Below are 57,052 nucleotides of genomic sequence, written 5' to 3' on the forward strand. Positions count from 1 at the left end.
GGGCCTTTCTTTCTCGCTACAGGAGAAGCATAAAGGCAAATCGCCTATTTGGGCTTGAAGAAGGAATTGTTTGAGTGAGTTAGCCAGAGCCCAGATACGTTTAAGGCCCCGCTTTCACGAGGCCCTAAGAACGTAGTCCCATCGGTCGCCAAACCGATTGAACTGGATTGAAATTCATCTGCTGAATTTTCAATCCTACATTTCAGCTTCGAATGCAAGAGTTTTTGCAAACGGGAGGGGCTTGTTTGAAGGGTTGGAGAGCAGGGCTTCGGAAATCCCGAAATCCTGAGAAGTTTTCCATGACCTATTCTCTTTCGCATGACCCCCATCAGGCCGGGTTGAGGCGCATCACCCCGGCCATGATCCTGGCCGAAATGCAGTGTGAGGCCCTGCCCCGCAGCGGCGCCACCAAAGCCCAGATCCTCAGCGCCTTGCATACGGAGCCCCGAGCGCTTGGTCTTCAGCCGCGCCAGTCCGATCTGCTTGGCTTTCTGATCAGCCGCACGAAGCCGGTGGACTGGGAAGACGACAATCTTACCATCTGCTCTGTGCGCAATCGCGACATCTGCGAGCGGTTCGGGATCGAGAGATCCACGGTCAAACGGTGGCTTCGTGGCCTCAGCGAATTGGGCTGGATCATCATGCGCGATAGCCCGAATCAGCAGCGCTGGCTAAGGCGCGAGGGCCGCAATGGTGCGATCCTAGAGGGATACGGGTTCGATCTGTCGCCGCTGTCTCGGCGCTACGACGAAATGCTCCAACGCGTCGAGGCCTTCAGAGAGCGGGAACGCGAAGGAAAGCGTCTGCACAAGAGAGCCATGGTCTTAGGTCGCCGCATTACGGCCCTTTGTGCCACGGCCCTGGAGACGACGGCTGACAGGCCGACGGTGATGAGCATCCAGCAGAACGGGCATCAGCTCCTGGCGCTGCGTGGCAATGACCACGACCTGGACATCCTGTCGCCGCTGGTTGAGCAGATGGAGGGTTTGGTCGAGCGTCTGGAAGCCATGATTGCAGGGTCTGACCCTGTGGAAATGGACCCCATGGGGCGCACTGATGGACCCCATAATACTGATACAAACCCAAATACTATAACTAAAGTTACTGTAAGCGGAGCCGGCTGCGCCGGCGTTGGCATAGACGAAGTGGTAGTTGGGTCTGACAGTGCCTCCCGTTCCAAGGCTTCACCGCTTCGGGGCTTTAAGGCCGGACCGAATTTCCTTCTCCAGCTTGTTCCTGATTTGCGAGATCTCTGCACAAGCAGTCGCCCACATGAGGCCGAGCTGATCGAGGCCGTCGAGATGCTGACAGGTTCTCTGGGAATTTCGTCTCATGCCTGGCGTCAGGCGTGCAGCGTCATGGGCCGATACGAGGCGGCCGTCGCCGTCTGCGTGATTTCCGCGAAGTCCCGAAAAGGGAAAGTGCGGTCGGCTGGTGGCCTGCTTCGGGCCATGATCGAACGTCACCTTGACGGAACGCTTGCTCTGGACCGGACCCTCTATGGGCTGGCCTCGGATCTTTCGACCGACCGAACCTACCATTGACGCATCAGTCGCAGATTGAGCTTGCAGAATGGGCGAGTGAAAGGAGAACTCTATGTTGGCACATGAAGAACAGGACACAGCATCTGCTGAGACCACCGTTCAGACCGGAGGAATTGCAGCGGATCGCCTGAGATCCATCATTGAACGGGTTGAACGCCTGGAAGAAGAACGAAAGGCGCTGGCCGGAGACATCAAGGACATCTTCAGCGAAGCCAAGTCGGCCGGGTTCGACGTCAAGATCATCAAACAGATCCTGAAGCTGCGAAAAATGGAGCCCGCCCAGGTCGAGGAACAGGAAACCCTTCTGGACATCTATCGCCGTGCTCTGGGAATGTGACTTACCGGTGTGTCCATTGCGGACACACCGAGAAGGAGAGACCAAATTTCTACGCCAGCAATAGCGGCATTGTCCTACCGTGTGGCCATGGTATCCGGGATTGTTGGGATCAATTTGATCTTGGCCGGCTATGCGCGGGTGAAGTATCTGCGGTCTAACCCATCCCCGTCAGGCCTGTCGTCTGCGGCGGTTGAGCGACTTCTTCTGATTGTTTTCTGCGGTACGCTCGTCAACATCACCGTCGCTTTCCTCACCCTCTGAGCGTGGTTGCCAGCCAATCCGCTCAAGAGTGTTCAACAGGGTCGTGCGTGGGATTGTGAGGCGTCGCGCAACGGAGAGCTTACTCTCACCCTTGTTGAGGTGTCGAGCGCCATGTCCAAACGCTCCTGACTGATCGACGGGGGCCGTCCGCCTATTCGGCCTCGACGTTTTGCGGCCGCAAGCCCTGCCATGACACGCTCATGAATCAGAGCGCGTTCGTATTGAGCCAAAGCGCCAAACAAAGAGAACATCAGCTCGCCATGAGACGTTGTTGTGTCCATCTGTTCGGTTAAGGAACGGAAGGATACAGATTTGGCCTTCAGATCTTCTATGATTGTCAGGAGATGCGGAAGAGATCGACCCAGCCGATCCAGCTTCCAGACAACGAGTGTGTCACCACTCTTTATATAAGAGAGACATTTTTTAAGACCGGGTCTGTCATCGCGTGCTCCAGAAGCCTTGTCCTGGAAGATGTGTCGCTCATCGACGCCCGCCTGCACCAGAGCATCGCGCTGCAAGTCCACTGACTGGCGATCATCGACAGAAGAAACGCGCATATAGGGGTCGTTTGCGGGAGGGGGCGAAATCCTACGCTAAGGATTTAGGCCAGCGATATTCGCCGGTGAGGTTGGCGTCACCTCAAGCTTTGTACGCTGAACAACGATTTTCCGGACATAATGTGAACATTGGTGTCAGGCAGCGGCGCGAAGGTACTGGTAGAGGGTTTCGCGGCTGATGCCCATGTCGCGCGCGATGGTCGCCTTGCGTTCACCGGCGGTAACGCGGCGGTGCAGATCGGCAATCATCTCATCCGAGAGCGACCGTTTCCGCCCCCGATAGGCGCCGCGCTGCCGAGCGATCGCAATGCCTTCGCGTTGCCGTTCGCGGATCAGGGCGCGCTCGAACTCAGCAAACGCACCCATGACCGAGAGCATCAGATTGGCCATCGGGGAGTCCTCCCCCGAGAAGGACAGGCTTTCCTTCTCAAACTCGATCCGGATACCTCGCTTGGTGAGGCCCTGGACCAGCTTGCGCAGGTCATCCAGATTGCGGGCCAACCGATCCATGCTGTGGACGACGACGGTATCGCCTTCGCGGGCGAAAGTGAGCAGAGCCTCAAGCTGGGGGCGGTTGACGTCCTTGCCCGATGCCTTGTCGGTGAAGGTCCGATCGAGCGACTGACCTTCCAATTGGCGATCCACATTCTGATCGAACGTGCTGACCCGGACATAGCCGATCCGTTGCCCCTTCACTGCGCACTCTCTCCATCAAAATGTCAGGTTGAAATCTATGATACGCAACGACATTCGTCAACAAATTCCGTTTAGTACCCTAATCTGACAGAAACCGCGGTAGCGCCCTGACGTCCGGTTAGGCTATACTCCAAGCTGACATCACAAAATCAAATCCCTCAAAGATGGCGTCAATTGCCTTGATGGGGTAAAAACTGGAGTGCTTCCAGGATGGGACATTCGGCAACGTCATCTCCAGTGCATCTGGCTAACGTGGTCGCCAGCGTCACCTCTATCTTCTGCAAATCTGCAATGCGGCGGCGGACATCTTCAAGGTGGAGTTCGGTTCTCGCCATAACCTCCGCGCAGGTTTGTGCACCGGTATCGGTGAGCGACAACAATGACCGTATCTCATCCATTGCATAGCCAAGGTCGCGCGCGCGCAGGATGAACTGCAACCTTTGCACCAGTTCCGGCGAATAGACGCGGTAGCCGTTGGAACTGCGAGGCGGCCCCGGCAGCAATCCCACCTTCTCGTAATAGCGGATGGTTTCGAGATTGCAGCCTGTTTTCCGGGCAAGCTGGGCACGCAAGATGCCGACCTGTTGCTCCATGAAAATACCTCTTGAGTCTGTAGTGGCTACAGAGCCTACACTGCGAATCACTCAGTTGGAACAAGGGATTCAAGCCATGGTCTCAACGCCGGAAGCGGGACAGCCAGCCCTCACCGAAAACCACGAGCCGAAGCAGGCAAACTGGGTTGCGGCGGGCGCATTGATCGGCGCGGGGCTCGCCTCGGCTTGCTGCGTCGTCCCGCTACTGTTGGTTATGCTCGGAATTTCCGGCGCGTGGATCGCCAACCTGACGGCGCTCGAACCTTACAAGCCCTATGTCGCAGGCGTAACGCTCGCGCTGCTCGGCTACGGCTTCTGGCATGTCTATTTCAAGCCGAAACCGCCCTGTGAAGACGGTTCCTACTGCGCTCGTCCACAATCGGCTTGGACCACCAAGGCGGTGCTGTGGCTGGGCCTTGCCGTCGCCATCCTGGCGCTCACCATCGACTGGTGGGCACCCTGGTTCTATTGAAAGGAAATACCCATGAAAAAGACAGTATGTATCGCTATGGCCGTGCTGGCTATGGCTGGCGGCGGGGTCGCCTATGCAGTTAGTGGCACGGCGCAAGATCGCCCCGCGGCTACCGCAACCGCTCAGAAGCAAACCACCTTTGCCATAGAGAACATGACCTGCGCCACCTGCCCGATCACCGTGAAGAAGGCGATGGAAGGCGTCGCCGGGGTAACGGCGGTCACGGTCGATTTCGCAGCCAAGACCGCGCGCGCAACCTATAACCCGCGCCGCACCAATGCTGCTGCGATTGCCGCTGCATCAACCAACGCGGGTTATCCGGCGCGCGCTATTCAAAACTGAGCGGGGCGCCGCCAGCGCCTCAAGAAAGCGATAAGCAATGAACGACTGTTGCAACCGCCCCGGGCAGGAAGGATTTGACGTGGCCGTCATCGGCGCGGGTTCTGCCGGGTTCTCCGCCGCGATCGCCGCTGCCGATCTGGGCGCGAAAGTGGCGCTCGTCGGTCACGGCACGATTGGCGGCACCTGTGTCAATGTTGGCTGCGTTCCTTCCAAGACGCTGATCCGCGCCGCCGAAGCGGTGCATGGTGGGCTTGCCGCCGCGCGCTTTCCCGGCCTTGGGGGCGCTGTCCAGATGGATGACTGGTCCGTATTGGCGGCGTCGAAGGACGATCTTGTCACGACGCTGCGCCAAAAAAAATATGTCGATCTGCTGCCCGCCTATGACGGTGTGAGCTATATCGAGGGCAAGGCACGCTTTGCCGATGGTGCGCTGATTGTCGGCGATGCGCCCATGAAGGTCGGCAAGGTCATATTGGCGATGGGTGCGCACGCCGCCGTGCCGCCGATTCCGGGGATGGACAGCGTGCCCTACCTAACCAGCACATCGGCGCTGGCGCTGGATCGCTTGCCCAAATCGCTGCTGGTGATCGGTGGCGGGGTGATCGGGGTAGAACTGGGACAGATGTTTTCGCGTCTGGGCGTTGATGTCACCATCTGCTGCCGAAGCCGCCTGCTCCCCGAAATGGACCCGGAAGTGAGTGCCGCGCTGAAAAACTATTTGGAAGCCGAGGGCGTGCGGGTTTGCGCAGGTGTCGGCTATCAGCGTATCGCCCAAACACAGAGCGGGGTCGAATTGACCTGCGAGGGGCATTGTGACACCGTCGCGGCGGAACAGGTGCTCATCGCCACCGGACGCCGACCCAATAGCGACGGGCTTGGGCTGGAGGAGCGCGGCATAGTGCTTGCCCGTAATGGTGGAATCGTCGTCGATGACCACCTCGAAACGTCGGTTCCAGGCATTTACGCGGCGGGCGATGTAACGGGACGGGACCAGTTCGTCTACATGGCCGCCTATGGCGCAAAACTGGCCGCGCGCAACGCGGTGACGGGCAACCAATACCGCTACGACAATTCCTCCATGCCATCCGTCGTCTTCACCGACCCGCAAGTCGCCAGCGCCGGCCTCACTGAAACGACAGCACGGGCGCAAGGCCTGGACATCAAGGTTTCGCTGCTCCCGCTCGATGCTGTGCCAAGGGCACTGGCAGCACGCGATACGCGGGGTCTCATCAAACTGATTGCCGACAAGGCGAACGACCGTTTGCTGGGCGGCCAGATCATGGCACCCGAAGGCGCGGATTCGATCCAGACACTGGTGCTGGCGATCAAACACGGCATGACCACCCTGGAATTGGGTGCAACGATATTTCCTTACCTGACCACTGTGGAAGGCCTCAAACTGGCGGCCCAAACGTTTGATAAGGATGTCGCCAAACTGTCTTGCTGCGCCGGGTGATTGCTCGGGGATCAACCGGCAACGAATGGCCTCCCTCCAGTGCAAGCCGCTTTGGTGTCAATTTTGTTATTCGCCTCAGCGGGAGAGCAAAATGGCACGACGCCGACTTCTGACCGGAGACGAGCGCCGGCGCCTGTTCGATCCTCCTGTCCAAGAAACCGCGATCATTGGGCATTATACCCTTTCTGCGGAAGATGTTGAATTGGTTGGGCGCCGCTATGGTCCAGCAAATCGCCTCGGTCTGGCTGCACAAATCGCTTTGATGCGACATCCCGGCTTTGGTCTGCAACCCGAGATCGGGCTTCCCGACGTCATTCTTCAGTACCTCGCGGCACAGTTATTCGTCGATCCTTCCTCCTTCTCTGCATATGGTCAGCGCGCGCAAACCCGTACCGATCATGCCGATCTCGTGGCGCGTTATCTTGGCATACGCCCGTTTCGACGCGGCGACCTGGCACTTGCCCTGAATCTTGCCGCGCAAGCCGCCGAGTATACAGACAGAGGTGAACCGATTGTTCGCGCCCTCATGGTTGGCCTGAAGGGTGAGCGGTTCATTCTTCCGTCAGGCGACACACTGGAACGCGCCGGTCTTGCTGGCCGGGCACGCGCACGCAAAGCTGCCGCAGCCGCAATCGTCGAAGGCCTCAGCTCTGCTGAACTGACACGGCTAGACGAACTCGTAATCAACAACCCGGATTTCGGCATGACACCGCTGGCGTGGTTGCGTAATTTCGAAGAAGCCCCGACTGCGGCCAATATCAATGGCTTGCTTGAGCGCCTGCGCTATGTTCGCGGCATAGGTATCCACCCGGTAGTTGGGGGCGCCATTCCGGAATTCCGCTTTGCCCAATTTGTCCGCGAGGGCGGCGTGGCACCGGCATTCCTGCTTTCGGATTACAGCGTCAATCGCAGGCGGGCGACGTTGACGGCCGCAGTGATCGACCTTGAGGCCAGACTTGCCGATGCCGCGATCCAAATGTTTGACCGACTTATCGGCGGCATGTTCACGCGCGCGCGGCGTGGGCGCGAGCGTCGCTACCAAGATAGTATTCAGTCGGTGGGGCAACTCATGCGGCTGTTTGGCGCCACGATTACAGCACTTGATGAGGCTGTCCAGAATGGCGGCGATCCGCTCGAATTGATTGACGAAGCGGTGGGCTGGCACCGGCTTGTTGCGGCAAAGGCCCAAGTAGATGCCCTTGCTGATCTTGCCGGCGAGGACGCACTGGTAACGGCAACCGAGCGTTACGCCACGCTACGGCGTTTCAGCCCGGCATTTCTGGACGCCTTCACCTTCAAGGCGTCTGGAACGGGGACGGCACTGATCAAAGCCATCGATGTCATTCGCGATGCGAACACACGAAAGTCGCGCGACCTTCCCGATGGCGTTCCACTGCCATTCCCCAATCGGCAGTGGAAGCGTCTCATCACCGAAAGCGGCCGTATCGACCGCCGACGTTATGAAATTGCGATCATGGCAACCTTGCGTGATCGTTTGCGCGCCGGTGATGTATGGATCGAGGGAACCCGCAACTATCAGCGCTTCGATGCCTCTTTGCTGGGTCGGCGCGACGCCGCCAAAGTGGCGGATGTGCTTCCGTTCGATTCAAATGCTGCATCCTACCTCGCTGACCGGGCACGAAATCTTGACTGGCGGCTGCGCCGATTTGCCAAGCAGTTGAAAACAAACAAGCTTGAGGGAGTGTCGCTCGAACGAGACCGGCTCAAGCTTCAGCAAATGCCGCCTGTCACCCCACCGGAAGCTGAAGCCCTCGATCGCAAGCTCGATACCCTGCTTCCCCGCGTGCGCATCACCGAGCTGCTGCTTGAAGTCGCCGAACGCACTGGTTTTTTGAACGCATTCCGTGACCTGCGCTCAGGCAAGGAGCACGACAACCCCAGCACGGTACTCGCCGCAATTCTGGCTGATGGCACCAACCTCGGGCTGGAGCGGATGGCCAATGCCAGCGAAGGCGTCAGCTATGCCCAACTCGCATGGACCCACAACTGGTATCTTTCACCCGAGAACTATCAGGCCGCGCTGGCCATGATCATCTCAGCCCATCACGAATTACCCTTCGCGCGGCATTGGGGCGCTGGCACCAGTTCGTCGTCCGATGGCCAGTTCTTCCGGTCGGGGCGGAGCCGTTCAGGGGCGGCGGACGTCAATGCCAAATATGGCGCCGAACCTGGCGTGAAAATCTATTCTCACCTTTCCGATCACTTCGCATCATTCGGATCACGGATCATGTCCGCGACGGCAGGTGAAGCGCCTTACGTGCTCGACGGGCTTGTCCTGGGCGCCGGCAACCTTCCGTTGCATGAGCACTATACCGATACCGGCGGCGCCACCGATCATGTTTTCGCACTCTGCCACCTACTCGGGTTCCGCTTCGCGCCACGGCTGCGCGATATTGGCGACCGCAAGCTGGGTTCGATCGCTGCGCCATCGACATAGTAACAAGGGCATCGAAAATCTGATGGGCCGCACCATCAAAACGGCAGCGATCGAGGCCGATTGGGATGACATCGTCAGGATTGTCGCCTCAATCAAGGATGGCACGGTGGCGCCGTCAGTAATCTTGCGAAAACTTGCCGCCTACAAACGCCAGAACAGGCTGGATTTTGCATTGGCTGAACTGGGCCGTATCGAGCGCACTTTGTTCACGCTCGATTGGCTTGAACAACCGGAACTGCGACGTGCCTGTCAGGCCGGTCTCAACAAAGGCGAGGCGAGGCACACGCTTGCCGCCGCCATCTATACCAACCGGCAGGGTCGGTTCACCGATCGCTCGCTGGAAAATCAGGAATTTCGCGCATCTGGGCTGAACCTGCTGATTGCGGCGATTTCCTACTGGAACACGGTCTATCTCGACCGGGCCGCCCAGCACCTCAACGCTGTCGGCACGACGTTCGATGCGGCACTGCTTGCGCACCTTTCTCCGATGGGCTGGGCGCACATCAGTCTGACCGGCGATTACCTCTGGGAGCAGGCCAGGCGACTTCCAGCAGGTGAATTCCACCCACTCAACGAGCCAATGGCGCGGTTGAAGCGTGTAGCGTAGCCCATGTTCCGCTTATGTCCGAGAAATCGTTGTCTGGCGAACAAACCTTGAGGTGACGCCTACACGAAAGTGCGTGTTGCGTACGCTTGGGGTGAACACCTATGGAACGCTCTCGCAGAGTCCCTACTGTGAAAGACGTGTTTATGCCGAAATCGGTAGCGTTCGACATCCTGTGGCGGGGCGAGCGCCGGATGCGTCACTGGGGTGTAGATATTGGCACTGTTTCGTAAGAGATACATGCCACAAATTATAATGCGTTGTGCCTCGTCTATATGGGGGATGTCAGCATGTGAAATAGTCATGGGTGTCACGTTGAACCCCAGATGCGAACAGGGGATCGGCGTTTTGAAAATCAGGCCTATCGGGCGTCAGGTTTAAACCTGCTGGTGGCAGCGGTTATCCTATGGAATACGCGCTATCTTCAGTCTTCCATCGTAACGCTCGGCATTTCCGATGACCTGGCGCGGCATATTGCACCCCTCGGTTGGGAGCATATCTCTCTGACAGGGGACTATCGCTGGAATGTCGATGAATAACCCGACGTCGACGCGTTACGACCGCTTCGGGTGCTTGCATCCCTGCTTGTCGCTTGAACCCCAATGCTGGCGGTTCTGTAGGTGTTCACCCTAAGCGTACGTAAAATACACTTTCGTGTCGTGACCCCTATGTGCGGTGACCTCACGGTTTGCCTCGGGCACTTATGATGCACACACCGATTGCCACGGCAGTTGCCTTACGCCGTGGATGCGCGTGTTCGGGCACGCCGATCACATCTTTCTCTCACGAGGCTGACGCCGCGCCCTCAGAGGGCGTTTTCAGGACGACTGTCTGGTCCCGGCGTCAATGCAGCGCCGTGGACCAGGCCTCGCTGCATCTGATCTGAATACCGAACAGGAAATGAATCATGTCCGAGATCACCATGGACACAGAGAGCCATTACGGCGCGGGACACCGTCTTGAAACGGCTCGCACCGAGGAGGGCGTCATGCCGTTTTTTGACGTTACCCTTATCGAACGTGTCGTGACCTCAGACGAAGTGACCTTCAGGGTCGCGGCTGCATCGGCGGAAGCGGCTGCGCGTCTCGTCCTTGCGGCGGTTCCCGATGACACGGAACCGAATGGCGTGCGCCGGGTGAGGTTGCCCGATGGTCAGGAAGGCGGTCTGGAACCGGAGGAGGTCACGCATGGCGAGATCACGGCCCGCGTGAGTTTTGCCGGCGTTGATGAATGCTGCGGTGAATTCGGTCCTTCGAGCTTTTATGATCCTGGCATCGTGGACAGGATTGCCTCTCAAATTGCAGCAATCGCAATTTGAGAACAATGCAGGATTAACAGGACGTTTTGACAGACTTTTTTCCGTCTCGGCCTGATCTCATTTTTTATCTCATCGCCCAGCCCTACCAACGCTACAGTAAATCTACCGCACTGGGACACCTCCAGTTACCCCGGGTCGATGCTCTACACCTCAGGGAAAACCAGTACGTAGCTCGTGCTTCTGCCTCCTGCTGCCTCCCTGGCCAGAATATCGCGCGATACGAGATCATTGATATCACGCAGGGCTGTATCCGGTGACGTCTTTGCAAGCTTCGCCCATTTGGAAGAGGTCAGCTTGCCCTCGAACCCGTCCAGCAGACGGTTCAGCATGAGGCGTTGCCGGTCATTGATCGATTGCCCGGCCAGATTGTCCCAGAAACGGGCTTTCTGGATGACTTTTCCCAAGACCAGATCAGCACGATCAAAGGCCCGATCCAGAGCCCCCAGAAACCAGAGCAGCCAGGCCGTGATGTCCATATCCCCTTTTTGAGTGGCCTCAAGGATCCCATAGTAATCCTTCCGCTCCTGACGGATCTGGGCTGACAGGCTGTAGAAACGCTGGTCCGTCTGCTCCGAGCGCGCCAGCATGAGGTCGCCGATAGCCCGCGCCATGCGCCCGTTTCCGTCTTCAAACGGGTGAATGGTAACAAACCACAGATGTGCGATGGCTGCCTTCAGCACAGGATCCAGCGCTTGTCCGGCATTGCACCAGTTGAGGAAGACCTGCATCTCCGCGGGCACCCTGCTGGCTGCTGGCGCCTCATAATGAACCTTCTCTCGTCCGACAGGGCCTGACACGACCTGCATCGGGCCGGTTCTGTCATCACGCCATCCTCCGACCAGAATACGTGACATGCCGTTTCGGCCGGTTGGAAACAAAGCCGCATGCCAGGCGAACAGTCTTTCTTCGGTCAGCGGATCGGCATAATGTCGGGTCGCATCCAGCATCATCTCCACGACGCCTTCGACATCCCGATCCACCGGTGCCAGTGCGCCAATATCCATGCCCAGTCGCTGGGCGATGGAAGAGCGCACCTGCTCACGATCGAGGTTTTCGCCCTCAATCTCGCTCGACTTGATGACATCTTCCGTCAGGGTCTGGAGCACGGCTTCCGACCTGAAATCGAAGCCGAGACTTTCCATACGGCCTAGGAGGCGTCCCTGCCGATGACGCACCGCGGCTAGTTCATGGGCAATGGTATCCTTGTCCCACTGAAAGCCGGGCCAGTCTTCATGCTGATGAATGTATCGCGCCATATTCCCTGCACTCCTTGCGGAGAATATGGCGCTTAATCACCGCAAACCGCAAGGCTATATCCGCATGATATGCGGAAAATAAGTGAGTTCTTCCACCCATCTGTTCGAAACTCGGAAGAGAAGTCATCAATGAGTCAAGCCCCCATGTCACTACAACTGGTCTTCCGTGAATCACCGATCGCATCCGTTGGGAATCCATATTCCGAATTTTCTGCCAAAGTAGTGCTAAACACGTAGGGTAAGTTTTCGTGACTCAGTCAAGATTAATGGTGCTTATACCACCCGTATCCTCGAATATTGTTCCACGCATCGGTGGTATGACACGCATAGCAATGCTCCACTGGCGCATCCTGATGTGCCACGTGCTGCGAAATCATTTTAAAATGCATCATGTAATGGCTGGGCGGCGCCTTGTGACATTCGTTGCAATCCGTCGATGTCTGATCGGCGGGATGCTCAAATGATGAGATCAACCACGTATTTGTAGCGTGGCAGGTCGCGCAGTCAGGGCCAAAGCGTGCGCGATGAGGATCGACGTTGGAGTGACAGCTTGCGCAATTCAGACGCTGGGCGGAGTTACCAACCGGAAGATGCCCGACCGGCATAGATGATGCCCCGACGATCCCCACTGCCTGCAGTTTTGCGACAGTGTCTGACCAAAACTCCGTCCTTGTCAGCGCCCCGTGATCCATCATGGTCATGTGTGGCCTTTCGCCGTGCTCCACATGACAGGAGGTGCATTGCGTCGCCGCAACATGAAACCGGGTAGATTGCTTATCGGCGAACGACGCCAGAGAATGACATGTCACGCAGTTATTACTCACAACACCTGAAAAGGGCTTGTGACAGGTCTCGCACTGGCTCGCTATAAACTGATGCGCCTTCGAGACCGGTCCCGGACTCACCAGTCCTTCCCAGCCTGGAATGGCGTTACTGCCGGAATGATGCATGGTAAGCGGCACCGCCACACCAACGATTAAGGCCGCGGCCGCAAAAATCGTATAGAGCAGGACGACGGGCTTCATATCCACCTCAACCCGTAATACACGCCCGACCAGATATGAAGAACCAGCAGAAAATAGAGGATCGTCGCAAGAACAATGTGGACCTTACGCCATCGCCCGAACAATGAATTCACGACGTTCTCCGATCTGACAGCGTACTCGACATCTGCCAGCGCGGAGGCGATGGTGGCTTCGCTATCCAATGCACCCCGCGTACCCGGATAGGCCGATGTCAAAAGAAGACGCTGAACGATGTTGCGGGGCGCATCCGACGTCTCGGACATCAGATGCGCCATCCCGGCACCGGCAAGTGCGGCGCGAAGTTGTGCCAACTCCTGGGCGCGGCCACGCAGTCCACGGCCGATCTGAATCAACATGTAACGTCCGACATAGCCGCTGATGACGAGGACGAGCATGATGCCGGTGAGGGAAATCCCCATCGGGCTGTCGAATTTGTGGGCCGCGTGGATCAGGCCGAGAATAGGAGCCAGAACGCCGGCATAGATATGCACCGACAGCAGAGTGCGGCTCTCAATCCGAGGTGCAAAATAACGATGCACGACAGGAATCCGCTTTCCCGCCACATAGATCAGCGGCACCAGCATCAGGATGGCGGCGGAAATGCCAATCAGACTGCCGGCCAAGCTTCCGGGAAAGCGCGGTGCGACATGCACCAGAAATCCCAGCGGAAACAAGACCAGCAGGACAACCAGAGCACCAACGACAATTGCGCTGCGTTCCTGCATTTATGCCTCCACCACAAGCGGGCCACCGGTCGTCTTCGCCTGGCAGGCCAGGATGAAGCCCTTGGCCTTGTCGGCCGGATCGAGCCCATCCTCAACCGCCATTGTCACCTGGCCTTGCAGCAGGTGTGTCATGCACATGCCGCAGATCCCGGACCGACAGGAGGATGGAATAGTGACGCCGGCCGCGTCCGCCGCGTCGAGAACCGATTCATCCAGTTGCAACGGGGCCGATTTCCCCGATGTGGAGAAAGTAATGGTCGTCGCCGCAGGGGTGGTTGCTGGCGACGAGGATCCCCGTGTCGGCGTTGCAGCAACGGCCGCTGGTGCCGGCTTCATCGCAGCCGGTCCGAATGCCTCGCTGTGAACATTGGCAGCCGGTACGCCAAGATCCGCCAGCATCGTCTTCATGCTCGCCATCATACCTGGTGGCCCGCAGACATGGATGCGTCGGTTTACAAGATCAGGCACTGACTGCTGGAGCAACTCCTTCGTAATGCGCCCTTCTGGTCCAGACCATTCAGTTCCCGGCGATCGCCGCATGGTCGCAATTACACGCAGCTTGTCGTTACGGCGTTCCAGCCATTCGATTTCCTGGCGAAAGACATAGTCCGCGCTTTCATGCGCAGAATAGACAAAGTAGATGTCGCCCGGCCAGACGATGTCGGTCAGATATCTTAGAACTGCCATCATCGGCGTAATGCCAACGCCACCGGACAGCAGGACAATGGAGTCCGCTTCCTCACCGGTAAAGGTAAACATTCCAGATGGACCAGCAATCTTCAGAAGGTCGCCTTCCTTGACCGTATCGTGCAGGTAACGCGAGACGAGGCCCTGTTCTTCGCGTTTGATCGTCAGTTCCAGATGTTCGATTCGACCCGGCGATGATGCGATCGTGTAGGATCGGGTCGCGGGCTTGCCAGATGTCGGCTCGATCGTGAGCTGGACGAATTGGCCCGGTTTGAAATCGAATGGAATCCGCCCCCCATCAGCGGGCACTAGATAGAAGGTCGCGATCGCCGGGGTCTCCCGGATGACACGAGCAACTTTCAGGCTACCACGCCAGAGCCCCTGCCGAGGTGGAATAACGGTCGACACGACGGTCCCATCGCCTGAACCCGGAGTGGGTGGCACCGGTGGCTTAGGGCCGTTGTTCATCGGCGATGGGGGCGCAGGCGGTGAGGGGGGCTGCGGCACAGACACCCTGGTGGCATTGAGGATCTCCTGCACCCGGTGCAACCGCAGGATCTGCAAAATCAGCAAAGCGATCGAAACCAGGATCAGGATCGTCATGAACACCAGGTGGGCCGGCGTCAGTCCGAAAAATAGGCCGTTTTGCTGGCTCGCCGCGATTGTCGGCAGACCCATCTGTGCCGTGAACCAGTTGAATGCCACCATTTGAGGATTCACGAGGCCGGTTGCGGCCGCGCGCGCGGCCATTCCGCTATCGAGCAACGCAACACCCTCATGGAGATGTTGGCTGGACCGACGCATCGTCTCCCACGACAGGGACTGAGCGGCATCGACCGATGCAGCGCCGACTTCGCGAAGACCGTCTTGAAGCCTCTGTGCCGCAATATCGGCCAGCATCTGACGTTCGACGTCGGTCAGCTTCGGATGCGTCATCATGAAAGTATAAAGCGGCGTGTGACCGCGCGCTCCGCAACAACCCGCGTCGGCCTTGTCTGCTCCGGGAACCGCACTCAATGCCTGCCCAGCCTGAGGCAGCATGCGGCTCATCATATCGCCCTGCTCAGCCGGCCTGGATGATGGCGCACCGGGGGGGGACCGCCGCGCCCATGCCAGGGTGATGGCTCGCATGCTCGTCACCACCCATCGACATCATGCTGCCCATGTCGGACATGCCTGAGTCGGGTCGAGCGGGGGGCGTCTTCATTCCGCCGGACGATTCGGCACCCCGGTCGGCATCCCGGGGCGCTGCCATAGGCCCATCGTCCTCCGGCTGATCCCGCCGCAGCGCCAGAGAAGGTGGCGGACTGCCTGCCGTAGGCCCCGCCATAGTGCCGCTGGACATGGCCGGAACAGTGGGAGACTCACCCGGAGCCTGAGCGAGTCCCTCTGACATGCTGACGAGCAGCGTCATGATCACGACACTCACGCTCGAAAAGATGCGCCTCATGGTTTCTCCAACACGTCATCATCCTCGGCAAAGCGCATACCGACCCATTTTCCGGACGTCGTCAGGAATAAGAAATTACTATACGGGGGTATGGCATATTTTCCTTGATCTCGATCAATTATCGCAGCGGCATCTACGGTCGGGGCATCGGCATATCCATGTCGTGATGCGTATGATGTCCGCCAGCTGCTCCTGCCTGGGCGACCAGCGCCTGGTAGTCAGAACTGTTCATTCCCGGAAGGCTCCCGAGAAACGCAACGATGTTCCAGAGATCATCATCACCATGATCCGCCCAGGACGGCATGCCCGACATCTTGATGCCATGCTTGAGGATCCAGAACAGTTCGCCCGGTGTATAGCGTTGCGCCACATCCTTCAGAACCGGCGGCTTCGGATACATCCCCACCGCCATATCCTCGGCCTCGACGCCCGGCGCGGAATGACAGGAGGCGCAATGCGTCGAAAAATGCGATGCGCCGCCGACGAGCCGTGCCTGCGTTTCAAGATCGACAGGTGCGGTAATGCCCTCGGCGTGATGCCGGATTGAATGGAGGCGTGCCGTTTCCAGAACACGATAGGTCAGCCGCCAGTGCGGCGAGGTGGCGCCCACATCATACAGGCCACCGAAAACGACGGTCGCTCCTGCGCCGATCCCAAACAGCAGGATACCGGCGAACCCCCAGATCAGTCTTGTCATACGTGCCTCCCTTGGCCTTTCCAGGGGCGACGCTGATGGCGCCGCCCCGCTCCGGTCTGGACCCGATCAGCGCTGATGAACCGCGTCAGGCATGCCCTGCGGCCCCATCGGCATCTTCATGCCGCTTTCCTTGTCACCGCAGCCCATTTTCATCTTGTGATCTGACGGCGCCATGGCGTGGCCGTTCGACATATTCATGCCCTTCATCTTCATACAGTCTCCCATCTTTCCCTTCATTTTCATGCCCTTCTCCATGCCCTCCATGCCGGAACCGGACATGCCGTCCATTTTCATCTTGTCGTGGTCCATCCCCGACATGCCGGACATGCCCTGCATCCCGGACATATCCTGACCCTGCGGCTGGGCCGGTGCCGGAGCGGGGGTCTGGGCATGCGCAACCGAGACCGTGGCCAGAAGTGCGGCCAGAGCGGCCGAGAACCTGAAATTGATAGTCAGCATTTGTAAGTTCTTTATCTTTTGTTATCTGAAACGGGGCCGCACGGAGCGCCCCGCAACGACTTCACATCGGGCAGGAGCGGTCAGAACCACGTCCTGATCCCGAAGGTGAAATTCAGGTCATGGACACGCTCATTCCTTGAACGCGCCATGTCGGCGGCCTGACCGAACGTGCCGGAGTAACTCACGCCGATATAAGGCGCGAATTTCCGATGCCATTCGTAGCGAAGCCGCAATCCCGTATCGATATCGGACAGCCCGGTTCCGACGCCGCGCGCACGATCGGACGCGGAATAGAAGTTCATCTCGACCTGGGGTTGGAGAATCAGGCGATTAGTCAGCAGGATATCGTATGAGCCCTGCAGACGCCCCGCCGCACCCCGGTCGCTGAAATAGGCCGTGGCCTCCACATTGAAGAAATATAGAGCCAGTCCCTCGACCCCGATCGCGCCCCAGGCCCGTGTGGGGCCGTTGTCAATATCGAGACGCACGCCGGTCTGGACATCGAAATACCGGGAGATAGCACGATCATAAAGGGCCTCATGGTCTCCATCACCGAACTTGCCGTTTGTGCCGACCGTGCCTTCGGATTTCAGCCAGAGCTTGTCGTAGTCGGTGCCGAACCAAGCCTGCCCATCGTAACGGAACTGCCCGCCATCGGCACCAAAGCGCGCCTCGAACTGGTCGAGCAGCGCATGCATGTAGATGTTATGGTCCATGACCGGCTGGATGCCGTTGATATAGACCACGGGCGCGGGAGCCGAGGCGGTCTGCGCTTCCTGGGTTCCTTCGCTCTGGCGTGCCGGGACTGACTGGGCGCGTCCCGTGCCAGGTACCGCGGTAGCCAGTCCAGCGGCAAGGACCGTGCCACCTATCAGACCCCGGATCACGACACCACCACCGTGCGGAACATGCCCACCTCCATGTGGTAGAGCAGGTGGCAGTGATACGCCCACAGCCCGGGTTCGTCCGCCGTGACCAGGTAACTCAGCCGCTCACCCGGCTTGACGGTAATCGTGTGCTTGTAGGGTCGGCACTCGCCCTGCCCATTTTCCAGTTCACTCCACAACCCATGCAGGTGGATCGGATGCTCCATCATCGTGTCGTTGATCAGGACGAAGCGCACCCGCTCGCCCAGGGTGAGACGAATGGGCTCCGCTTCCGAGAACTTCTTGCCGTCAAACCCCCAGATGAAGCGTTCCATGTTGCCGGTCAGATGCAGGGTGATCTCGCGCGATGGCGGGCGCGGGTCCGCGCCCGGGATCGTCGCCCGCAGATCGGCATATGTCAGAACGCGGCGACCATTGTTCTCCAGCCCGTCGCCCGGTTCCGCCAGCCGGTTGATCGGCATCATGGCGACACTCTGCACCGCGACGCCGGGCTTCAGCTCTGTTTTATGCCGCGACGCAGCCGCCATGCCCGGCATATCCATCGCAGCGGCTCCGGGTCTGTTGGCCTCCTTCATGTCCATATTCCCCATGCCCATGTCGGTCATGGTGCGCAGCGGGCGCGGGTCCATGGGCGGGACCGGACCGGCAAGGCCCGGACGGGTGGCGAGCGTGCCGCGTGCGTATCCGGTACGATCCTCAGCCTGGGCAAAGACCGTGTACGGTCCATCGGCGGTGGGCTCGACAATCACATCGTAGGTTTCCGCAGGTCCGATGCGGAATTCATCGACAGGGATGGGCTCCACGTCATTACCGTCGGCCTGAACGACGGTCATCGTCAGGCCGGGAATGCGCACGTCGAACAGCGTCATCGCCGATGCATTGATGAAGCGCAGGCGTATGCGCTCGCCCGGTCGGAACAGGCCCGTCCAGTTTGCAGCAGGCGACTGGCCGTTGATCAGGTAGGTGTAGATGATGCCCGACACATCCAGAATGTCGGTCGGCGCCATGTTCATGGCACCCCATTGCAGGCGATCTCGGATCGTCGCACCCAGCCCCTGCCGATGTGCGTCACGGAAGAACGTGTCCACCGTACGCTGGCGGAAATTGTAGTAATCGCTCTGGAATTTGAGGTTGGAGACGATGTCCTCAGGATCGACGTCGGTCCAGTCGGACAGGACCATCACATAATCGCGGTCGAAATGCTGCGCGTAACCGTCTCTCGGGTCGATGATCAGAGCCCCATACAGGCCCGTCTGCTCCTGGAAGCCGGAATGGCTGTGATACCAGTAAGTGCCGCTCTGATGCAGCGGGAAGCGATAGGTGAACGTGTCACCCGGCGCGATCCCGCCAAAGCTCAGACCGGGCACGCCGTCCATGTCGGCCGGCACCCGGATTCCGTGCCAGTGGATCGAACTGGGCTCATCCAGCCGGTTGGTGACATTCAGTTCGACTGTGTCGCCCTGACGCCACCGCAGGATCGGCGCGGGCGTGGAGCCGTTCACACCCACCGCGTGCATGCGCGCACCGGTGATATTGACCGGCACAGAACCGACCGTAAGGTCGAAACGGGTGCCAGGCAGCGGGTCGGGCCGACCCGACGCCGGTGTATAGACCGGAGCGTAGGCGCCCGCGCTGCGCTGCGGGACGGCCAGCGCCGCCCCCCACAGGCCCGTCCCGATGACGAAACGGCGGCGCGTGATCGCGCCCCGTCCCGTAAGTGATCGTATTGACATGAATAATAGTCCGCAAAAGAGAGAAGGCGGAACCTGTCATAGGTCCATGACCAGCCCTGACACTGTCAGAACAGAATCAGGCCATCTGTCTGGGCGGCGGCAGGGCGGGCGCGAACGCACGGCCGACCATGCGATCTGAGCGCGACATGCCGAAAGGCGCGGTAACACCTGCGTAATCAAACGCCCTGGTCACGGATGGTGGCATCAGCCAATTGGCGACGCAGGAACCCTGGACACAGCAATCGCCGCAATGATGACATGGGTGATGATCGTGGCACGGTTCATGATTGCAATGTGCGGTCGCCGCATCCGCATGAGATGGCATCTGCATCCCTGGCATGTCGACCATCGGCTGGGTAACCAAAGCAACTGTAGAAGACACCGTGCCGGCATGACCCGGCATGATGGACGCCAGCATCAGCCCCACCTGCAGAAGCAGGCAGGCCAGCAACCGTCCCAACCGTGTCGCGCCGATCCCTTGCACGTCTACCCCGTTATCTTGCTGACCGTTTCGATCAGTTCTCCGATCTTTTCCTGACGCTCCACCGGATCGCCGGATTCGATCGCCTCTACAACGCAGCCCGCGATATGTTCGCGCAGAACAAGCCCCTCGAGCCGATGCAACGCCGCCTTGGCGGCCCGAAGCTGAAGCAGAACATCCACGCAATAGCGGTCGTCGTCCACCATTTTCTGGATGCCACGCACCTGACCTTCGACCCGTTTCAGGCCCTGTGAAATCTTTACCCGTGACTGCCTCATTGCAATATACCCTACCGGGGCATACCTTGAAGTGCAAGCGATTATGGCATACTTCGACGCCGCGGCTGGCGGCCACAAGCAAGGGGGCTTCATGACGAACGACAATACAGCAGCTTGCGCGTCCCATCTCCATGGAGATGGTCCCACCCCGGCAGCGACCGGAGTTGACGCGCACCTGGTCAAGGATCCTGTGTGTGGCATGACGGTCGATCCCGCGACGGCGACGCATCATGCCGACCATGATGGCCGGACCTGGTATTTTTGCAGCGCGCACTGCCAGACAAAGTTCGAGGCCGCCCCCTGTCATTACCTGCACAAGGCGGACACGACGCCCATCAAGCCTCAGCCCAGGCGGGCCGGGATGATCTGGACCTGCCCGATGCACCCCCAGATCCGACAGGATCACCCCGGCTCCTGCCCCATCTGCGGCATGGCGCTGGAACCGGAGGAGCCATCCGACGCCGACATGCCCAACCCGGAACTCGTGGATTTCAGCCGGCGCCTATGGGGAGCGAGCATATTGGCGGTCCCGCTCGTCGTCATCGCCATGGCGGCGGATATGGGAGGGCTGGCATTTTTCGATGGCGGCCTGACGAACTGGATTCAGTTGGCGCTTACGGCACCAATCGTGCTGTGGGCCGGCTGGCCGTTCCTCGAACGCGGCTGGATGTCTCTCCGCACCCGGCATCTGAACATGTTTACGTTGATCATGCTGGGCGTCGGCGCGGGCTTTCTCTACAGCATCGCCGCGACAGTAGCCCCTGGCCTGTTCCCTGCTGCCTTCCGCATGCATGACGGGTCGGTCCCAGTCTATTACGAAGCCGCAGGTGTTATCGTGGCCCTGGTGTTGGCCGGGCAGGTCCTGGAACTGCGCGCCCGCGCCCGTACCAGTCGCGCCATTCGCGCCCTGCTGGATCTCGCACCGAAAATCGCACACCGGGTCGGCGCGCAGGATCGCGAGGACGACGTACCGCTGGCCCAGATCGTGCCCGGCAATCGGCTCCGCATCCGGCCGGGGGAAAGCATCCCGGTGGACGGCACCGTCATGGACGGGCGCTCCAGCGTGGACGAAGCCATGCTGACAGGAGAGCCAGCACCTGTCGCCAAGGGCCCGGGTGACAAGGTGACGGGCGGAACCATCAACGGCACCGGCAGCCTGCTGATGACGGCCGAGGCCGTTGGCTCGGACACGATGCTGGCCCGAATCGTCAGCATGGTGGCGGCTGCGCAGCGTACACGGGCACCGATCCAGGCGGTGGCGGACCGGGTCTCCGGCTGGTTCGTGCCGCTGGTCGTGCTTGTGTCCCTGCTGACCTTCGTCGTCTGGCTTCTGGTCGGTCCGCAACCGCGCTTCGGACACGCACTGCTGAACGCCATTGCGGTCCTGGTGATCGCCTGCCCGTGCGCGCTGGGCCTGGCCACTCCGATGTCGATCATGGTCGGCATGGGACGCGGGGCGCGAGCCGGCGTGCTGGTTCGCAACGCCGAAGCACTGCAGGCGCTGGATACGGTCGATACGCTGGTGATCGACAAGACCGGCACCGTAACGGAAGGCAAGCCCCGGCTGATCGCGACCGAAACATCAGGTGCATGGGATTCCAGCATCGTCCTGCGGTTGGCGGCATCACTGGAAACGCAGTCCGAGCATCCGCTGGCCCAGGCGCTGGTCGCCGCGATGACGGCGCAGGGCCTTCAGGCCGCATCGGTCGGGGATTTCGCCTCTCAGACCGGCCTGGGCGTGACCGGCACCGTGGACGGGCATGCCGTCGTCGTCGGAAACCAGGCCCAGATGCGGCAGCAGGGCATCGATGCGTCAGCATTGATCCCTGTCGCGGACAGCCACCGGGCGGAGGGCGCGGGCGTCATGTTCGTCGGCATCGACGGACAGGCCGCTGGGTTGCTGGTCGTGGCCGATCCGTTGAAGACCGACGCGAAGGAGACCATCGCGGCACTGCACGCAGTCGGCATGCGGATCGTGATGCTGACGGGCGACAACGCCCGGACTGCGGAAGTCGTCGCCCGTCAGGCGGGGATCGACGAGGTGCATGCCGACCTCAAGCCTGAGGACAAGGCCGCAATCATTCGTGACATGCAACACAAGGGAGCCCGTGTCGCCATGGCGGGCGACGGCGTCAACGACGCGCCGGCCCTGGCCACCGCCGATATCGGAATCGCCATGGGCACAGGCACCGATGTCGCGATCGAAAGTGCTGGGATGACACTGGCACAAGGCAGCCTCGCCGGACTGGTACGCGCCCGCCGCCTGGCACAGGCAACGATGCGCAACATCCGGCAGAATCTGGCATTCTCCTTCCTGTTCAATGGGATCGGCATTCCACTTGCCGCAGGTGTCCTGTATCCCGTCTTTGGCCTTACGCTGTCGCCCATGTTCGCGGGAGGCGCGATGGCCCTGTCATCCCTGGCCGTCGTGACAAACGCACTGCGGCTCAATGCCCTGAGACTTCGATAAAAGCAGATTGCCTATTTCGTTCGGAAGGCATGCCTATCCGCGACAGGAACCCACACGAAGCGATGACCCGTTCATTACAAGAGCATAGATTTTCACGCAGGGATCAGCAGATGGGATATAGCTTGAATGGGTTTCATACCCTGCCCAAAGCGCTCAATGGCCTTACGATCCTTCTCAAGCGCCCCGTAAGGCAGATACCGGACTTTCAGATCGGCAATCCTGCTGAAAGCCGGTCGCCGCAGTTGTTCCCGCACATCGGCTTCCCGCTTATCCGGCGCAACAAGGAACAGTCCCTCCAGGGCCTGCGCCTCTGACCCGAGAGCAAGATCCAGCATCCGCACGATGCCGGAATAGATGGTCGTTGAATGCTCAACCTCGAAGGCTGCCACAATCCTGTGGCTTTCCCGACCGAGCCACAGAACATCGATCAGGCGCACGGATTCCGCTCCCTGCGTTTCCGTCGTGAACCCCGGCAACATCGACAGACAGCCATCTCCCAATTTACCGTCCTGCCATGGACGGCCACGATCATTGGCAGCAATCCAGACATCATACCCTAGGGAAAGCCCCAGATCGCGAAGCCAACCCTGAATTTCGGTATGGGTGTGATCCGTTTCCCGCTCTGCGGCGAGTATCCGGGCTTCTTTTGCGCTCTGCTCCCTCACCTGGTGAAGATCGGCTTCCCAGAGTTTTCGCGCTGTTTCATCATCATTGAGAGGCGGCGCCGTATAGCGTCCGCTTCCGACGTCAAACAGCAGTCCTCCAATGGCGCCCAGATCATTGGACAGCAGCGAACGATAAGTCGCATTCAGCTTCAGGATGCCCTGCCGCATGGCAAGATATTCCTCCCAACGCCCCAGCTTCACCTTTGATCCGGTCAGGGCATTATAGCCCTTCACGATCGCCGTATTGAAAGGCGGCATGATTGTGGGGTGCAGGAAATACAGCAGATTGGCGACGGCTGGCCCCAGTCCCTTTATCTTGCGGGCATCAATCGCATGAATGGCCGAGACCACATGCTCTTCGGTATTGCAGCACAGACAGGTATCAAGAAGCAGCCCGAATGCTTTCTGGTTGGCAGGATTTTCGTAGATATCGGGAATGCGCAGCTTCGGCTTCCACAGGAAGGCGTGATCCGCACCCTTGAAAATCTGGCGCTGCTCCGCAATCGAATGAACGACCGTTTCCAGAGAGGAACCACGATAGGCGACCCCGAATGTGCTCTCGGCTATCTCGGCAACGACCTGCTGCAGACCACGGCGGATAGACCGAAAATTCTTGATACGTTCGTCCCACAGAAACCAGCTCTGATAGGTCCCTGCCGGATCGTCCCGCCAGCGAAGGATAAGGTCTAGAATCAGGTCGGTCATCAATCCAGAAACTAAAATTACATTCGTTTCTAAGCCTGATTGTAACAGCGGCTCACGTCAATGCGGATAATCGCAAGAGGTTGCGCGGTATGATACCCCCGCTTTGAACTTATTTCCCCTAAACATCTGGAATTAAAAAATTCTCTAGAAGATGGCCTCAGTTTACGCATAGCAAAACCCCGCTGAGTCAGCGACTTAGCGGGGTTTCAGAAACTGTAAGTGGTTGCGGGGGGGCGCGTGCTCTCCGTCGGGTTCTCGAGCGCGCCATTTTGGACACGACTTATCCTGAGGGCCACGCCGTCAGCCAGCGTCTGCTCCTTTGGCTGAGGGAGCAGGGTGCGTGAGTGCGGTCAGGCGGTTTCTCGATCTTGGGTCGGGCCATCTTCCGCGTGTGGATCGGGAGAGACTGGATGAAGCGGTCCGTTTTGGCGGACTGGGTGCGCCGGGTGCCTGTATGGCCGGCCCGTACGGGGTCGTTTGCGGGAGGGGGCGAAATCCTACGCTAAGGATTTAGGCCAGCGATATTCGCCGGTGAGGTTGATGTGTTCCCATCCCAGCGGTGAGACATGGGCGAGGAGATCAGGCGGGATGATGATGCCGTCCACGGCGCGTCTGTCCACGACCTCCCCGAGTTTCATGGTGTTCCAGAAGATGATGATGGCGGCGAGCAGGTTCATGCCGGCAATACGATAGTGCTGCCCTTCGCCTGAGCGGTCGCGTATCTCACCTCGACGATGGAAGCTGATGGCGCGCTTGAGGGCATGATGGGCCTCGCCCTTGTTGAGACCGATCTGAGCCTGGCGCTGGAGACCGGCGTCGAGAATCCAGTCGATCATGAACAGGGTGCGCTCGATGCGACCGATCTCCCGCAATGCGAGGGCCAGCTCATTCTGGCGCGGGTAGGAAGCGAGCTTGCGAAGAATCTGGCTGGGGGCGACGATGCCCGCTGCGATCGTTGCCGTGACGCGCAGGATGTCGGGCCAGTTGCGCTCGATGAGCGGTTCATTGATTTTGCCGCCAACCAGCGCTCGCACATTGGCGGGCGTCGCGTTGGGCGTGAAGGCATAGAGTCTTTTCTGAGAGAGATCTCGGATACGCGGTGCGAACCTGTAGCCGAGCAAGGAGCTGGCGGCGAACACATGATCGGTAAAGCCACCCGTGTCGGCAAAATGCTGGCGGACGCGGCGGCCTGCGTCATTCATGAGCAGCCCATCGAGTATATAAGGTGCCTCGCTGACCGTTGCCGGGATGACCTGGGTAGCGAAGGGTGCATATTGATCGGACACATGGCTGTATCCCTTGAGGCCTGGGACGTTGCCATATTTCGCGTTGATCAGATTCATCGCTTCGCCCTGCTCGGTAGCAAGGAAGAACTGCCCGTCGCTGGATGCGGATTTCCGTTGTCCCCAGAAGGCGGACATAGGCAGAGCGGCATGGGCTTCCACGATCATGGCGAGCGCCCGATCATAGGCGCTGCCTTCGACATGCCAGCGTGCGATCCGCAGCAATTCCCAGAAGCTGTGCGTATTGGTCGCCGCTGCCATCTTGCGTAGACCAAGATTGACGCCTTCCGCCAACAACACGTTCATCAGGCCGATCTGGTCGCGGCAAGGCACGCCAGTGCGCAGATGCGTGAAAGCCTCGGAGAATCCGGTTCGCTCATCGACTTCCAGCAACAAATCGGTGATCCTCGTGGACGGGAGCTGTTGATAGAGATCGAGTACGAGATCCTCAGTGCCTTCGGGTGTGTCAGCCTTCAGCTTGTCGATGTGCAGCTTGCCGTTCTCGATGATGCCGCCTGGGATCGTACCGGTTCGCGCCGCGCGGCCAAGCGCCTTCAGTTGTGTATCCAGTCGAGCCCTGCGCTCGGCAAGCCATTCGCCGGGTTGCAGCGGCACAGCGAACCGCGCGGTCTGCTCTATCGCCTGTGGCGGGACCAGGATCTGCTTGAGGTCGCCATAGCGGCGCGATTTTGCCAGCCATATGTCGCCGGACCGGAAAGCGTCGCGGATATGGAACAGCACCGCGATTTCCCAAAGTCGGTAGTCGCCGGCGGGCGCAGCGCGAAGATGGCGATGCCATTTGGAGTTGGGACGTAGAAAATCCATAGGAGGATCGGATTTGATCCCGCTCTGTAGCAGCGCGATAGCCGTCAGAAGAGGCTTGGCAATCGGCGCCGCCTGCATGTCGAGCAGGCGCAGCATCCTGGGCGCATAGAGGCGGAAGCGATGATAGCCGTCCAGCACACGGCTGAGCGGGTCGGCAGCGAGCACATTGGTCAACGCAGAGGCCGTGGCGACAAGGGTTCTGAACCGTTCCCAGCCTGGACCGGTGGTGATTATCCCGTCCAGGGATGCGCCATCGTCCTGCGCTCCAAGCAAAGCACCACCGATTTCAGCAAAAGACTTCAGCGTGTCCCGAACGGCCGCCTTTTCGTCGGCGATCTTGGTGCTGCAAAGGCGTTCGGAGACCCGATAGAGACGGCCTACGATGCGATCGTGGTTCTCCACGATGACATCAGCCAGAGATGACCGCCATTCCATGGTGCAGACAGCGAGGATTGCAAGCCGCCTGCCTTCGGGCAGATCGCGCATGCCGTCGGCGTAATAGCGCTCGCCCTGCCGGCGAAGGCGGGTCACACGATGCGCGGGAACGCCGTCCAGCAAATCTGCCGGAAGATCGAACTTGTGGAGATATTCCAGTCGATCCATCAGCCGATTGGCCGCCGCCGAATTTGCGCCAACTTCGAACTGTCGCAGCCATACGAAGCGGGTGATGCGACCATCCACCGTATTCTCTAACAGATGAGCCAAATTCTCGCTCAGGGCTGGTGTTATGCGATGGGCGATACGATCTTCGATCCTGCGTTCGGCCTTGACCAGTGCATCGGCACAAAGGCGCTCAATCGTTGAGAAACCGGGAAGGATTGTGCGGGTGCGGCGACACTCTGCAACGAAGCGACGGGCAAGATCCTCATTCGATGTCGCCGCCTCGGCTTCCCGAGCGATCCAATCGCGCAAATCCCGTGCGCCCCGCCCCGAAAAGGAGCGATAGCCGTAGATCCGGCGTAGGTCCGCCAGATGCTCATGCCGGGTCTCCTCGCGCGCGGCATAGAGGAGTAGATCGTCACGGCTCAGCCCGAGCTGGGCCGCGATGAAATCCGATACCTGTGCCGGGATCAGCTCGCCAGGGGTGAGTACCCGGCCCGGGTAGCGCAGGACGCACAGTTGCAGCGCGAAGCCGAAACGGTTGTGGGCGCGCCGGCGCTGGCGGATATGCCCGAGATCCTCATCGCTAAGGGTATAGTGCCGCAGCAGATCACCTTGATCGACCGGTAAGTGAAACAGCGCCTCGCGCTGTCGATCGGTCAGGGTCACGCGACGCGGCATACATGCTCCTTATTCTTTCCAAGGTAAGGTTTGAGATAGTTTGATTGCGATGCTGGTTAAGATACACAATAGTGCAAGCTTATGTGCTCATGTTCGTCACCGCTTCAAACCAACGTTTAAGAAACATGCTGATCGGATATGCCCGCGTCTCCAAAGCCGATGGTTCCCAATCCCTCGACCTCCAGCACGACGCCCTGCGTGCCGCCGGTATCGAGCCAGGTAATATTTATGATGATCGTGCATCCGGTAGCCGCGATGATCGGCCCGGCTTAGCTGCATGCCTCAAATCCTTGCGCGACGGCGATGTGCTGGTGGTCTGGAAACTCGATCGCCTCGGGCGCTCGCTCGCCCACCTGGTCAACACCGTGAAGGATCTGTCAGACCGCAGGATCGGCCTGCGTGTGCTGACCGGAAAAGGCGCTCAGATCGACACCACGACCGCATCCGGCCGCATGGTGTTCGGTATCTTTGCCACTCTGGCCGAGTTCGAGCGGGATCTGATCCGCGAGCGCACCATGGCTGGCCTTGCCGCAGCCAGAGCGCGCGGACGAAAGGGAGGGCGAAAATTCGCCCTGACCAAAGCACAGGTGCGTCTCGCCCAGGCCGCCATGGCGCAGCGCGACACGTCTGTTTCCGATCTGTGCAAGGAACTCGGGATCGAGCGCGTCACTCTATACAGATATGTCGGACCGAAGGGCGAGCTCAGGGATTATGGGAAGCGCGTTCTCAGCTTAGCGTAGGATTTCGCCCCCTCCCGCAAACGACCCCAAACCGCCTTATCATTCATAAGCTTCCTCAATCTCGCCGCCGCGAGGCTTTGGATTGAATCTTTTGTCAACGCGACCTAGTGGAAGCGCCAGGCCATCGAGGCCATGGCGGCGACTTTCTCCCGTCAATCCGGCGTCCAATCTTCAGAACGTAATCCATTTACCCGAGTAAATTCCCGTATATTTCCGGTTATAACGACCAGTCCTTTGCTCCGGGCATGCCCCGCAATCATTAAGTCGTATGGTCCGATAACACATCCATGGGCTTCCAGATCAGCCCTAATTTCTGCTGTATGTGCTGCCGCATCATCGTCAAATGGCAAAACAGACAAACGCGCAGCAAAATGCTCTACCTCACGTCGGATTTTTGCCGGATTTTGAGATTTTTCCGCCCCATAGAGGAGTTCGTAAAGCACAACATCTGAAATACTGAGGGCCTCGGCGTTATCGTTGAAACGCTCGCGTAAGCCCTTTGGACGGTCACGCAAGACGCGGATACAAAAATTTGTATCGAGCAGATAACGTAGCATCAAAAGCTTTCGCGTTCCTGCATTGCGGGTTGATTGCGTTCAGGTAACTCAGTGCCGGAGGACGAAAAAAAATCATCCCATGCGGCATGCGCGGGCGCAATAATGCGTCGTACGCCATCGGGAATGATCACGACGTCCTTCAGACTAAGGTCAAAGGCAACAGCCTTGGGAAGCCGTACAGCCTGAGAACGGTTGGAAAGAAAGAGAGTTGTGCGGGCAAGCATGGCATCCTCCATATGGGATATACTGAACGTATATCCATAAATTGATCTGATACCAACAAAATTCGTTCAGCTTTAAATTCGACTATTTTCCGTCCCTACCCCTGAAACCAACGTCCATAACGAACATCAAAATATACGACGGCTTTTTATCTTTTTCCGCCGAGATCAGACCTGCCCCTCTTCTCCCGAAGAAGATTAACCATAGTATGTTTCATACTCCTTAAGATTCATTCCAATCCGATAGGGCCCTTCGAACAGATCCCCGAGGGCCAGACGCCGTCGCAACGTCAGACGGCGTTGCGCCAGGTGATACATCCGGTCGTGCAGCAGATGGCAGCGCTGACAGAGCGCACGCAGATTGCGCCACCGGTTGCTGGTGGGGTCGTGATTCAGATGAGCCGCTGCCAGTACCACTTTCGTCTGTCGCATCTGCAGATGCTCAATCAGGTCGGGAGGGGACACCCGCCTGCCCCGGCCATTGAACCAGTGTCCTGTTTCCGGATGCTTCCATCGACCACCCGGCAGGACCTGAAGATGATATCCATGCGGCCGGCCGCAGCGCTGACAGACACCCCCTGCCCGCTCGAACCGCACCTGCCGGCTCAGTTCAGGCCAGTTGGGAGGGTAAAGCGCTTTTAGTTCCGGTCGGATCGGCATTCCCGTGTCCTATCACACAATTATAGTTCGATAGAGACCTCCTGCAGGTCCTGATCCCCGAGGTCGCGGATCAACTCCACTGACAGTGCGTTCCGAACTCTGGCCGACGACACCGAAGCGGCCTTATGCTCTTGACCATGACGTCTCCCTCCTCCGATCCCGTCCGTCTGACCGAAGCCCTTTTCTTCCAGAGCAGCGGTCCTGTGTCCCGGACGACACTGGTACGTGTCTTGGGAGAGGACGTGGAGATCGCCCAGATCCTGAGCGAGGTGGCGAGGCGTACCAAGGGGCTGGGGTTTGAACTCGTCGCGGTCGGAGACGGGTGGATGTTCCGCACCGCTCCCGATCTCGCAGAGGCCCTGAGAAGTGTACTGGAGAGGCCCCCCGAACGCCTGCCCCGCGCCGTGCTCGAGGTGTTGCTGCTGATTGCTGCGCGTCAGCCGGTCACCCGGCCCGAGATCGAAAGCTTCCGGGATGCCGCCCTGCCCCAGAAGACCCTGGCCCTACTGCAGGAGAAAGGCCTCATTCGTAGTGTCGGCCGCAAGCCGGTGCCCGGCCAGCCTCAGCTCTGGGCCACGACCGAAGCCTTCCTCGTGACCTATGGCCTGCGATCCTTGGCGGAACTAGATCCGCTGCTCGAAGGCCTGAGAGGCCCACTCTAAACCCTTTTGGGCTCGTTCTACGGGTTTCTAGGACTGTTTTCGGTCGTTCTAACACGTGGTAATGTTCTCTTACCGCGTGTTAGATCAGGGTTGCCTTAATTGCTGTCTCACGGCAGACTTGTTGAGTGTTTCAGAGGGAAGATCACCGGCATGACAGTCCCGACAGAGCCTGCAGAGCGTCTTTCCGCAGCGCCCTCCCCCGCCTTGCAGAGTGCTCTGGACGCGGCAAAGGACAGTGCCCGAGCGGCAGCCTATGCGCCCGAAACCCTGCGGGCCTATGCCCATGACTGGCAGGCCTTCTGTCATTGGTGCGACGAACACGACACGTCCCCGCTTCCGGCCGCTCCTCCTGTCGTCGCGGCCTGGCTGCACAGTCTGGCCCCGCACTTCAGCCGCTCGGCTCTCAACCGTCGCCTGGCGGCCGTCGGCTATCAGCATCGCATGCGGGGGTTGGAGTGGAGCTCCGGCCATGCGGCCATCCGCACCACTCTCCGCGCGGCAGGGCGTATGTATGGCGCGCCGCAGAAACAGGCCGCTGCCCTCACCTCCCAGGAACTCCGCAAGCTCGTCGCACCCGAGCATAGCAAAACCGCCGAAGCGCTGGCGGATCTGCGCGATCGGGCCCTTCTGCTGATCGGCTTTGCCGGGGCGCTGCGACGTTCGGAACTGGTTGCTCTGACGACGGAGACCGTCCGGATCGTGGCAACCGGCTTGAAGCTCCATATCGCCCGCAGCAAGACAGACCCCGAACACCGGGGCGAAGACATTTTTTTGCCGCGCGGCAAGCATCGCGAAACCTGCCCTGTCCTGGCTCTGGAGCGATGGCTGAAGAAGGCCGAGATTATTGACGGTCCCCTCTTCCGGTCGATCAACCGCTGGGAGCAGGTGGGACGCGATGCCCTGCATCCGGATGCCGTCCGGCAGATCCTGCTGCGCCGCGCCAGGGTGGCCGGACTTAAGGTGCCTTCCGGGGAACGCCTCAGCCCGCATGGGCTGCGTGCGGGCTTTGTCACCGAGGCCTTCCGGGCCAATGCCCGGGACGAGCAGATCATGGCACACACCCGCCACCGGGACCTGCGCAGCATGCGCCGCTATGTCCGCCGTGCCCGCCTAGACCTGGACTCGCCCGCCCATCTTCTGGATCTGTAACCGGTGCCCGAGACACTTGCTGAGATCATCGCCGACGTTGATGCGATGGTCGCACGCCTGGAGGCCTATCGAAAGGAGCTGGAAGCGCGACCGGTCGCCCACAGCTACATGGAAGCAGTCTCGACCGACGAGGAGGACCCGGAGAACGGCTTTCGCCTTCCCAACCGTCCGACGCTTCTCCGGCATGCCCCCAGGCCACCGGCGAGCGGCACGGCGTTTCCAATCTTGGGATCCGGGCTTGCAGAACCGGAGACCCTTTCCGCTCCGCCCCTTTTCAATCCCCAGCCGGACTGGTTGGCGCATGTCCTGACCGTCACTGGCCCAGAAGCTGTGCTCGGCCGGTTCCGGGCGGGAGCGGCTGGTACCGGCCGTCTGTCCTGGGGGCCAGATGTCAGCGATCCCAAAGAACTGGGCCGGAACTTTCTTACCCAGGATGCCCGAACGACCGCATTAATCGACCAGATTGTCCAGAGCCAGAGGGGTCTTCTCGCTCGGGAAGCCGGATCGAGCTCCGTCCCGTTTGACCTCAACGCCCTCTGCCCCATGCCTCTGGATCTTCTTGCCCTCGGCCCCGCTTCCCCCACGACACAGAGCTGGCTCTGGGAACACTGGGGAACCTCTCGGCCACTGCAGCAGGTCGAAGTCATGGACGGGCATCCGAAAAAGGGCACCAACCGCTGGAGTGTTTCTTTCTGGTCGGCGGACTGGACGCCCTGGGCCGCCCTTCAGGCCATTGCGACCCGATGGCCCGACCTCACCTTTTCCATCCGCCCGCTTTACGATGTCTAAGGGACTGCTTTTGGAAGTTGGAGCCTGGCAGGGCCCGCTGGAGGCGCTCCTGCAGGCCGTCCGTCGTCGTGCGATAGATCTTCGGACGCTTCCGCTGAGGGAGCTGATCGACCAGTTTTTGACCTGCGTGGAAGAGCGGCTTAAAAACCGTCCGCTCGAACAAACTGCGAACGATATTGTTCTGGCAGCGACCCTTCTTCAAATGCGCTCAGCTCTTCTGCTTCGGGAAGATACGAAAGAGCACCTTGCCGCCCATTCAGCTGCCAAGCAGATCCAACGCGCCCTACTTCGAAAGGACACGCTTTTGCGTGCCGTGGAGTGCTTTGAAACTCGGCCTGTGCTGGGCGAAAGTGTTTTTGAGCGCGGAAAACAATCCCCCTCGCCTTCTGCTGCTGAAACAGCGTCTTCAATCCTCACCCGGGATCTACTGGACGCGCTTTTGTCAGCATCTCGTCGGAGGGCAAGGCTGCGGCCTCCAGAGAGTATCTTCCAGCCTTCTTTTGTACCACGTGTTTCTGTTCAGGACGCTTTGGCATGGTGGCAGCGGAAAATTCGGGACCATCCGGAGAGCACGTGGGACCTCGTCGAGGGCGTGATGAGTCTTTCTCCCCGAGAAAGTCTTCAAAGCCTCACCCAGCGCAAGGCCGAGTGGGCTGCTCATCTTTCGGCAGTTTTGGAACTTGAAAAACGAGGAGAATTATATCTTAGGCAGTTGCACCTGCCACGAACATTTGCAGTTGATCGTCCCTGACCAGCTATCCCGGCAAGCTTACTGTCGCACTGAGCGGATTCAGAAATATCTTCGATATCTCACTGAATTTATGGCTAATTTTATCCTATATTTAGAAATTAGGCCATTAGAATCAATATGTTTGGTTCTCTATTCAAACGGTACGATGAGAAATTTTTGCACCGCCGAACGGCCAGCTTATTGTGCCACTCAGTTGTTTGGACTCTTCTCGCTCTATCCCCCTCGCTGTCCGCATCATCTTCTTTCACACCTTTTGGACTCTACTCGCCCCCTCTTGGACTTTCCTCGCTCATTGCCGACAGCCGCAATCCACAGCGATTTGAATTTAAAACAGTTATCCCTTGGGATCTCCTCGCCCATTTCTTGGGCTTTGCTCGCTATAATGGCGGTTATCCCTTGGACTCTCGTCGCACATATCTAATAGATATATCTAATAATCTTCCTAGAGCACGCGAGCAGAGTCCAAACCACGGCGAGTGGAGTCCAACGGAGTTCTGTGGAGAACTCGCCGCGAGCAAAGTCCAAATTGACACCCGATCGCCGGCCATGGAAAGTCACGTTCATGGGTGAAATACACAACCTTCTTGAACGCCATGGACTCCATGAAGCTCGGCGACAGGCGTCTCTCGATGGGCAGCTAAGCCGTGTATGTGTCGATGCTGCTCATGAAGTATTAAGTGATGAAGCTTTACAAATTGGCATCACTCATTCGGGCTTTGCGATGGCTGCTCTGCCTCATAAAAAGACTGAAGAGACCATATGGGAACGTGAAGGCGGAGGAATCAAGCTCCTTATTGAAAGCGGCTTAAACGACGACAAAACTCCCGTTGGTATTCCATACGGCTCAATGGCTCGTATGATTCTCCTCTATTTACAAACTCAAGCAGTAAAAACACAATCCCGTGAAGTCGAACTTGGCTCTTCAATGAACGCTTGGCTTAAAGTAATGGGAATTACTGTTGGTGGGAAAACTTATAATTCCGTAAGAGACCAAGCAAAAAGAATAAGTCAGTGCAGGCTAACATTTTTTCGCGTTCACAATGGAGCGAAGATGGTTAGTAATGGAGCATTTGTACGGGATGCAATCTTTCCAATTCAGGAAGATGAAAATCAACCTTCGTTTTGGAGAGAAGTTGTTCGCTTAGACGAAAGTTTTTACGAAAGCTTGATTGACCATCCTCTACCACTTCGGGAAGTAGCGATTCGTCAAATATCCGGAAAATCAAAAGCGATAGATACATATATTTGGTTAGCTTACAGGCTACATATACTCAAAGAACCAGTATCTATCTCGTGGCATGCTTTCAAAGGGCAGTTTGGACCAGAATATGCGCGTATGCGTGACTTCAAACGTGATATTACAGGCCCACTAAAACTAGCCCTCTCTGTTTATCCAGAAGCACACGTAGATGTTGATATGGAAAAAGGGTTGATACTATATCCCTCCCCTCCTCCAGTACCAGAGAGACGTATACTAGGTCGTTAAATATATAACTATTAAATCGGACAATAAAGATAAGGCCAAATATTGCTTGTTGGGCGAAACAATAAGCAATTTGGATAATGCCTATATCGCTTTAGAATCATCTGAAAAATTATCGCTTGCCCAGGCAATAAAGCTATCAGGACGAATGAGCGGGGCATAAAGGCCCCAATAGCCCTTCGCATTACAAGCAATGTAAGAAAGCTGATCCTGATAACAATCAGAAAGTTTTCGCAAAGAATCGCTCTTACTGAGATCAAGTAGAAGAGTTTTTCCGTTTAAAAGATGTTCCTTCAGGTGCGTCCGGTCACTCAGTTCGAAATCACCAGTGACGTGCCCCCTTTTTTGTATCCACTCAAAAGGAGAGTTCCGGTTTTTTATGGCTTTGGGTTGATGGGATGACAAGGGTCTCGGGGGCATGCCCCCGAGACCCTTGTCTGGCGACCTGATCCGGTGTCCTGCCACCCAGCTGGGAATGGGGGCGCACCGTATTGTAGTCTTCCCGCCAGTCAGCCAGAACCTGTCGCGCATGGCTGAGGGAGGTGAACAGCGTTTCGTTGAGGCATTCATCCCTCAATCGGCCATTGAAACTTTCGACAAACCCGTTCTGCTGCGGTTTCCCCGGGGCGATATAATGCCATTCGATCTTCATCTCATCGGCCCATTTCAGGATGGCATGGGATGTGAATTCCGTCCCGTTGTCGCTGACAATCATGAGAGGTTTGCCATATCGCTCCACCAGCACCGTCAGTTCCCGCGCCACACGTCTGCCTGACAGCGATGTGTCGGCAACCAGTGCCAGGTTCTTACGACTGAAATCGTCGATAACAGCCAGAATGCGGAACCGGCGGCCACAGATCAGGGCATCCGAGACAAAATCCAGGCTCCAGCGCTGTCCGGGTTCCTGGGGGATGGTCATGGGAGAGCGCGTTCCCAGTGCCCTCTTTCGACCGCCCCGATGACGGACTTTCAGACCTTCCTCCTGGTAAAGGCGGAACAGCTTCTTGTGATTGGGACTGAAGCCTTCCCGCGCCAGAAGATACCCCAGGCGGCGATAGCCAAAGCGGCGTCGTTGGTCCGCCAGTTCCCGTAGGCGCTGGCGCAGGGCAGCATCGTCCGCTCCGGTAGAAACATACCGCGCGACACGCCTGGCAACACCAATAAGCGCACAGGCTCGGCGTTCACTCAGGGTCAGAGCTTCCTGAATGTGTCGGACCGCCTGCCGTTTCGCGACAGGCGTTACCACTTTTTTCCAACAATTTCCTTCAGGGCCGCATTATCCAGCATGGCATCCGCAAGAAGACGTTTCAGGCGGCTGTTTTCATCTTCCAGCGCCTTCAGCCGTTTGGCCTCGGATACCTCAAGGCCACCATAACGGGTCTTCCATTTGTAGAAGGTCGCGTCACTGATCCCGTGCTTACGGCAAAGATCAGAGACCTTCAGCCCGGATTCCTGTTCCTTCAGGATCCCTATGATCTGCTCTTCCGTAAAACGACTGCGCTTCATCCGTCCGTATCCTTCTCGATCGGACTCTACTTTTAAATGGTTACATTTCCGGGGGGCACGTCACGCGCCGTTCCGGCTATTGAGCACGGGCTGCCGAAGCAGGTCATGTCCGAGCAGCGTGTCGAAGCTGTCAGTATCGGTGGGCCCAGCGCATCCTGTACGCAGACAATTATGATGACCTCGAACGGTCAGTCGGCGCCGATCGTTCATGTGTCGAGCACCGGAGGCAAGGCCTGCTCAACGCTTGTATCATCACTGACCGTTGGAAAGCCCGAGAGTCAAAAGCCTGAGGCCATGACCTTGACCCCCGCCGTGGATACGCGGAAGACAGGTTCCGTGAACGAGCATGCCGGGAGTGTCCTGTAAAAAGCAGTCCCTTCCCGCAGGAACGAAGCGATGCGGTTCAAACGGACGGTGAACGCTTTTGATCTGTGTCGTGTCCTGCATGGCGATACGCTCCGTTGTGGGAAAGCCCAACAGAAGGCGTGAAACAGTATAATTCGGTTATTGGATGGGAAAACGGTTATGGATGATATTTCTCTGAAACGTTCCTGGCACAGCAGGGACTGGTCCCGCCTCATCAGACTGTTCAGCGGCCTGACATTCTATGAGCGCTTTGAACAGGCGATCATCTTGACCCTGATCGCGCTCATTATGCTGGTCAGCGCCGTTGCGACGATGCATCTGATCGGGGCGGTCTGGCATCTGGTTGTCGACGTCGGGGTCGATCCTATCAACCAGACAGTTTTTCAGACGATTTTCGGTGCGATCTTTACTGTCATCATCGCCCTTGAATTCAAGCATTCCTTGTTGGTCGTTCTTGCCCAACATGAGAACGTCATCCGGGTGCGGACCATAGTTCTGATCGCCCTGTTAGGGATTGCCCGCAAATTCATCCTGCTGGATCTGCATGAGGTAACCGCCGCAGAATTGTTCGCTCTTTCAGCCGCTGTTCTGGCTCTGGGTATCGTCTACTGGTTGGTTCGCGATCAGGATGCACGCGTCGCGCGAGATGCCCGGGAACAGGCACGTCTCGAAGACACTGCCCTGTCCTGCCGCAAGGCTAAATATCCCTCGGCCTGAACTGTCAAGGAGAAGGCGGCACGAGAAAGTGCCACCTTCTCCTAAGGTTCATATTACATGACGTGCGACGAAGGCGTATTCTTTGTTGTCTCCTGGCCTGATCGGCTCAGATGATCTGTGTCGATCGCCCGGAAGGGCGGGATGGGCTGTCCGGGATAATAAACCGGCCCATTATAGTTCTGATCCAACTGGCTTTCATTCAGCCGGTCAATCAGCATATCGCCTGTGCCGTCCACATAACGAGTGCGCGGCTCGCTTTTTTGCGTTGCAGAAGTCGACGGTGCCGTTCTTGCATCGAATGATGTCTGGGTCTTCCGGGTAACACCATCAGCATATGCACCCGATTGGCACAGCAGAGGCGCAATCAGGGCCAGGCACGACAAAACTCCTCTCATTCTTTTCATGCTCATGATCTTTCGAGACTTCCCCTGGTCGTTCAGCCGACCGGGGAAGAGTTTTTGTCACGCCATCAGGCAGCCTCTTTCTGCGCCTCAATCTGAGGCACAACTTGCCCTGCAGGCGTGGTGGACGACGTGATTGCGATACGGCGCGGTTTCAGCGCTTCCGGTATCTCACGCCTCAGGGTGATGGACAGGCGCCCGTTCTCGAAGCGGGCGTCGGTGACTTTCATATGCTCGGCCAGAGCGAAGCGACATTCGAACTCTCTGCCTGCAATGCCGCGATGGAGATACTCGATCGCGTCTTGAGGCTGGGGCGCCTTTCGCCCTGTCACGACCAGAGTATTACGCTCCTGCGTGATCGTAAGGTCATTCTCGGCAAGACCGGCAACTGCCATGTCGATCCGGTAATCATCCTCACCGGTCTTGAGGATGTCGTAAGGCGGCCAATTATCGACCGTCGGAATCCGGTTGGCGAGATCAAGAGCGTTCAGCATTCTGTCAAAGCCGATGCTTGAACGGAACAGGGGTGCAAAGTCAACAGTGGCTCTCATAGCCATATTCTCCTTTGAGCAACATGGACACAAGATTAATGCAGCTTCTGACTGCACGCCGACCCCTTTCGGCAGCCAGCAATCTGTATCTGGATTTCCCTTCAGAGTCTTCAAGAGGCGAAAATGAAAATAACACTGTACCCCCGACTCTCTCCATATCGTGGATCTGAAATACTGCGGCTTAGAGAAGAAACGTTGGAAGAACGACGTCTGCTCTCCGAAAACTGATGTAGGCCTTAAAATGTCGATAGAGAGGGCGGAAGCGGAACTACCGCTATAGAGAGCCGGAAGGAAAGCTCTCAGTCCGAACCCGCATAATGGTCTGCCGACTTGTGGAGAATTTTCTGGCAAGTGCAGAAACGCTCATACCCTCCGCCAGGTCCTTGAGGACGCCTTGCTTCTCACCTTCTGACAGTGTGGAAGGCCGCCCCAAGGTCTTCCCTTCTGACTTTGCCCGCCTCAAACCAGACTGCGTGCGCTCAATCAGCAGATCCCGCTCGAACTGTGCGACAGCATTCAGAACCTGCATCGTCATTGTGCCGGAGGAACTGGTCAAATCAGCACCGCCAAGTGCGAGGCAGTAAACCTTCACTCCCATGGCTCCCAGCATTTTAACCGTGGTGCTGACATCCATCGCATCGCGACCAAGACGATCAAGCTTGGTCACGATCAGAACATCTCCAGCTTCCAGTCTATCCATAAGGCGAGCAAAGCCACGTCGTTGCGCAATAGAGGTACTCCCGGAAATCGTTTCGGTAACAACCCGACGAGGCTCAACCTGAAAACCGGCGGCTTCAATTTCCTGAATCTGGTTCTCGGTCGTCTGTCCGACGGTTGAAACGCGGACGTAGGCAAAAGTGCGTGGCATGGGGCTCATTTCGTTCGAATAGGATGTCCGAAATATGAACTATGTCCGAAATACTGTAAAGGTAATTTGCGGACAGATCGCTTCGCCCCTGTCCGTAAACGATCGTTTTCGGACACCCGAATGTTATGGCACCAACAATAAAAATGACCTAAACTCGGAAAATGACCCAAACTAAGGCTGCAACCTTTTTCGAACAGGAGATCAGTTACATGATTCGTGTCAACGTTATGCCGAATGGTCGACTTGTTCTGCCGGTTGGCTTGCGTAAGTCGCTCGGCGTCGAAAAAGGCGGCCAGCTCATGGCGGAGATCGTAGATGGGCAGGTTCGCTTAATGACGCCTGATGCCTCGCTTGATCGGGCAAGAGCACTGTTCCGAAAATATGTCCCGGCCGGCACCTCGATTGCTGACGAAGTCATTGCTGAGCGACGCGCTGAAAATGCGCTCGACAGCCATGACGATGGGGGGAAGCGCTGATGCCGATTTGCGTTATCGACACATCCGCTGTCTTTGCGGACCTGAACGAGGAAACAGGAGCTGAAGAAGCTAGGTACTGGCTGCGCGATGCAGCCATCTCCGCGATCAACCTGCAAGAGATCGTTTCTAAAGCTGTTGATAAAGGCGTCCCGGCCGAAGGAGTATCCGAACTGATCGCGGCTCTACGCCTAGACGTGCGGCCTCTTGATCACAATTTGGCTCTAACGGCCGGATTGATGCGCGATGCGACCAAGCGGGTTGGTCTCAGTCACGGAGACCGCGCCTGTCTGGCGCTAGCCAAAAAAATGGGTCTCCCCGCGGTCACTGCCGATCGGGCATGGGCTGAAATTGCGGACGCAATCGGAGTTGAGGTGGTTCTCATTCGCTAGTCGTACGCAGTGTAAACCCTATGCAGGTTTTCTGTTCCACGGATACTTGCCCCCCAGGAGGAGCCGCTTGAAATAAGCGGACGTTCCGGTTTCGCCTACAAGCCGGACATAAACCGCGTTAAACGGTCGTCCGAAAATCGGGCGTTAATAGAAACATTATGACAAGGTAGCGCATCTCTACAGGCTTGTGTGGAAGCCTGTCTCATTCAACAAAGAGAAATGAGCAAATTTTCTGTTGCGCCCACAGTGCATATCCGACGTTTTCTGGCCGCTCCCGCAGGTGGGGCGTCTGTCCTCATGCTTGCATCCCTGTTGGGTCTTGTCCTGGCGAATTCGTCATGGGCGTCGGGTTACGGCACCCTGATAACAGCGCCCATGAAATTGCCCATCTTGGGAAAGCGGGGGCCAGAAAACATTGACGCCTGGGTCTCTGACGGGCTCATGACCCTGTTTTTTCTGGTGGTCATTCTCGAAATCAAAAAGGAAATTGTATCTGGGCACCTCTCATCACTACGCCGCATCGCCCTTCCGCTTATCGGAGCATTGGGTGGAATGATCGTGCCTGCCCTGACGTATCTGCTGGTGACATGCGGGCATCCAGAAGCGACACGCGGCTGGGCCGTTCCTGTTGCAACGGATGCTGCGTTCACGTTGCCAATCATCCTTGCTCTTGGAAGGCATGTCTCGCCGGGAGCCAGGGCCTGGCTGATGGCGCTTGCCATTTTCGATGATATGCTGGGGATTGTGGTGATCGCCCTGTTTTATGGGAGCGCTCTGTATTGGCCGGCGCTGATCGCGGTCGTGATCGTGACTGCAGCGTTGGTCGGCGCGAACAGGGTTGGGATCAGAACCCTCTGGAGCTACGGCACCGGTTGCGTTCTGTTGTGGGTGGCGCTTCTGGATTCCGGTCTGCACCCGACGCTTGCTGGGGTCATCACCGGCCTATGCCTTCCGGCAGTCACCTCAGGAATGGATGCCAGACAGGCTACGCCACTCGATCGGACATCTTCTGCATTGACCCCGTTCGTTACCTGGGTCGTTCTACCGCTGTTCGGTTTCATGAACGTGGGTGTTTCACTAGCTGGCGTTCATCCGGACATGATGCTGGAGGCTGCTCCGCTCGGGATTATGTTAGGACTGATCGTTGGCAAACCGGTCGGCGTCTTTGGTGTAACAATACTCTCGACCCATCTGAAGATCGCCACGCTTCCGGCTGAAACGCCAACGGGGATGTTGTTTGGTCTTTCGCTGCTGTGTGGCATTGGATTCACGATCAGTCTATTTATCGCAAATCTGGCATTTTCCGGATCAGATCTTGTGACCCCAGCCAAGATGGGCATCTTTGCCGGCTCTGTTTTGTCTGCCCTGATGGGGTGGCTCTGGTTACGCTTCTTACCCCAACACGACCGGCTACCTTCTCAATAGAGGATGTCCGGTACGAGAGAGATACCACTCGGAGCCAACATTCTGCTGTCCCCCCTAAACCGCTTGTCCGCTCAACAGGAGCCGTGCGGACAAGCGGCGGTCGCCCTCATCTCGGTCGTAAGGTGGGTCGCTTAGGGTTTTGATAAGCCGACGTCGTATGCCAGAAATGCGCGCCAGCCCGGCTCATAGCTTTTCAGGCAAGCGGTGTTCCGAGTTACGTTCACTATAGCGGTCCACTAGATAGTCGGCCCGGTCGCGCAGCAGCCATGTGAATTTCATCAGTTCCTCCATGACATCTACCATCCGGTCATAAAGGGGGGACGGCTTCATGCGGTCATCGTCACCGAACTGCGTATAGGCCATTGGCACGCTGGACTGGTTGGGGATGGTGAACATCCGCATCCACCGGCCCAGCACCCGCAGGCCATTGACGGAATTGAAGCTCTGCGATCCACCCGAAACCTGCATGACCGCCAGCGTACGGCCCTGCGTCGGGCGGATTGAGCCTTCGGACAACGGCAGCCAGTCGATCTGGTTCTTGAACACGGCAGTGATGTTGCCGTGCCGTTCGGGGCTGCACCAGACCTGACCTTCCGACCAGATCGAGAGTTTCCGCAGTTCCTGCACTTTCGGATGGGTCGCGGGCACGGAATCCGCTACCGGCAGGTCGGTCGGGTCGAACACCCGTGTCTCGGCGCCGAGGACTTTCAGAATGCGCTCTGCCTCCAGCACCAGCAGGCGGCTGAACGAGCGGGGACGCAAAGAGCCATAGAGCAGAAGGATACGCGGCGGATGGTCCACACGCGGTTGCGGTTCCAGCCGCGCGAGATCGACCGGTTCAAGATACTCCGGATGCAAGGCTGGCAGCTCAGGTTCGGTCATATATATCGGTCCTGTCGTGTATTACGGGTGACTGATCCGGGGCAGCCATAGGGCCAGCGCCGCGAGTGTTGCCAGCAGGACGGGCGGGGTGATCACCAGTCCGACCTTCATATACTGCCTCCATGTGACCCGATGATTTTTGGATGCCAGCACATGCAGCCACAGCAACGTGGCGAGACTGCCGATCGGTGTAAATTTCGGCCCGAGATCGCAGCCGATGACGTTGGCATAGATCATCAGGTCGCGTGTCAGCGGCGTGATGTCGTGAGCCTGCTGGATCGCCAGCGCCCCGACCAGCACACTCGGCATATTGTTCATGATAGACGACAGAACAGCCGCCAGAAAGCCGGCGCCTATCGTGGCAGCGAACGTCCCCTGATGACCAAGCCAGACCAGTGCGGTTGCAAGGTAGTCGGTCAGCCCGGCATTGCGCAGGCCATACACCACCAGATACATACCCAGCGAGAAGATCACGATCTGCCATGGGGCACCCCGCAGCACCTTGAGAACAGGGATGACCCGGCCATATCCGGCGACGAGCAAGAGGATTCCGGCGGCCAGGCAGGCTACGACACAGACCGGGATATGAAACTGTGCGGTCAGGAAATAGGCCGCCAGAACCAGGGCCAACAGCGGAAAGGCCGCCCGGAATACATGGTGGTCACGAATGGCCGTGGTGGGTGCTGGCAGTTCGGCGACGGGATAGGTCGCAGGCACCTGCCGCCAATACCATAGCCACAGGACGGCAAGCGTTGCACCAAGTGCTACCAGATCGACGGGGACCATGATGGCGGCATAGCGATCGAACGCAATGCGGAAGAAATTGGCGCTGACGATGTTCACCAGATTGGAAATCACCAGCGGCAGGCTTGTGGTGTCTGCGACGAAGCCGGTCGCAATGATGAAGGCCAGGGCTGCCGTATGGCTCAGGCGGAGTTGAGTGAAAATGGCAATGACAATGGGCGTGAGCAACAGGGCCGCGCCGTCATTGGCGAAAACCGCTGCAATGGCCGCTCCCAGCACCACGATCAGCGGGAATAGCGTCCGGCCTCGTCCTTTGCCCCAGCGCACGACGTGCAGGGCGGCCCAATGGAAGAACCCGGCCTCATCCAGCAATAGCGAGATGACGATCAGCGCGATAAAGGTGAAGGTCGCGTCCCAGACGATGTGCCAGACGACAGGAATGTCGTGCCAGTGGATCACTCCAGACGCCAGGGCCACGGCGGCACCTGCCATTGCGCTCCAGCCGATGCCCAGCCCCCGAGGCTGCCAGATGACAAAAACCAGTGTAGCAATGAAAATGGCAAGAGCCAGCATCAGACGATCCGTTTTCCGGCTTCATCGACGATCTTCGCGCCGTCTTCCTTGGCGAACGCGTCACGCTGGGGGTTGGGCAGGATGTCCAGAACCGTCTCGGACGGACGGCAGAGCGCAACACCGAGGGGGGTGACGACGATCGGCCGGTTCATCAGGATCGGATGTGCGATCATGGCGTCGAGCAGCGCATCGTTCGTCAGGGTCGGATTATCGAGGCCAAGTTCGTGAAAGGGCGTGCCCTTTTCCCGCAGGACCGAGCGCACCGGAACGCCCATACGGGCGATCAGATCGACCAGTTCCGCACGGCTGGGAGGCTTTTTCAGATATTCGATGATCCGGGGTTCTTCGCCGCTGTTGCGGATCAGTGCCAGAACGTTGCGCGACGTGCCGCAGGCCGGGTTGTGATAGATCGTGATGGTCATGAGCGGGCTTCCGGGGAGGGACAGCAGGAGGACAGGGTCGCGACTAGAGGCGCGCAGAGTTCGGGACTGCCCGCGCAGCAGTCCCTGACAAGGAAAAGCAGCAGGTCACGCAGGCGCGGAAGACAGGCGCGATAGACGATCAGCCGACTATCGCGTTGCGAGGTCAGCAGGCCGGCACGGGTCAGGGTGGCGAGGTGGGCCGAGATCGTGTTCTGTGGGACATTGAGATGCCGCGCGACATCTCCGGCGGGTAATCCGTCCGGCTCGTAGCGCACCAGCAGGCGAAAGATCTCCAGTCTTGTGGATTGCGACAGGGCGCTCAGGGCTGCGAGGGTAGATTCTGTATCCATATATCCGGTATTGTGGATGTATTGTCGTAAGTCAAGCTATCCTGTGTGAGGAAACGGAGATCACGACTGTCGGCTTCCTCAACTTTTCTGCTCAGACCAGACATTCCGCTTACCCCCCAGAGCTGCCTGAGAGACACCACGCAGGCGGCCAGATACCGTGATGAGAAACTGGGGCATTTAATGTGAAGATTTATGCAACGCACACGAAAGTGCATTTTACGTACGCGTGGGGTGAGCACCGTTAGAATTCGTGTCATCGCTCCACGCCTCAGTTCGGTACGATTTTCTGCGTCGCCACATCGTAGTGGAAGAGATGTAGCTGCCCGTCCTCGATCAGTTTAACGGCTTGGCCAACGTGTTCAGGCAGCACATAAAACCACTCTTTTGGCGAGATCTTCTTTCCAAGACGATCCACGACGAATAATTCGGCAGGGCGTGCGGATATAAAAAAGCGATGCAGAAGATCCTCAACTTTATGGCGGGAGAGGTTCTTGAGGTTGTATGTGGCGACGATATCCACTGGAGCTAGTAGAAATGTTGGATCGTTACGGGCATCAGCTACACGGCGGGCAACGTCCTGACTGGTCACACCAATTTTGTGTAAGATCATCCGCTGCTCTCGAATGGCAGGATCCTCTGAGCGCGACCGGGCGACATAGATTGTGCCAGACAGTTCGAGTTGATCACTCTCCCATTCTGGATCAACCGGACCAAGGCCCACCTTCTGCACAGTGCGCGCAGTCTTGTCTTCCGATAAGGACTTCCGGAAGGAAGACATTAAAGGGTCGCTCTCTGTCCCGTTCGAAAAAATGATCCGCAACCGATGATCCCGAGAACCGCCGCGAGAGGTCATCTCTGACTTCTCCGCAATCATGGCGAGCAGGCCGTTCCGGATGAAAAAATCGCCTTCGATAGGCTCAATAATGGCCCATTTTTTTACAGCCCTTGCTTTTCTCTCTCCCGTCTCAAGAGCGCGCTGAACGATCTCGAAGCGCTCACGAAATTTCTCAAAATCCCGGCAGGGTACAAACTCAGCGCGATGATCGGGTGTCACCCGTTCGCTTGAGGGGGTTGTGTGTTGGAAGGTGACGAGTGAGGGATCAACCTCCAGTTCGTCATCATCAAAGATATCATCGAGACTTTCCGGGATGGCCTCCTCAGGGACTTCGTCTTTCCACGAGCGAGGCGGGGCGATTGACTTTTCGTCCAGAAGTCCTAGGCGGTCGGCTGCTCGCATTTTCTCGGTTGGTGAAGTTTTTACAGCGCCCCAAGTCATCGCCAGCTTCATCTCGTCATGGGCAAGTGCCTCTGGGTCCGGCAAGCGGCCGTTCTGCTCGACAAAACGGGTAACGTCCAGCAACACCGCGACGCCACGATCTGTGGTGTTTCCACTTCGGGTACCACGTTGTTTGAGATCCAGAAGACCAAACTCGTCGTGTTCGCTGTAGATGTCATCCAGAGAGGGGCGCACCATTATTGTGCTGCCTCGCGTAGACGCTTGGCTTTTTCGGCTTTCAGCCAGGCAAGCGCTTCGGCCATGCGTTTCTCCAGTGTGTTAGCGGAGTTCACATTGGGCTCGCGGCCTTCTGTCGCGCGAAATGCTTTAATGCGCGGCCATAAAGTCCGTGCTTCGTCTCCACTCATATTCACCCGCAAGGCGACCATGGCGGATTGCACATGCGCGAGGATCTCAGCATTCAAGGACTTAGACGCGACTTCGAAGCGTTCCTGAAAGACGTTGATGCTATCAATCAACTCAATATCGATGTCCCGAACATTGATAAATTTCTTCACCATGGCCAGCAGAGTGTTCGGAGCACTGTCAGGTGTCTCCTCACCACCATCGTTCGCTTCGCCTGTTGTGGGGGCACCTTCGGTTGGTGGAGCACCAAGCACGGATTGCGCGCCCGCAATATCCTGCTCGGCTTGCTTGCGGGCCAATGTCAGGACGTTCATATGCGCAGCCAGATGCTGGCGAACAGATTCAGCCTCTTCTGTGTCCAACGTCTCGTAACGTCTTTCGATGATATCCGTCAGAACCATTTGCGTTGCGACTTCAGGGGCGGTCTCCGGTGAAAGCACACGGCGATCCATTTCCTGATAGGCCGTTGCCATCAGATCGTTCATGTCCTTTTCACAAATCGCCCGCGCACGGTCTGTGGGTGGCTCCATGAGGCCTTTAATCCCGATGGTGACATTACCTTCGTCATCCGTGCCAATCGATGCACGAACATCGCCATCTTCCCGCCGGTAGAATTTCAGGTTCGGAGCGAGGACCTGCTCCATCAGCAGTGAGCCCGAGATCGCTTTCAGCATATCATTCACAGCATCAGTGACGACGCCCGTTTCAACACCTGGCTCAGCGACAAGGTTTGTAAACAAGGCACGCGGCTTTCCGGGCGCATCACGCGTCGCACGACCGATGATTTGCACGATCTCAGTCAGGGAGGAGCGGTAGCCGATGGTCAGAGCGTGTTCACACCACACCCAGTCAAAGCCTTCCTTGGCCATGCCAAGGGCGATGATGATATCGACTTTGGCTCTGTCAGCGTCATCATCACGCTTACCATCCGCTCCTCTAATCTCATGGGATAGAGCGGTCTTCACGTTGTTGCGGCCCGGACCATCATCTACCAGATCAGCAATCTTCAGAAGCCGTCCTTCTGCTGTGCGGACCAAATCAAAGCCGGTCTCAGGGTCTCGACCTTCATGCTTTCCTAAGAAATCAAGGATCCGACCAACCTCGTTGTATTTGTCATCAAACGCTTCAGACGAGCCGCGATGCGGGATATGGATAATCGTCTTTTGATTGGGGTTCAGAACGCCCTCAAGGCCGTTGATGTAATTCCCTTTATAGAACTCGTAATTGATGCCGAGTGCTTTGAGGAAGGCGTAGCTCTCCAATTGCTCGTAATAGCTGTAGGTAATCTTGGTGAAGCGGTCTTCGTCTTCTTCTCGCAAAACCGGGTCTGAATCTCCCCGGAAATAGCTGCCCGTCATAGCCATGATATGACAGGCGTCCCGGGTAATCAGGTTCCGAAGAATAACGCCGAGACGGTTGTTGTCTGATGCCGAGACGTGATGGAACTCGTCTATCGCAATGAAGCATCGATCAAACGCTTCGATACCACTGGTCTCAATGACAGCATCAACGCCAAAACGGAATGTCGCATGGGTGCAGACCAGAACCTTTGCGTCGCTTTGCAGAAAGGCTTGGAACGCCTTGACCTTTTCTTTGCTTGCGTCATCGCCCGTCAGGCAGAGATTCCAGCGCGGCTCAACCTCCCAATTTGCCTCAAAGCCGTAGCTCATCAGATCGGTAGAGCGAAAAGAGCCACCGATTGACGTTTCAGGAACGCAAACAATCACCTTCTCCAGCCCCTGATGTAGCAGCTTATCAAGTGCCACGAACATGAGTGCGCGGCTTTTACCCGCAGCCGGGGGGGCTTTGAGAAGGAGAAACTGCGCGGCACGGGCATCGTAGGTACGGGCCTGCATCGGGCGTTGGCCTAATGCGTTCGTCTTGGCTGTTGACGTGCCATAGGTGACGTTGAGCATTTCAACCATGGAGCACGGCCTTTTTCTTTTTGCTGGCAGTTTCTAGCGTTTTGACCTTGGCCGCATAGAGCTTGAAGAGTGTTTCCAGGCGTTCCGTATCATTGCGGAAGGGGCGGCCGATATACATGCTCTCCAGCAAGTCATCGTTTTCCTTATGCACCGCGCGAAGGTCGTCAGGCATTTTGTTCGGATCGTATAAATCCGCGATCGTTTTGGGGTAGTGGGAGTAGCGGCATTTCAGGATGCGGCGTGCAGAGGCTGAGAGGGCTTCCAACTGCTCGTCTGTGAATTTCGGGACTGGAAACGTGTTCCAACCGAGCGTGTTCGAATAGCGGAAATCGGACTTCAGTTTGCCGCAGACAGTGGCGATCCAGACAAGATGCAGACGTGACGCAATGAGCGCGATGCACCATTCAGGGGCGTCATAGAGTACCTGATTGAGGTCCGATGAAATCACGTCAGCTCCCACTCGCTCCACTGGAAGGTACGGGCGGCGCTCTGAAGTAACGCGGGGGACGAGGATGGCGTGGGTTTTGGTTTCTGGTCCTGTAAACCAAAACTTATACGGGGTTGCAGCAGTTGGGCGTGTAACAGGATTACTGCTCTCGGTCCTAAACTGACGGACCGCGTCTATTCGTTTTTGGAATGGTGGGTACTGATATGCGTCTGATGCTTCTTGGTCTTTGATCCACATGCAATAGCGAACCTGTCCACGAACGACCTCCTGGGACCCAAGATACTTACGGATGAATCGGTTCGAATCTGGATATAATTGAACGATTTCGTCTCTTTCTTCAGTCGATAATATAAGGTTTCCGCCATCAGCTGGCTTTGACCCATAGTCCATGCGGGGAAGACCAAATATAGATTTTCCAGAACCTTCTACATATACAGGAGGAATTGGTATTAAATACGGACTGATAGAGGATACATCGCTAATTACTTTTCCATCAAATAATTTTGCTCCAGAAATATATTTAGGGCACAAACCAATTATAACGCAGATAACTGCTGCATTTGACGATGCATTATTCCTCCACTGAAATGACGTATGTGCAAATCTTATTTTTTGACTTTCAAGTATCCGAGGCCAAAATGACGGTACCTGACGACCTTGCGTAATTGAATTTGTCGACACAAAGGCGAAATTCGTTCGACAGAATGCTTCTGCGTATAGTGTTGCCAAATAAAACCACGATGCTACGTAATCTAAATTCTTATAAGATTTAAAATCACTCTTAAATAGTTCGCTTCGATCGCTCTTTTGCTCTGATGTTTGAAAATTTGATCCCACAAACGGCGGATTCCCCGCAATAAAAATCTCCTCATCATTGTTGGGAGGTGGGCATACGGCCTCCCACTCAATCTCTAGAGCATTACCTCTGTGAATACGGGCAGCATCTCGCAAAGGTAGAGCCGCAGGACATCGTCCAAAAATGGCTTTAAAACTCGCATTAGCCTGATATTCAGCGATGAAGAGTGCAAGTTTTGCTGTTTCAGCTGCGAAATCCGAGATCTCAATCCCGTAGAAATGGTCGATCTTGATGCGCGAGAACATCTCGCTCGTACCCATGGCATTACGTCCATCAAGCTCTTCCAGGCGCTGCATGATACGCGTCTCGCGTGCCCGGAGTTCTCGATAAGACACAACAAGGAAGTTCCCCGATCCGCAGGCGGGGTCAAACACACGGATGTGCGACATACGACCCAGAGTTTGCTGAAGTGCACGAGCACGATCCCAACCCTTATGGATCTCCGCGTCCAGATCATCGAGAAAAAGAGGCCCGATAACCTTCATGATATTCGGAACCGAGGTGTAATGCATTCCCAGTTCAGAGCGTTGCTTTGGATCCGCAACGGACTGGATCATCGAACCGAAAATGTCCGGATTGATCTTACCCCAATCCAACCCACAGGCCTCACGCAGATAGCGGAAGGCAATAGTATCGAATTTCGGTGCATCAATGGTGCCAGCGAAGAGACCACCATTCACGTAGTCCAACTCACCGGTCCATGCGGGCAGACCTGTTCGTTCGTGCGTGGGAAGGTTCATCGCCCGGAAAGCAGCAATAATGGCCTTATGGGTTTCCTCCCCCTTATCGCCTGCATAGGTGAAAATCAGGCGGGAGAATTGTTGCTCTGGAAAAATACCGACGTCTTCGGCAAACATACAGAAGATCAGTCGCATCATGAGTTGGTTCATCTCATGACGACGTGCATCTGTTCCCCAGTCGGGATTTGCCCTGATTAACGCGTCATAAAGCTTGGCGAGCTTACCCGTCGCCTTCACATCAACCGGGTTTTCCTCAACAGCACGATATCGCTCCTTACCCGCAGCGGGAAGGAAGAAGCCGAACTGATCCCCCAACTCTTTAAAGGCGCAATGGAGTGTTTCGCCCGAAGCAGTATGTTCCGCCGCAATCATCTCACCATCCGTTGCGAGCAGAATGGCGGGTTTGGAGGATTTGGTTTTCTTCGATGCTCTCAACTGCTCAAGAGTAGTGTCGCTCTTTCCGGTTGTGGCCGGTGCATAATGAAATCGCCTGCCAAACAAGACCCCGCCCGGAAGGTCAGATTTATTGGTCGACCCGTTGCGAAGCTTTGAAATTGCCGCCTGTGAAGCATCTGTTGCTTCAGCAAACGAGAAGGGAAATTCGTCTGCATCAAAGGATGCCTCCACGATCTTGGATAGAGCGTCGTAGATTTCAGTCGGGTTCATTTCGGGCCTTGGAGTGCAGCAGAGTTCAGCAGGATCAAACAACTGGCGATATTACTGCAACCGTGTGTCACATATGACAAGGTAAGGCCGGGACGTCAGGAGAAGGACGCCTATGTTTGTGTATCACCGCTTTTGGCTATACCGGCATGAGCCGCCCATGGACTTATGGACAGCCGCTCCGCGGTCGCTCGCGTCCTGATGGACAGCCCTGCCGGCTGACCACAGGGTGCGGCTCTGCCCACAACTCCACAGGTTCAACACCAACAACAATGTCTTCATTCATAAAATAGGTTCGCTCGAAGCGGCGCTATTCCCTACCGGAAGTCCCGTGCCTTCAGTAGCTCCGAGCCCTGAAGCAATGGTGTCTGGTCCTCCAGACTGAGTACGACAACATGGATCACCTCGCCCTCTTTCTGCAGCCTGCCCCTACAGGCCAGAAGACGAGACGCGAGAAGAGGACGGCGGTATTTCTCCTGCACGTCTTTCCAGACAATCAGATTGGCCGTGCCGGTTTCATCTTCGATCGTGACGAACATGGTGCCGTTCGCCGTTCCCGGCCTCTGCCGCATCAGGACAAGACCCGTAAGCTGGATCCGGCGCCCATCCCGTAGATAAGGAAGATCCCGGCAACGAATAATCCCTTCTTTTCGCAGTCCCTCCCTCAGAAACGCGACGGGATGACCTGTCAGACTGAGGCCAGTGGCCCGGTAATCCTCATGCACCGACGCCCGCTCTGACATCTGCGGCAGGACAATCTCCGGCTCGATCACCTCCGGCAGCGGAAAGTTCCGCCCGCGATCCGCCGCTTCAAACAACGGCAGGGCGGTATCGGCGAGCCCTTTGATTGACCAGAGCGCAGCACGGCGCATCTGACCAAACACCCGGAAGGCGTCTGCTTCCGCCAGACATTCCAGGGCCGAGACCGGCACATCCGCACGCCGCCAGACATCATCAATACTCTCGTAATCCGGCATCCGAGACGCGATCAGGGCGGCACCATGGCCGTTCGCCAACCCGCGCACCATCCTGAACCCCAGCCGGACAGCCGCGTACCGTCCATTCCGGCCGCGCTCCAGGGTGCAATCCCATCGTGAGGCATTGATACAGATAGGACGGACCTCGACGCCATGGCGTTGCGCGTCCTGAACAATCTGGGACGGCGCATAAAACCCCATGGGCTGACTGTTCAGCAGGGCTACACAGAACACATCCGGGTAATGGCATTTCATCCAGGCCGAGGCGTAAGCAATCAGTGCAAACGAAGCAGCGTGGCTTTCGGGAAAGCCGTAGCTGCCAAACCCTTCGAGCTGGCTGAACGTCTGCTCTGCAAACTCCTGTTCATACCCGTTGGCCAGCATCCCGCTCACCAGTTTGTCCCGGAACGGCGACACCCCCCCGGTCATTTTGAACGTCGCCATCGCACGGCGGAGCTGATCCGCCTCGCCTGGCGTAAAGGCCGCGCAATGGATGGCCACCTGCATTGCCTGTTCCTGGAACAGCGGCACGCCCAAAGTTTTCCCAAGGATCCCGCGCAGGGTCTCGGACGGATAGGTGACAGGCTCCAGTTTCTCTCTCCTGCGGAGATAGGGATGAACCATATCTCCTTGGATTGGCCCGGGCCGGACAATCGCGACCTGTATCACCAGATCATAGAAAGTCCTGGGCTTCATGCGCGGCAGCATCGACATCTGTGCCCGGCTTTCAATCTGGAATGTCCCGAGCGTGTCGGCTTTCTGGATCATGCGATAGGTCTGCGGATCCTCGGCCGGGATCGAAGCCAAGTCCATGCGGGTCTGATACACGGTGTGCAGCAGCTCGAACCCGCGACGCAGACAGCCGAGCATTCCCAGACCCAGAACGTCCACCTTCATGAAGCGCAGCACGTCAATATCGTCTTTGTCCCAGACAATAATCTGACGTCCGTCCATGGCGGTCGGCAGCAGGGGAACAAGTTCGTCCAGGCGATCCTCGGTCAGCACAAATCCGCCCGGATGCGTCCCAAGCTGGCGCGGAAAGCCCAAAATCTGGCGGGCGAGGTGAAAGGTGAGGCTGAGGCGACGATCCTTCAGGTTCAGACCAAGATCAGCCGCGCGTGCCTTACACAGATCCTGATCCGCGAGAGAGGAGGCGATGTGTTTGGAAAGCTGGCCGGTCAGATCCTCTGGCAGGCCCAGCACCTTGCCGACCTCACGCAACGCGCCTTTGGGCTGATAACGCTGCACGGTGGCACACAGGGCCGCGCGGTGACGGCCATAGTGACGATAGATCCACTGGATCACTTCTTCGCGGCGGTCGCTCTCGAAATCGACGTCGATGTCGGGCGGTTCCTGCCGTTCGGCCGAGATGAAGCGCTCGAACAGCAGACCCGAGCGAACCGGATCAATACTCGTGATGCCCAGGACATAGCAGACGGCCGAGTTCGCAGCAGATCCGCGCCCCTGACAGACAATCCCGAGTGAGCGGGCATGACGCACGATCGTATTCACGGTCAGGAAATACGGAGCGTAGGCGAGGGTGCCTATCAGCCTCAGTTCATGGGCGACCTGCGTCTCGACCTCAGGCGGCGCCCCGGCCGGATAGCGACGCGGCAGTGCGGCTTCGACCAGGCGTGTCAGGGTGTCCTGCGCGCTTTCGCCTGTCCGCTCGGTTTCGGTTGGATACTGATAGGTCAGGTCATCCAGACTGAACGTGCAGGCCTCGGCAATTCGCCGTGTGTTGGCCAGGGCGTCCGGAAAGGCAGCGAAGAGGCGTGCATGTTCTTCCGGGGCTTTCAGATGGCGATCGGCGTGAACGCGACGGCGGTTGCCGAGCGCATCGACGGTGCAGCCTTCCCGGATCGCCGTGACCACGTCCTGAAGAACGTGCCGACGTGCATCGTGGTAGAGCACATCTCCCGTCACAACGCAGGCCAGACCTTGTGCCGCACTGAACGCCGCGAGCGCGTGCAGCCGCGCGAGATCTCCCGGCTGCCGGAGCATGGTCAGCGCAAGAAACCGGGTTTCTTCTTCGCTTTCCCTTTGCCCGGTCAGACCCAGCAGGCTCTGAACGTGCCCGGGAAGCGCTGCCAGATCCTCGGGCGGCAGCAGGATCAGGATCAGGTCCGGTGCTGCGGCGACGAGATCCTCCCATCCCAGAAGAAAAACCTCCCGCTCGCCACGATGATGACCAAGCGTCAGAATCTGGCATAGGCCCGCCCAGCCCGCACGGTTGCGGGGATAGGCCAGAAGCGCACTGCCATCGCGCAGAGTCAGACGACATCCAGGCAGGAGACGAAGACCGGCCTCGCGCGCTGCTAAATGCGCGCGGATCACCCCGGCCACGGTGTTCCAGTCGGTCAGACCGATGGTGTCATACCCCAAGGCCTTCGCCTGGAAGATCACTTCATCCGGCTGGCTGCCCGAGCGCAGGAATGAAAACGAGGACGTGACCTGCAATTCGACGTAAGGCGAAGTCACGGCCTAGCGCCTGTGGGGATGCGGGTGCCGGCTGCTGTCAGGCGCGTTGCTGGTCGGCGCGCGCATGACCACGAAGCCCGAGCGTTCCAGATAGGCGACCAGCCGTTCGGCTACGAGACGCGCCATCAGCTCGGCGGCGTCATGCGTGCGCCTGCGTCCGTCGTAGCAGAGCGCGTGCATCAGGACTTCGGCCACGTCCGAGGTGCTGGCCGGGATCAGATCATCGCGGGAGTCCATCAGAAGACCCCCTGTAAAAACCAGTCGCCCGAACCGGACCAAGCGTGGGCTCCGTCGCCTTTGCGAAACAGCCACAGGCGCAGGCCGGTCGTGGTCTCGACCTGCCAGTAGTCACGGATCGCGCCATAGCTTTCGGCCGTCTGCCACCACTCACCCAGCAGACGTTCGGGGCCATCGGCCGCCGCGATGCGATGCGTCTGCCGCTTGAGGACGAACTGGCGGGGCGCACCGTCCGGAAGCAGGGCAGTGACCTGCACCCGGACGGGCAGATCGAACAGAATGTTCGGCCGCGCCCAGAGCATCTGGCTCGCGAAAGGCGGTTTTGCCATGTCGTCCGGGGAAACGCGAGACTGCGCGTCCTCTGGCCAGGCGGAAAACCGGGGTGCTAACTGATGGACCGAAACAACGCCCGGACGGTTCAGTAATCGGTCGATCAGAGTGGCCGGGAGAGCACGCTCCGAGGATACGCCGACGTCCGGCAGGACAGACGGCTCAGGCCCTGCTTCGAGCGGTTCGTTTGCGCTGACGGTCAGGATGACGGTTTCAATTCCAAACTCAGGCGCGATCTGCGGGATCTGGTCTCCCAGCAGGCGCATCAGACGTGTCACGTCAGCCGTCGGATCGGATGTCCCCACCCGGATGGCCTGAGTGGATCCGTCCACGCGCACGCAGAGAAAGTCGAGTTGCCGCGCCCCCTCCCCGCGCGCCGTCAGCTTTTCGCAGACAACCGGCACGAGTGCAGCAATCACCGTGGCAATGGCGTCCGGCGTGCTGATGGGCTCGACCAGAGACCGGGTCAGGGAAATCCGGTCCGCAGGGTGAAACACGTTGAGCGGGCTGGCCTGCCGTCCCAGAGCCTCATCGAGACAGGTGAGAAGCTGCGCCCCAAATCGCTTGGCCAGAGGCGCGCGAGGGAGGTCCGCAAGGTCGCCAATGGTGGTCAGGCCGAGCCGGGTAAGGCTGGACAGCGTCTTCTCGGGTAACGGAAGCGCTGAACAGGGCAAAGGATGCAGCGCCTGTTTCTGCTGACCGGGAGGCACGAGACAGATCCGGTCGATCCCCGAGCGGGCCAGGGCGCGTGAGGCAGCGGCCGTATCGCTCAGCGCCACGGAGCAGGAATGCCCTCTCGCCTGCAGGCGTTCCCTGACGAGATCCAGCATGGCCGCCTCGCCGCCGTAAAGATGGGCGCATCCGGTGGTGTCGCTGTAGAGACCGTCCGGAGCATCGAACGCGGGCAGCGGCGACAGCCAGATCAGCCAGGAGCACAGATCGGTCAGCGCTGCCCTCTGTGCTTCTGCGTCTTCCTCTGCCGTCAGAAGATCCGGCACCAGGGAGCGGGCCTGTGCCAGCGGCATCCCGGGTGTCAGTCCGGCCGCGAGCGCAGCCGGACTGACACCGGTGACGGTGTGACGGTTATGTGCCAGCGCGTGCACAACGAGCGGCCTGTCGGTCGGGAAGTCTCCCGGGCGGGAGAGCTGGAGGCGCTCGGTGCGCCAGAAGGGCATCCAGAGAGCGAGAAAGCGGCGCATGATCGGTGCAGTCGAGGATCCAGTGAGCAGGGCGGCCTCCCCTCACCCGCAGCAGCGCGGCAGAAAGGCGTCGGGAACCGGGAAGCGGCATGGCCAGTCCCGGAAGCGTTTGAGGTGATGAAGGATGGGAGAGGAGCCGCCACCGCGTGGCGCACGCACAGGGGTCTTTCCCAGGAGCGTGTGCGAGAGGCGCAGAGCGCAGGAAAAAGCCTGTATTTCCACTCGCCTCCACACCCAGATTGAGGCGGCGGATTTCCTTGAGCGTTGGGACGTGGCTTCCTGCGATCACGGCCAGTGCGCGTTCTGGTCCGCGCAAGATGTCTTCGGCGACCGACAGCAGGCTGGCCGGGTCCGTTTCAATGCAGACCAGATGGTCCAGTGGAACACCGGACTGATGCAGCCCGCAGGCGTTCAGTTCGGCAGGTGTGTCGCTGATCCAGAACACCGGCCCCCTGCCCTCTTTCAGGATGGGCAGCAGCATGGCGAGACTGGCCCCCGTCTCCAGAGGATCGGAGATCAGAAAGTCATGCAGGCTACCCGTTTTGAGGCCACCGCCGAGATGGTCATCGACGGCAGAATGTCCGGTAGGCAGGGTGTCAGCATGGGAATGAGGAAGGCTTCGACGCTCCAGGCGTCGGACCTGCTCGCGCAGTCGCGCCACGGCGTCCGTTGTCATCTTTGTTCTCCTTAACGAGAACATAAAGAGAACAAACCTGACGAGATTGCAAGTTTTTTTGAAATCACCCGGTAATTACAATTACCGGGTTTGTTATAAAACCTGATAAACTATCAAACCGGATTATTCTCTTTATACAGCTTCCAAGCTTCTTCTATGACAACGCCTTGGGTAACGCCTCGCCTGGTTGCCTCCTTAGCGATTTCGTCGGAGACGTTGGGAAATACCTTAGCGTGCAGTTGTCCTGTTCGAGGGCTGGGTAGGCGTCCTCTACGTTTCGCAGGTTCTCTAGCTATGAAACCATGATCCGCAGCGACACGATCAACTCGTTCAACAGCGGAGGCAGATGCGACTTTTTCTCGCGACCTGAGCTTTCCAACATCAATCGCAAAAGGCTTTTTCTCTGTCATTCTGCTGCTCCTGTAAGGCGTCGGTACACAGCTTGTGCAAAGCCATCGGCGTTTTCGATCGCTGCCACCATGTTACCTTGTGGTGGGATCGAGTGAAGATCTCCACCAAACTCGAAAAGAGCGGAAAACGCAGCACGCTCCATTAGAGGGGGCGTTATCACGTCCACGCCTGATTCCCTGAGTGAAGCTTCAATGCCTGAATGCTGTTTGGAGCGAATTGCCCGCGTCATTGTGAAAACAA

Annotated in this window: 54 protein-coding genes and 3 pseudogenes (1 of these 57 cut by a window edge); 20 read left to right on the forward strand and 37 right to left on the reverse strand. The window is 58.0% G+C overall.

Going from position 1 to position 57,052, the window contains the following annotated elements; translation table 11 throughout:
- Positions 1–299 precede the first annotated feature (299 nt).
- On the forward strand, positions 300–1,544 hold the full coding sequence (gene repC, locus ABDK74_RS14055; protein ID WP_346004357.1) for a plasmid replication protein RepC: 1,245 nt from the start codon (positions 300–302) through the stop codon (positions 1,542–1,544).
- A gap of 52 nt (positions 1,545–1,596) precedes the next feature.
- Positions 1,597–1,881 carry a DUF2312 domain-containing protein gene (locus ABDK74_RS14060; RefSeq protein WP_061490889.1) on the forward strand — a complete coding sequence of 95 codons (285 nt, stop codon included), beginning with the start codon at positions 1,597–1,599 and terminating at the stop codon, positions 1,879–1,881.
- Positions 1,882–2,049: 168 nt separating this feature from the next.
- Here the strand turns inward: ABDK74_RS14060 and ABDK74_RS14065 are convergent.
- From ABDK74_RS14065 to ABDK74_RS14075, 3 genes and pseudogenes are all read right to left on the reverse strand, one after another.
- Positions 2,050–2,699, reverse strand: a pseudogene (locus ABDK74_RS14065) (recombinase family protein).
- Between the two features lie 135 nt (positions 2,700–2,834).
- A complete protein-coding gene (locus tag ABDK74_RS14070) occupies positions 2,835–3,395 on the reverse strand; it encodes a recombinase family protein (RefSeq protein ID WP_346004358.1) in 561 nt (186 codons plus the stop codon).
- Positions 3,396–3,565: 170 nt separating this feature from the next.
- Positions 3,566–3,988: a helix-turn-helix domain-containing protein gene (locus ABDK74_RS14075; RefSeq protein WP_014072603.1), complete on the reverse strand. Its 423-nt coding sequence runs from the start codon at positions 3,986–3,988 to the stop codon at positions 3,566–3,568.
- A 76-nt stretch (positions 3,989–4,064) separates the two neighbouring features.
- On the opposite strand from ABDK74_RS14075, the gene ABDK74_RS14080 reads away from it, so the two are divergent.
- From ABDK74_RS14080 to ABDK74_RS14105, 6 genes and pseudogenes are all read left to right on the forward strand, one after another.
- Positions 4,065–4,460, forward strand: a complete 396-nt coding sequence (locus ABDK74_RS14080) for a mercuric transporter MerT family protein (RefSeq protein WP_014072602.1) — start codon at positions 4,065–4,067, stop codon at positions 4,458–4,460.
- Positions 4,461–4,472: 12 nt separating this feature from the next.
- Positions 4,473–4,802: a heavy-metal-associated domain-containing protein gene (locus tag ABDK74_RS14085; RefSeq protein ID WP_004213249.1), complete on the forward strand. Its 330-nt coding sequence runs from the start codon at positions 4,473–4,475 to the stop codon at positions 4,800–4,802.
- A gap of 37 nt (positions 4,803–4,839) precedes the next feature.
- Complete coding sequence (gene merA / locus ABDK74_RS14090) at positions 4,840–6,258, forward strand: mercury(II) reductase (RefSeq protein ID WP_004213247.1); 1,419 nt, start codon at positions 4,840–4,842, stop codon at positions 6,256–6,258.
- A gap of 91 nt (positions 6,259–6,349) precedes the next feature.
- Positions 6,350–9,323 (forward strand): annotated as a pseudogene (locus tag ABDK74_RS14095) (Tn3 family transposase).
- Between the two features lie 335 nt (positions 9,324–9,658).
- Positions 9,659–9,859 (forward strand): annotated as a pseudogene (locus ABDK74_RS14100) (Tn3 family transposase); the annotation flags it as partial.
- Positions 9,860–10,227: 368 nt separating this feature from the next.
- The gene (locus ABDK74_RS14105) at positions 10,228–10,638 is read left to right on the forward strand and encodes a hypothetical protein (RefSeq protein ID WP_007284540.1); all 411 of its coding nucleotides are present in this window, start codon (positions 10,228–10,230) and stop codon (positions 10,636–10,638) included.
- Positions 10,639–10,781: 143 nt separating this feature from the next.
- On the opposite strand, the gene ABDK74_RS14110 is transcribed toward ABDK74_RS14105, so the two are convergent.
- The 11 genes from ABDK74_RS14110 to ABDK74_RS14160 form a co-directional block, all read right to left on the reverse strand.
- Positions 10,782–11,894, reverse strand: coding sequence for a Fic family protein (locus ABDK74_RS14110; protein WP_007284539.1), 1,113 nt, complete (start codon positions 11,892–11,894; stop codon positions 10,782–10,784).
- A 263-nt stretch (positions 11,895–12,157) separates the two neighbouring features.
- On the reverse strand, positions 12,158–12,919 hold the full coding sequence (locus ABDK74_RS14115) for a hypothetical protein (protein ID WP_007284538.1): 762 nt from the start codon (positions 12,917–12,919) through the stop codon (positions 12,158–12,160).
- Positions 12,916–13,644, reverse strand: a complete 729-nt coding sequence (locus ABDK74_RS14120) for a hypothetical protein (protein WP_007284537.1) — start codon at positions 13,642–13,644, stop codon at positions 12,916–12,918. The genes ABDK74_RS14115 and ABDK74_RS14120 overlap by 4 nt, the downstream gene beginning before the upstream one ends.
- On the reverse strand, positions 13,645–15,384 hold the full coding sequence (locus tag ABDK74_RS14125) for a 2Fe-2S iron-sulfur cluster-binding protein (protein WP_346004359.1): 1,740 nt from the start codon (positions 15,382–15,384) through the stop codon (positions 13,645–13,647).
- Positions 15,385–15,394: 10 nt separating this feature from the next.
- Positions 15,395–15,781, reverse strand: coding sequence for a hypothetical protein (locus tag ABDK74_RS14130; RefSeq protein WP_346004360.1), 387 nt, complete (start codon positions 15,779–15,781; stop codon positions 15,395–15,397).
- A gap of 133 nt (positions 15,782–15,914) precedes the next feature.
- Complete coding sequence (locus tag ABDK74_RS14135) at positions 15,915–16,478, reverse strand: cytochrome c (protein ID WP_007284535.1); 564 nt, start codon at positions 16,476–16,478, stop codon at positions 15,915–15,917.
- A 66-nt stretch (positions 16,479–16,544) separates the two neighbouring features.
- Positions 16,545–16,937 (reverse strand): hypothetical protein, encoded by a 393-nt coding sequence (locus ABDK74_RS14140; protein ID WP_018307592.1) that lies wholly within the window; start codon positions 16,935–16,937, stop codon positions 16,545–16,547.
- Positions 16,938–17,017: 80 nt separating this feature from the next.
- Entirely contained in the window at positions 17,018–17,824 is an 807-nt protein-coding gene (locus tag ABDK74_RS14145) for a copper resistance protein B (RefSeq protein ID WP_062268971.1), read from the reverse strand.
- Positions 17,821–19,557 (reverse strand): copper resistance system multicopper oxidase, encoded by a 1,737-nt coding sequence (locus ABDK74_RS14150; RefSeq protein WP_346004361.1) that lies wholly within the window; start codon positions 19,555–19,557, stop codon positions 17,821–17,823. The genes ABDK74_RS14145 and ABDK74_RS14150 overlap by 4 nt, the downstream gene beginning before the upstream one ends.
- Positions 19,558–19,633: 76 nt before the next feature.
- The gene (locus ABDK74_RS14155) at positions 19,634–20,008 is read right to left on the reverse strand and encodes a hypothetical protein (protein WP_062268967.1); all 375 of its coding nucleotides are present in this window, start codon (positions 20,006–20,008) and stop codon (positions 19,634–19,636) included.
- Between the two features lie 35 nt (positions 20,009–20,043).
- On the reverse strand, positions 20,044–20,316 hold the full coding sequence (locus tag ABDK74_RS14160; protein WP_061491050.1) for a metal-sensitive transcriptional regulator: 273 nt from the start codon (positions 20,314–20,316) through the stop codon (positions 20,044–20,046).
- A 91-nt stretch (positions 20,317–20,407) separates the two neighbouring features.
- Here ABDK74_RS14160 and ABDK74_RS14165 point away from each other — a divergent pair, with 91 nt between their 5' ends.
- Positions 20,408–22,786, forward strand: a complete 2,379-nt coding sequence (locus tag ABDK74_RS14165; protein WP_346004362.1) for a heavy metal translocating P-type ATPase — start codon at positions 20,408–20,410, stop codon at positions 22,784–22,786.
- A gap of 92 nt (positions 22,787–22,878) precedes the next feature.
- On the opposite strand, the gene ABDK74_RS14170 is transcribed toward ABDK74_RS14165, so the two are convergent.
- A complete protein-coding gene (locus ABDK74_RS14170; protein ID WP_061491049.1) occupies positions 22,879–24,156 on the reverse strand; it encodes a hypothetical protein in 1,278 nt (425 codons plus the stop codon).
- Positions 24,157–24,653: 497 nt separating this feature from the next.
- Positions 24,654–27,545 carry a Tn3 family transposase gene (locus ABDK74_RS14175; RefSeq protein WP_346004363.1) on the reverse strand — a complete coding sequence of 964 codons (2,892 nt, stop codon included), beginning with the start codon at positions 27,543–27,545 and terminating at the stop codon, positions 24,654–24,656.
- Between the two features lie 125 nt (positions 27,546–27,670).
- Here ABDK74_RS14175 and ABDK74_RS14180 point away from each other — a divergent pair, with 125 nt between their 5' ends.
- Positions 27,671–28,285, forward strand: coding sequence for a recombinase family protein (locus ABDK74_RS14180; RefSeq protein ID WP_010512305.1), 615 nt, complete (start codon positions 27,671–27,673; stop codon positions 28,283–28,285).
- A 152-nt stretch (positions 28,286–28,437) separates the two neighbouring features.
- Here ABDK74_RS14180 and ABDK74_RS14185 read toward each other — a convergent pair whose 3' ends face one another.
- From ABDK74_RS14185 to ABDK74_RS14195, 3 genes are all read right to left on the reverse strand, one after another.
- Positions 28,438–28,842 (reverse strand): type II toxin-antitoxin system VapC family toxin, encoded by a 405-nt coding sequence (locus tag ABDK74_RS14185; RefSeq protein WP_346004364.1) that lies wholly within the window; start codon positions 28,840–28,842, stop codon positions 28,438–28,440.
- The gene (gene vapB / locus ABDK74_RS14190) at positions 28,842–29,066 is read right to left on the reverse strand and encodes a type II toxin-antitoxin system VapB family antitoxin (protein WP_062105732.1); all 225 of its coding nucleotides are present in this window, start codon (positions 29,064–29,066) and stop codon (positions 28,842–28,844) included. Before vapB ends, ABDK74_RS14185 begins: the two co-directional genes overlap by 1 nt.
- A gap of 195 nt (positions 29,067–29,261) precedes the next feature.
- A complete protein-coding gene (locus ABDK74_RS14195) occupies positions 29,262–29,723 on the reverse strand; it encodes a hypothetical protein (protein WP_062105728.1) in 462 nt (153 codons plus the stop codon).
- A 137-nt stretch (positions 29,724–29,860) separates the two neighbouring features.
- Here ABDK74_RS14195 and ABDK74_RS14200 point away from each other — a divergent pair, with 137 nt between their 5' ends.
- The 5 genes from ABDK74_RS14200 to ABDK74_RS14220 all read left to right on the forward strand — a co-directional run bounded on the left by ABDK74_RS14200 (position 29,861) and on the right by ABDK74_RS14220 (position 34,560).
- On the forward strand, positions 29,861–30,385 hold the full coding sequence (locus ABDK74_RS14200) for an SMC-Scp complex subunit ScpB (RefSeq protein WP_346004365.1): 525 nt from the start codon (positions 29,861–29,863) through the stop codon (positions 30,383–30,385).
- Between the two features lie 150 nt (positions 30,386–30,535).
- A complete protein-coding gene (locus ABDK74_RS14205) occupies positions 30,536–31,534 on the forward strand; it encodes a site-specific integrase (RefSeq protein ID WP_346004366.1) in 999 nt (332 codons plus the stop codon).
- Positions 31,535–31,537: 3 nt separating this feature from the next.
- Complete coding sequence (locus ABDK74_RS14210; RefSeq protein WP_346004367.1) at positions 31,538–32,323, forward strand: hypothetical protein; 786 nt, start codon at positions 31,538–31,540, stop codon at positions 32,321–32,323.
- On the forward strand, positions 32,316–33,074 hold the full coding sequence (locus ABDK74_RS14215) for a chromosome segregation protein ScpA (RefSeq protein WP_346004368.1): 759 nt from the start codon (positions 32,316–32,318) through the stop codon (positions 33,072–33,074). Before ABDK74_RS14210 ends, ABDK74_RS14215 begins: the two co-directional genes overlap by 8 nt.
- 562 nt (positions 33,075–33,636) lie before the next feature.
- Entirely contained in the window at positions 33,637–34,560 is a 924-nt protein-coding gene (locus tag ABDK74_RS14220; protein ID WP_346004369.1) for a replication protein RepA, read from the forward strand.
- 81 nt (positions 34,561–34,641) lie between these two features.
- Here the strand turns inward: ABDK74_RS14220 and ABDK74_RS14225 are convergent, their stop codons facing one another.
- Both ABDK74_RS14225 and ABDK74_RS14230 read right to left on the reverse strand, forming a co-directional pair.
- Positions 34,642–34,977, reverse strand: a complete 336-nt coding sequence (locus ABDK74_RS14225) for a monooxygenase (RefSeq protein ID WP_346004370.1) — start codon at positions 34,975–34,977, stop codon at positions 34,642–34,644.
- Positions 34,913–36,063, reverse strand: a protein-coding gene (locus tag ABDK74_RS14230) for an IS3 family transposase (RefSeq protein ID WP_346004371.1) whose coding sequence is annotated in 2 segments (ribosomal slippage) — positions 34,913–35,805 and positions 35,805–36,063 — 1,152 coding nt in all. Because the reading frame shifts where the segments join, the coding sequence is not laid out codon by codon here. Before ABDK74_RS14230 ends, ABDK74_RS14225 begins: the two co-directional genes overlap by 65 nt.
- A gap of 36 nt (positions 36,064–36,099) precedes the next feature.
- Here ABDK74_RS14230 and ABDK74_RS14235 point away from each other — a divergent pair.
- Positions 36,100–36,429, forward strand: a complete 330-nt coding sequence (locus tag ABDK74_RS14235) for a hypothetical protein (RefSeq protein WP_346004372.1) — start codon at positions 36,100–36,102, stop codon at positions 36,427–36,429.
- 159 nt (positions 36,430–36,588) lie between these two features.
- Positions 36,589–37,146 (forward strand): phosphate-starvation-inducible PsiE family protein, encoded by a 558-nt coding sequence (locus ABDK74_RS14240; RefSeq protein WP_346004373.1) that lies wholly within the window; start codon positions 36,589–36,591, stop codon positions 37,144–37,146.
- A 53-nt stretch (positions 37,147–37,199) separates the two neighbouring features.
- On the opposite strand, the gene ABDK74_RS14245 is transcribed toward ABDK74_RS14240, so the two are convergent.
- From ABDK74_RS14245 to ABDK74_RS14255, 3 genes are all read right to left on the reverse strand, one after another.
- On the reverse strand, positions 37,200–37,556 hold the full coding sequence (locus ABDK74_RS14245) for a hypothetical protein (protein ID WP_253541626.1): 357 nt from the start codon (positions 37,554–37,556) through the stop codon (positions 37,200–37,202).
- Between the two features lie 59 nt (positions 37,557–37,615).
- Complete coding sequence (locus tag ABDK74_RS14250) at positions 37,616–38,098, reverse strand: Hsp20 family protein (protein ID WP_346004374.1); 483 nt, start codon at positions 38,096–38,098, stop codon at positions 37,616–37,618.
- A 274-nt stretch (positions 38,099–38,372) separates the two neighbouring features.
- The gene (locus tag ABDK74_RS14255) at positions 38,373–38,966 is read right to left on the reverse strand and encodes a recombinase family protein (protein ID WP_346004375.1); all 594 of its coding nucleotides are present in this window, start codon (positions 38,964–38,966) and stop codon (positions 38,373–38,375) included.
- Between the two features lie 209 nt (positions 38,967–39,175).
- Between ABDK74_RS14255 and ABDK74_RS14260 the strand changes: the two genes are divergently transcribed.
- The 3 genes from ABDK74_RS14260 (at position 39,176) to nhaA (ending at position 41,256) form a co-directional block, all read left to right on the forward strand.
- Complete coding sequence (locus ABDK74_RS14260; protein ID WP_346004376.1) at positions 39,176–39,442, forward strand: hypothetical protein; 267 nt, start codon at positions 39,176–39,178, stop codon at positions 39,440–39,442.
- Entirely contained in the window at positions 39,442–39,831 is a 390-nt protein-coding gene (locus tag ABDK74_RS14265; RefSeq protein WP_131973845.1) for a PIN domain-containing protein, read from the forward strand. Before ABDK74_RS14260 ends, ABDK74_RS14265 begins: the two co-directional genes overlap by 1 nt.
- A gap of 219 nt (positions 39,832–40,050) precedes the next feature.
- A complete protein-coding gene (nhaA, locus tag ABDK74_RS14270) occupies positions 40,051–41,256 on the forward strand; it encodes a Na+/H+ antiporter NhaA (protein ID WP_062499618.1) in 1,206 nt (401 codons plus the stop codon).
- Positions 41,257–41,439: 183 nt separating this feature from the next.
- Here the strand turns inward: nhaA and arsH are convergent, their stop codons facing one another.
- The 13 genes from arsH to ABDK74_RS14335 form a co-directional block, all read right to left on the reverse strand.
- Positions 41,440–42,138, reverse strand: a complete 699-nt coding sequence (arsH, locus tag ABDK74_RS14275; RefSeq protein ID WP_010505757.1) for an arsenical resistance protein ArsH — start codon at positions 42,136–42,138, stop codon at positions 41,440–41,442.
- Positions 42,139–42,159: 21 nt separating this feature from the next.
- Positions 42,160–43,455 (reverse strand): arsenic transporter, encoded by a 1,296-nt coding sequence (locus ABDK74_RS14280; protein ID WP_288144835.1) that lies wholly within the window; start codon positions 43,453–43,455, stop codon positions 42,160–42,162.
- Entirely contained in the window at positions 43,455–43,877 is a 423-nt protein-coding gene (arsC, locus tag ABDK74_RS14285; protein ID WP_062499621.1) for an arsenate reductase (glutaredoxin), read from the reverse strand. The genes ABDK74_RS14280 and arsC overlap by 1 nt, the downstream gene beginning before the upstream one ends.
- Entirely contained in the window at positions 43,874–44,227 is a 354-nt protein-coding gene (locus tag ABDK74_RS14290; RefSeq protein WP_194255977.1) for a helix-turn-helix transcriptional regulator, read from the reverse strand. Before ABDK74_RS14290 ends, arsC begins: the two co-directional genes overlap by 4 nt.
- A 268-nt stretch (positions 44,228–44,495) precedes the next feature.
- Positions 44,496–45,701, reverse strand: a complete 1,206-nt coding sequence (locus ABDK74_RS14295) for a GIY-YIG nuclease family protein (RefSeq protein ID WP_346004377.1) — start codon at positions 45,699–45,701, stop codon at positions 44,496–44,498.
- A complete protein-coding gene (locus ABDK74_RS14300) occupies positions 45,701–47,794 on the reverse strand; it encodes a DEAD/DEAH box helicase (protein WP_346004378.1) in 2,094 nt (697 codons plus the stop codon). Before ABDK74_RS14300 ends, ABDK74_RS14295 begins: the two co-directional genes overlap by 1 nt.
- A complete protein-coding gene (locus ABDK74_RS14305) occupies positions 47,787–50,504 on the reverse strand; it encodes a DNA methyltransferase (RefSeq protein ID WP_346004379.1) in 2,718 nt (905 codons plus the stop codon). The genes ABDK74_RS14300 and ABDK74_RS14305 overlap by 8 nt, the downstream gene beginning before the upstream one ends.
- 314 nt (positions 50,505–50,818) lie before the next feature.
- Positions 50,819–53,959, reverse strand: coding sequence for an error-prone DNA polymerase (locus ABDK74_RS14310; protein ID WP_346004380.1), 3,141 nt, complete (start codon positions 53,957–53,959; stop codon positions 50,819–50,821).
- Between the two features lie 3 nt (positions 53,960–53,962).
- Complete coding sequence (locus tag ABDK74_RS14315; RefSeq protein ID WP_062106278.1) at positions 53,963–54,196, reverse strand: hypothetical protein; 234 nt, start codon at positions 54,194–54,196, stop codon at positions 53,963–53,965.
- On the reverse strand, positions 54,196–55,725 hold the full coding sequence (locus tag ABDK74_RS14320) for a DNA polymerase Y family protein (RefSeq protein ID WP_346004381.1): 1,530 nt from the start codon (positions 55,723–55,725) through the stop codon (positions 54,196–54,198). The genes ABDK74_RS14315 and ABDK74_RS14320 overlap by 1 nt, the downstream gene beginning before the upstream one ends.
- On the reverse strand, positions 55,610–56,401 hold the full coding sequence (locus ABDK74_RS14325; protein WP_346004382.1) for a hypothetical protein: 792 nt from the start codon (positions 56,399–56,401) through the stop codon (positions 55,610–55,612). The genes ABDK74_RS14320 and ABDK74_RS14325 overlap by 116 nt, the downstream gene beginning before the upstream one ends.
- A gap of 113 nt (positions 56,402–56,514) precedes the next feature.
- The gene (locus ABDK74_RS14330; protein WP_061490698.1) at positions 56,515–56,811 is read right to left on the reverse strand and encodes a hypothetical protein; all 297 of its coding nucleotides are present in this window, start codon (positions 56,809–56,811) and stop codon (positions 56,515–56,517) included.
- A protein-coding gene (locus ABDK74_RS14335) for a ParA family protein (RefSeq protein ID WP_061507245.1) crosses the window boundary here: on the reverse strand, positions 56,808–57,052 show its 3' end. It continues 418 nt past the right edge of the window; 245 of the gene's 663 nt are visible here — the last part of the coding sequence; the start codon falls outside the window, past its right edge; the stop codon is at positions 56,808–56,810. Before ABDK74_RS14335 ends, ABDK74_RS14330 begins: the two co-directional genes overlap by 4 nt.

Origin of the sequence: Gluconobacter sp. OJB, assembly GCF_039638275.1 — a bacterium.
GTDB lineage: Bacteria > Pseudomonadota > Alphaproteobacteria > Acetobacterales > Acetobacteraceae > Gluconobacter > Gluconobacter cerevisiae.

Bases quoted from the DNA above. Each gene is read 5' to 3' on its own strand.
- repC (WP_346004357.1), top strand. From the start codon at position 300: ATGACCTATTCTCTTTCGCATGACCCCCATCAGGCCGGGTTGAGGCGC.
- ABDK74_RS14060 (WP_061490889.1), top strand. From the start codon at position 1,597: ATGTTGGCACATGAAGAACAGGACACAGCATCTGCTGAGACCACCGTT.
- ABDK74_RS14075 (WP_014072603.1), bottom strand. From the start codon at position 3,988: ATGGAGCAACAGGTCGGCATCTTGCGTGCCCAGCTTGCCCGGAAAACA.
- ABDK74_RS14080 (WP_014072602.1), top strand. From the start codon at position 4,065: ATGGTCTCAACGCCGGAAGCGGGACAGCCAGCCCTCACCGAAAACCAC.
- ABDK74_RS14085 (WP_004213249.1), top strand. From the start codon at position 4,473: ATGAAAAAGACAGTATGTATCGCTATGGCCGTGCTGGCTATGGCTGGC.
- merA (WP_004213247.1), top strand. From the start codon at position 4,840: ATGAACGACTGTTGCAACCGCCCCGGGCAGGAAGGATTTGACGTGGCC.
- ABDK74_RS14105 (WP_007284540.1), top strand. From the start codon at position 10,228: ATGTCCGAGATCACCATGGACACAGAGAGCCATTACGGCGCGGGACAC.
- ABDK74_RS14110 (WP_007284539.1), bottom strand. From the start codon at position 11,894: ATGGCGCGATACATTCATCAGCATGAAGACTGGCCCGGCTTTCAGTGG.
- ABDK74_RS14115 (WP_007284538.1), bottom strand. From the start codon at position 12,919: ATGAAGCCCGTCGTCCTGCTCTATACGATTTTTGCGGCCGCGGCCTTA.
- ABDK74_RS14120 (WP_007284537.1), bottom strand. From the start codon at position 13,644: ATGCAGGAACGCAGCGCAATTGTCGTTGGTGCTCTGGTTGTCCTGCTG.
- ABDK74_RS14125 (WP_346004359.1), bottom strand. From the start codon at position 15,384: ATGATGAGCCGCATGCTGCCTCAGGCTGGGCAGGCATTGAGTGCGGTT.
- ABDK74_RS14130 (WP_346004360.1), bottom strand. From the start codon at position 15,781: ATGAGGCGCATCTTTTCGAGCGTGAGTGTCGTGATCATGACGCTGCTC.
- ABDK74_RS14135 (WP_007284535.1), bottom strand. From the start codon at position 16,478: ATGACAAGACTGATCTGGGGGTTCGCCGGTATCCTGCTGTTTGGGATC.
- ABDK74_RS14140 (WP_018307592.1), bottom strand. From the start codon at position 16,937: ATGCTGACTATCAATTTCAGGTTCTCGGCCGCTCTGGCCGCACTTCTG.
- ABDK74_RS14150 (WP_346004361.1), bottom strand. From the start codon at position 19,557: ATGTCAATACGATCACTTACGGGACGGGGCGCGATCACGCGCCGCCGT.
- ABDK74_RS14160 (WP_061491050.1), bottom strand. From the start codon at position 20,316: ATGAGGCAGTCACGGGTAAAGATTTCACAGGGCCTGAAACGGGTCGAA.
- ABDK74_RS14165 (WP_346004362.1), top strand. From the start codon at position 20,408: ATGACGAACGACAATACAGCAGCTTGCGCGTCCCATCTCCATGGAGAT.
- ABDK74_RS14170 (WP_061491049.1), bottom strand. From the start codon at position 24,156: ATGACCGACCTGATTCTAGACCTTATCCTTCGCTGGCGGGACGATCCG.
- ABDK74_RS14175 (WP_346004363.1), bottom strand. From the start codon at position 27,545: ATGCCGCGTCGCGTGACCCTGACCGATCGACAGCGCGAGGCGCTGTTT.
- ABDK74_RS14180 (WP_010512305.1), top strand. From the start codon at position 27,671: ATGCTGATCGGATATGCCCGCGTCTCCAAAGCCGATGGTTCCCAATCC.
- ABDK74_RS14185 (WP_346004364.1), bottom strand. From the start codon at position 28,842: ATGCTACGTTATCTGCTCGATACAAATTTTTGTATCCGCGTCTTGCGT.
- vapB (WP_062105732.1), bottom strand. From the start codon at position 29,066: ATGCTTGCCCGCACAACTCTCTTTCTTTCCAACCGTTCTCAGGCTGTA.
- ABDK74_RS14195 (WP_062105728.1), bottom strand. From the start codon at position 29,723: ATGCCGATCCGACCGGAACTAAAAGCGCTTTACCCTCCCAACTGGCCT.
- ABDK74_RS14200 (WP_346004365.1), top strand. From the start codon at position 29,861: ATGACGTCTCCCTCCTCCGATCCCGTCCGTCTGACCGAAGCCCTTTTC.
- ABDK74_RS14205 (WP_346004366.1), top strand. From the start codon at position 30,536: ATGACAGTCCCGACAGAGCCTGCAGAGCGTCTTTCCGCAGCGCCCTCC.
- ABDK74_RS14215 (WP_346004368.1), top strand. From the start codon at position 32,316: ATGTCTAAGGGACTGCTTTTGGAAGTTGGAGCCTGGCAGGGCCCGCTG.
- ABDK74_RS14220 (WP_346004369.1), top strand. From the start codon at position 33,637: ATGGGTGAAATACACAACCTTCTTGAACGCCATGGACTCCATGAAGCT.
- ABDK74_RS14225 (WP_346004370.1), bottom strand. From the start codon at position 34,977: ATGCCCCCGAGACCCTTGTCATCCCATCAACCCAAAGCCATAAAAAAC.
- ABDK74_RS14235 (WP_346004372.1), top strand. From the start codon at position 36,100: ATGGTTACATTTCCGGGGGGCACGTCACGCGCCGTTCCGGCTATTGAG.
- ABDK74_RS14240 (WP_346004373.1), top strand. From the start codon at position 36,589: ATGGATGATATTTCTCTGAAACGTTCCTGGCACAGCAGGGACTGGTCC.
- ABDK74_RS14245 (WP_253541626.1), bottom strand. From the start codon at position 37,556: ATGAGCATGAAAAGAATGAGAGGAGTTTTGTCGTGCCTGGCCCTGATT.
- ABDK74_RS14250 (WP_346004374.1), bottom strand. From the start codon at position 38,098: ATGAGAGCCACTGTTGACTTTGCACCCCTGTTCCGTTCAAGCATCGGC.
- ABDK74_RS14255 (WP_346004375.1), bottom strand. From the start codon at position 38,966: ATGCCACGCACTTTTGCCTACGTCCGCGTTTCAACCGTCGGACAGACG.
- ABDK74_RS14260 (WP_346004376.1), top strand. From the start codon at position 39,176: ATGATTCGTGTCAACGTTATGCCGAATGGTCGACTTGTTCTGCCGGTT.
- ABDK74_RS14265 (WP_131973845.1), top strand. From the start codon at position 39,442: ATGCCGATTTGCGTTATCGACACATCCGCTGTCTTTGCGGACCTGAAC.
- nhaA (WP_062499618.1), top strand. From the start codon at position 40,051: ATGAGCAAATTTTCTGTTGCGCCCACAGTGCATATCCGACGTTTTCTG.
- arsH (WP_010505757.1), bottom strand. From the start codon at position 42,138: ATGACCGAACCTGAGCTGCCAGCCTTGCATCCGGAGTATCTTGAACCG.
- ABDK74_RS14280 (WP_288144835.1), bottom strand. From the start codon at position 43,455: ATGCTGGCTCTTGCCATTTTCATTGCTACACTGGTTTTTGTCATCTGG.
- arsC (WP_062499621.1), bottom strand. From the start codon at position 43,877: ATGACCATCACGATCTATCACAACCCGGCCTGCGGCACGTCGCGCAAC.
- ABDK74_RS14290 (WP_194255977.1), bottom strand. From the start codon at position 44,227: ATGGATACAGAATCTACCCTCGCAGCCCTGAGCGCCCTGTCGCAATCC.
- ABDK74_RS14295 (WP_346004377.1), bottom strand. From the start codon at position 45,701: ATGGTGCGCCCCTCTCTGGATGACATCTACAGCGAACACGACGAGTTT.
- ABDK74_RS14300 (WP_346004378.1), bottom strand. From the start codon at position 47,794: ATGGTTGAAATGCTCAACGTCACCTATGGCACGTCAACAGCCAAGACG.
- ABDK74_RS14305 (WP_346004379.1), bottom strand. From the start codon at position 50,504: ATGAACCCGACTGAAATCTACGACGCTCTATCCAAGATCGTGGAGGCA.
- ABDK74_RS14315 (WP_062106278.1), bottom strand. From the start codon at position 54,196: ATGGACTCCCGCGATGATCTGATCCCGGCCAGCACCTCGGACGTGGCC.
- ABDK74_RS14320 (WP_346004381.1), bottom strand. From the start codon at position 55,725: ATGCGCCGCTTTCTCGCTCTCTGGATGCCCTTCTGGCGCACCGAGCGC.
- ABDK74_RS14325 (WP_346004382.1), bottom strand. From the start codon at position 56,401: ATGACAACGGACGCCGTGGCGCGACTGCGCGAGCAGGTCCGACGCCTG.
- ABDK74_RS14330 (WP_061490698.1), bottom strand. From the start codon at position 56,811: ATGACAGAGAAAAAGCCTTTTGCGATTGATGTTGGAAAGCTCAGGTCG.